General features: G+C 65.0%; 49 protein-coding genes and 3 pseudogenes (1 of these 52 cut by a window edge). 15 read left to right on the top strand and 37 right to left on the bottom strand.

The genetic code is table 11. The features are described from left to right. From AC1DEK_RS25135 to AC1DEK_RS25180, 10 genes and pseudogenes are all read right to left on the bottom strand, one after another. Positions 1-316, bottom strand: a pseudogene (locus AC1DEK_RS25135) (NAD(P)(+) transhydrogenase (Re/Si-specific) subunit alpha); the annotation flags it as partial. Between the two features lie 102 nt (positions 317-418). Further along, positions 419-1,408, bottom strand: a complete 990-nt coding sequence (locus tag AC1DEK_RS25140; RefSeq protein ID WP_478128032.1) for an isochorismatase family protein — start codon at positions 1,406-1,408, stop codon at positions 419-421. Then, positions 1,408-1,602: a 2-hydroxymuconate tautomerase gene (locus AC1DEK_RS25145; protein ID WP_478128033.1), complete on the bottom strand. Its 195-nt coding sequence runs from the start codon at positions 1,600-1,602 to the stop codon at positions 1,408-1,410. The genes AC1DEK_RS25140 and AC1DEK_RS25145 overlap by 1 nt, the downstream gene beginning before the upstream one ends. 1 nt (position 1,603) lies before the next feature. Beyond that, positions 1,604-2,278 (bottom strand): hypothetical protein, encoded by a 675-nt coding sequence (locus AC1DEK_RS25150; RefSeq protein ID WP_478128034.1) that lies wholly within the window; start codon positions 2,276-2,278, stop codon positions 1,604-1,606. A gap of 2 nt (positions 2,279-2,280) precedes the next feature. Then, positions 2,281-3,627: a dihydroorotase gene (locus tag AC1DEK_RS25155; protein WP_478128035.1), complete on the bottom strand. Its 1,347-nt coding sequence runs from the start codon at positions 3,625-3,627 to the stop codon at positions 2,281-2,283. After that, positions 3,624-4,514 (bottom strand): dipicolinate synthase subunit DpsA, encoded by an 891-nt coding sequence (locus tag AC1DEK_RS25160; RefSeq protein WP_478128036.1) that lies wholly within the window; start codon positions 4,512-4,514, stop codon positions 3,624-3,626. The genes AC1DEK_RS25155 and AC1DEK_RS25160 overlap by 4 nt, the downstream gene beginning before the upstream one ends. Further along, a complete protein-coding gene (locus AC1DEK_RS25165; RefSeq protein ID WP_478128037.1) occupies positions 4,511-5,599 on the bottom strand; it encodes an NAD/NADP octopine/nopaline dehydrogenase family protein in 1,089 nt (362 codons plus the stop codon). Before AC1DEK_RS25165 ends, AC1DEK_RS25160 begins: the two co-directional genes overlap by 4 nt. Positions 5,600-5,615: 16 nt before the next feature. After that, positions 5,616-6,404 (bottom strand): ABC transporter ATP-binding protein, encoded by a 789-nt coding sequence (locus tag AC1DEK_RS25170; protein WP_478128038.1) that lies wholly within the window; start codon positions 6,402-6,404, stop codon positions 5,616-5,618. 25 nt (positions 6,405-6,429) lie between these two features. Then, the gene (locus AC1DEK_RS25175) at positions 6,430-7,254 is read right to left on the bottom strand and encodes an ABC transporter permease (RefSeq protein ID WP_478128039.1); all 825 of its coding nucleotides are present in this window, start codon (positions 7,252-7,254) and stop codon (positions 6,430-6,432) included. A gap of 13 nt (positions 7,255-7,267) precedes the next feature. After that, a complete protein-coding gene (locus tag AC1DEK_RS25180) occupies positions 7,268-8,269 on the bottom strand; it encodes an ABC transporter substrate-binding protein (RefSeq protein WP_478128040.1) in 1,002 nt (333 codons plus the stop codon). A 191-nt stretch (positions 8,270-8,460) separates the two neighbouring features. Between AC1DEK_RS25180 and AC1DEK_RS25185 the strand changes: the two genes are divergently transcribed. The 3 genes from AC1DEK_RS25185 to AC1DEK_RS25195 are packed head-to-tail and all read left to right on the top strand — an operon-like array spanning position 8,461 to position 10,749. Next, positions 8,461-9,213, top strand: coding sequence for a GntR family transcriptional regulator (locus AC1DEK_RS25185; protein ID WP_478128041.1), 753 nt, complete (start codon positions 8,461-8,463; stop codon positions 9,211-9,213). 22 nt (positions 9,214-9,235) lie between these two features. Beyond that, complete coding sequence (locus AC1DEK_RS25190) at positions 9,236-9,706, top strand: RidA family protein (protein WP_478128042.1); 471 nt, start codon at positions 9,236-9,238, stop codon at positions 9,704-9,706. A gap of 2 nt (positions 9,707-9,708) precedes the next feature. Beyond that, the gene (locus tag AC1DEK_RS25195) at positions 9,709-10,749 is read left to right on the top strand and encodes a CobW family GTP-binding protein (protein WP_478128043.1); all 1,041 of its coding nucleotides are present in this window, start codon (positions 9,709-9,711) and stop codon (positions 10,747-10,749) included. A gap of 28 nt (positions 10,750-10,777) precedes the next feature. On the opposite strand, the gene AC1DEK_RS25200 is transcribed toward AC1DEK_RS25195, so the two are convergent. The 3 genes from AC1DEK_RS25200 to AC1DEK_RS25210 are packed head-to-tail and all read right to left on the bottom strand — an operon-like array spanning position 10,778 to position 14,581. Further along, complete coding sequence (locus AC1DEK_RS25200; RefSeq protein WP_478128045.1) at positions 10,778-12,217, bottom strand: amidohydrolase family protein; 1,440 nt, start codon at positions 12,215-12,217, stop codon at positions 10,778-10,780. A 24-nt stretch (positions 12,218-12,241) separates the two neighbouring features. Further along, positions 12,242-13,381, bottom strand: a complete 1,140-nt coding sequence (locus tag AC1DEK_RS25205) for a M24 family metallopeptidase (protein WP_478128046.1) — start codon at positions 13,379-13,381, stop codon at positions 12,242-12,244. A gap of 39 nt (positions 13,382-13,420) precedes the next feature. Beyond that, entirely contained in the window at positions 13,421-14,581 is a 1,161-nt protein-coding gene (locus AC1DEK_RS25210; RefSeq protein ID WP_478128047.1) for a mandelate racemase/muconate lactonizing enzyme family protein, read from the bottom strand. Positions 14,582-14,731: 150 nt separating this feature from the next. Here AC1DEK_RS25210 and AC1DEK_RS25215 point away from each other — a divergent pair, with 150 nt between their 5' ends. Then, entirely contained in the window at positions 14,732-15,031 is a 300-nt protein-coding gene (locus tag AC1DEK_RS25215; protein WP_478128048.1) for a hypothetical protein, read from the top strand. Between the two features lie 66 nt (positions 15,032-15,097). Here AC1DEK_RS25215 and AC1DEK_RS25220 read toward each other — a convergent pair whose 3' ends face one another. Further along, on the bottom strand, positions 15,098-15,667 hold the full coding sequence (locus AC1DEK_RS25220; protein WP_478128049.1) for a TetR family transcriptional regulator: 570 nt from the start codon (positions 15,665-15,667) through the stop codon (positions 15,098-15,100). A 77-nt stretch (positions 15,668-15,744) separates the two neighbouring features. Between AC1DEK_RS25220 and AC1DEK_RS25225 the strand changes: the two genes are divergently transcribed. From AC1DEK_RS25225 to AC1DEK_RS25235, 3 genes and pseudogenes are all read left to right on the top strand, one after another. After that, positions 15,745-16,638: an SDR family oxidoreductase gene (locus AC1DEK_RS25225; protein ID WP_478128050.1), complete on the top strand. Its 894-nt coding sequence runs from the start codon at positions 15,745-15,747 to the stop codon at positions 16,636-16,638. A gap of 125 nt (positions 16,639-16,763) precedes the next feature. Further along, a pseudogene (locus AC1DEK_RS25230) lies at positions 16,764-16,889 on the top strand (double zinc ribbon domain-containing protein); the annotation flags it as partial. A 132-nt stretch (positions 16,890-17,021) separates the two neighbouring features. Then, positions 17,022-20,096, top strand: coding sequence for an adenylate/guanylate cyclase domain-containing protein (locus tag AC1DEK_RS25235; RefSeq protein ID WP_478128131.1), 3,075 nt, complete (start codon positions 17,022-17,024; stop codon positions 20,094-20,096). A gap of 8 nt (positions 20,097-20,104) precedes the next feature. On the opposite strand, the gene AC1DEK_RS25240 is transcribed toward AC1DEK_RS25235, so the two are convergent. Both AC1DEK_RS25240 and AC1DEK_RS25245 read right to left on the bottom strand, forming a co-directional pair. Then, positions 20,105-26,341: an autotransporter outer membrane beta-barrel domain-containing protein gene (locus AC1DEK_RS25240; protein WP_478128051.1), complete on the bottom strand. Its 6,237-nt coding sequence runs from the start codon at positions 26,339-26,341 to the stop codon at positions 20,105-20,107. Beyond that, on the bottom strand, positions 26,338-27,384 hold the full coding sequence (locus AC1DEK_RS25245; RefSeq protein WP_478128052.1) for a serine hydrolase: 1,047 nt from the start codon (positions 27,382-27,384) through the stop codon (positions 26,338-26,340). Before AC1DEK_RS25245 ends, AC1DEK_RS25240 begins: the two co-directional genes overlap by 4 nt. Before the next feature lie 140 nt (positions 27,385-27,524). Here AC1DEK_RS25245 and AC1DEK_RS25250 point away from each other — a divergent pair, with 140 nt between their 5' ends. Further along, on the top strand, positions 27,525-28,232 hold the full coding sequence (locus AC1DEK_RS25250; protein WP_478128053.1) for a response regulator: 708 nt from the start codon (positions 27,525-27,527) through the stop codon (positions 28,230-28,232). Then, a complete protein-coding gene (locus AC1DEK_RS25255) occupies positions 28,142-30,058 on the top strand; it encodes a sensor histidine kinase (protein ID WP_478128054.1) in 1,917 nt (638 codons plus the stop codon). Before AC1DEK_RS25250 ends, AC1DEK_RS25255 begins: the two co-directional genes overlap by 91 nt. Positions 30,059-30,654: 596 nt before the next feature. On the opposite strand, the gene AC1DEK_RS25260 is transcribed toward AC1DEK_RS25255, so the two are convergent. The 9 genes from AC1DEK_RS25260 to AC1DEK_RS25300 all read right to left on the bottom strand — a co-directional run bounded on the left by AC1DEK_RS25260 (position 30,655) and on the right by AC1DEK_RS25300 (position 39,036). Then, positions 30,655-31,812 carry an ABC transporter substrate-binding protein gene (locus tag AC1DEK_RS25260; protein ID WP_478128055.1) on the bottom strand — a complete coding sequence of 386 codons (1,158 nt, stop codon included), beginning with the start codon at positions 31,810-31,812 and terminating at the stop codon, positions 30,655-30,657. A gap of 112 nt (positions 31,813-31,924) precedes the next feature. Next, positions 31,925-32,623 (bottom strand): ABC transporter ATP-binding protein, encoded by a 699-nt coding sequence (locus tag AC1DEK_RS25265; RefSeq protein WP_478128056.1) that lies wholly within the window; start codon positions 32,621-32,623, stop codon positions 31,925-31,927. Continuing rightward, entirely contained in the window at positions 32,620-33,339 is a 720-nt protein-coding gene (locus tag AC1DEK_RS25270; protein ID WP_478128057.1) for an ABC transporter ATP-binding protein, read from the bottom strand. The genes AC1DEK_RS25265 and AC1DEK_RS25270 overlap by 4 nt, the downstream gene beginning before the upstream one ends. Positions 33,340-33,352: 13 nt before the next feature. Further along, the gene (locus AC1DEK_RS25275) at positions 33,353-34,354 is read right to left on the bottom strand and encodes a branched-chain amino acid ABC transporter permease (protein ID WP_478128058.1); all 1,002 of its coding nucleotides are present in this window, start codon (positions 34,352-34,354) and stop codon (positions 33,353-33,355) included. Positions 34,355-34,367: 13 nt separating this feature from the next. Further along, positions 34,368-35,219 (bottom strand): branched-chain amino acid ABC transporter permease, encoded by an 852-nt coding sequence (locus AC1DEK_RS25280; protein ID WP_478128059.1) that lies wholly within the window; start codon positions 35,217-35,219, stop codon positions 34,368-34,370. A gap of 30 nt (positions 35,220-35,249) precedes the next feature. Further along, on the bottom strand, positions 35,250-36,044 hold the full coding sequence (locus AC1DEK_RS25285) for an SDR family NAD(P)-dependent oxidoreductase (RefSeq protein ID WP_478128060.1): 795 nt from the start codon (positions 36,042-36,044) through the stop codon (positions 35,250-35,252). Between the two features lie 16 nt (positions 36,045-36,060). Next, positions 36,061-36,423, bottom strand: a complete 363-nt coding sequence (locus AC1DEK_RS25290; RefSeq protein ID WP_478128061.1) for an NIPSNAP family protein — start codon at positions 36,421-36,423, stop codon at positions 36,061-36,063. After that, the gene (locus AC1DEK_RS25295; protein WP_478128062.1) at positions 36,413-38,197 is read right to left on the bottom strand and encodes an FAD-dependent oxidoreductase; all 1,785 of its coding nucleotides are present in this window, start codon (positions 38,195-38,197) and stop codon (positions 36,413-36,415) included. The genes AC1DEK_RS25290 and AC1DEK_RS25295 overlap by 11 nt, the downstream gene beginning before the upstream one ends. After that, the gene (locus AC1DEK_RS25300) at positions 38,194-39,036 is read right to left on the bottom strand and encodes an SDR family NAD(P)-dependent oxidoreductase (protein WP_478128063.1); all 843 of its coding nucleotides are present in this window, start codon (positions 39,034-39,036) and stop codon (positions 38,194-38,196) included. The genes AC1DEK_RS25295 and AC1DEK_RS25300 overlap by 4 nt, the downstream gene beginning before the upstream one ends. A 177-nt stretch (positions 39,037-39,213) precedes the next feature. Here AC1DEK_RS25300 and AC1DEK_RS25305 point away from each other — a divergent pair, with 177 nt between their 5' ends. The 3 genes and pseudogenes from AC1DEK_RS25305 to AC1DEK_RS25315 all read left to right on the top strand — a co-directional run. Further along, complete coding sequence (locus AC1DEK_RS25305; RefSeq protein WP_478128064.1) at positions 39,214-40,167, top strand: helix-turn-helix domain-containing protein; 954 nt, start codon at positions 39,214-39,216, stop codon at positions 40,165-40,167. A gap of 354 nt (positions 40,168-40,521) precedes the next feature. Continuing rightward, positions 40,522-40,734, top strand: a complete 213-nt coding sequence (locus AC1DEK_RS25310) for a hypothetical protein (protein ID WP_478128065.1) — start codon at positions 40,522-40,524, stop codon at positions 40,732-40,734. 40 nt (positions 40,735-40,774) lie between these two features. After that, positions 40,775-40,876: pseudogene (locus AC1DEK_RS25315) on the top strand (ImmA/IrrE family metallo-endopeptidase); the annotation flags it as partial. A 195-nt stretch (positions 40,877-41,071) separates the two neighbouring features. On the opposite strand, the gene AC1DEK_RS25320 reads toward AC1DEK_RS25315, so the two are convergent. Beyond that, the gene (locus AC1DEK_RS25320; protein ID WP_478128135.1) at positions 41,072-41,413 is read right to left on the bottom strand and encodes a hypothetical protein; all 342 of its coding nucleotides are present in this window, start codon (positions 41,411-41,413) and stop codon (positions 41,072-41,074) included. Between the two features lie 132 nt (positions 41,414-41,545). On the opposite strand from AC1DEK_RS25320, the gene AC1DEK_RS25325 reads away from it, so the two are divergent. Beyond that, positions 41,546-43,495, top strand: a complete 1,950-nt coding sequence (locus tag AC1DEK_RS25325; RefSeq protein WP_478128066.1) for a S9 family peptidase — start codon at positions 41,546-41,548, stop codon at positions 43,493-43,495. Here AC1DEK_RS25325 and AC1DEK_RS25330 read toward each other — a convergent pair. The 11 genes from AC1DEK_RS25330 to AC1DEK_RS25380 all read right to left on the bottom strand — a co-directional run bounded on the left by AC1DEK_RS25330 (position 43,450) and on the right by AC1DEK_RS25380 (position 53,919). After that, positions 43,450-44,445, bottom strand: a complete 996-nt coding sequence (locus AC1DEK_RS25330) for a vWA domain-containing protein (protein ID WP_478128067.1) — start codon at positions 44,443-44,445, stop codon at positions 43,450-43,452. The two genes, AC1DEK_RS25325 and AC1DEK_RS25330, sit on opposite strands and share 46 nt — an antisense overlap. Then, positions 44,442-44,981, bottom strand: a complete 540-nt coding sequence (locus tag AC1DEK_RS25335; RefSeq protein ID WP_478128068.1) for an MxaK protein — start codon at positions 44,979-44,981, stop codon at positions 44,442-44,444. Before AC1DEK_RS25335 ends, AC1DEK_RS25330 begins: the two co-directional genes overlap by 4 nt. Next, positions 44,978-46,012, bottom strand: coding sequence for a vWA domain-containing protein (locus AC1DEK_RS25340; RefSeq protein WP_478128069.1), 1,035 nt, complete (start codon positions 46,010-46,012; stop codon positions 44,978-44,980). The genes AC1DEK_RS25335 and AC1DEK_RS25340 overlap by 4 nt, the downstream gene beginning before the upstream one ends. Further along, complete coding sequence (locus AC1DEK_RS25345; protein ID WP_478128070.1) at positions 46,009-46,959, bottom strand: hypothetical protein; 951 nt, start codon at positions 46,957-46,959, stop codon at positions 46,009-46,011. Before AC1DEK_RS25345 ends, AC1DEK_RS25340 begins: the two co-directional genes overlap by 4 nt. A 9-nt stretch (positions 46,960-46,968) precedes the next feature. Beyond that, on the bottom strand, positions 46,969-47,823 hold the full coding sequence (locus AC1DEK_RS25350; RefSeq protein ID WP_478128071.1) for a DUF58 domain-containing protein: 855 nt from the start codon (positions 47,821-47,823) through the stop codon (positions 46,969-46,971). A 221-nt stretch (positions 47,824-48,044) separates the two neighbouring features. Continuing rightward, the gene (locus AC1DEK_RS25355; RefSeq protein WP_478128072.1) at positions 48,045-49,067 is read right to left on the bottom strand and encodes an AAA family ATPase; all 1,023 of its coding nucleotides are present in this window, start codon (positions 49,065-49,067) and stop codon (positions 48,045-48,047) included. Between the two features lie 22 nt (positions 49,068-49,089). Continuing rightward, positions 49,090-50,073, bottom strand: coding sequence for a Bug family tripartite tricarboxylate transporter substrate binding protein (locus tag AC1DEK_RS25360; RefSeq protein WP_478128073.1), 984 nt, complete (start codon positions 50,071-50,073; stop codon positions 49,090-49,092). Between the two features lie 61 nt (positions 50,074-50,134). Continuing rightward, a complete protein-coding gene (locus AC1DEK_RS25365) occupies positions 50,135-51,001 on the bottom strand; it encodes an ABC transporter permease (protein WP_478128132.1) in 867 nt (288 codons plus the stop codon). Further along, positions 50,998-52,176, bottom strand: coding sequence for a type 1 periplasmic-binding domain-containing protein (locus AC1DEK_RS25370; RefSeq protein WP_478128074.1), 1,179 nt, complete (start codon positions 52,174-52,176; stop codon positions 50,998-51,000). The genes AC1DEK_RS25365 and AC1DEK_RS25370 overlap by 4 nt, the downstream gene beginning before the upstream one ends. After that, positions 52,173-53,162 (bottom strand): PQQ-dependent catabolism-associated beta-propeller protein, encoded by a 990-nt coding sequence (locus tag AC1DEK_RS25375; RefSeq protein ID WP_478128075.1) that lies wholly within the window; start codon positions 53,160-53,162, stop codon positions 52,173-52,175. The genes AC1DEK_RS25370 and AC1DEK_RS25375 overlap by 4 nt, the downstream gene beginning before the upstream one ends. A gap of 43 nt (positions 53,163-53,205) precedes the next feature. After that, positions 53,206-53,919: an ABC transporter ATP-binding protein gene (locus tag AC1DEK_RS25380; RefSeq protein ID WP_478128133.1), complete on the bottom strand. Its 714-nt coding sequence runs from the start codon at positions 53,917-53,919 to the stop codon at positions 53,206-53,208. 478 nt (positions 53,920-54,397) lie between these two features. Here AC1DEK_RS25380 and AC1DEK_RS25385 point away from each other — a divergent pair, with 478 nt between their 5' ends. Together AC1DEK_RS25385 and AC1DEK_RS25390 are read left to right on the top strand one after the other, a co-directional pair. Beyond that, positions 54,398-56,224, top strand: coding sequence for a methanol/ethanol family PQQ-dependent dehydrogenase (locus AC1DEK_RS25385; RefSeq protein ID WP_478128076.1), 1,827 nt, complete (start codon positions 54,398-54,400; stop codon positions 56,222-56,224). An 89-nt stretch (positions 56,225-56,313) separates the two neighbouring features. Next, positions 56,314-56,656, top strand: the 5' portion of a protein-coding gene (locus AC1DEK_RS25390) for a c-type cytochrome (protein ID WP_478128077.1). The gene runs 53 nt beyond the window's last position; 343 of the gene's 396 nt are visible here — the first part of the coding sequence; its start codon is at positions 56,314-56,316; the stop codon falls past the right edge of the window.

Here is a 56,656-nt window from a genome sequence, read left to right on the forward strand (position 1 = left end):
ATGCCAGGCGCTGCAGCCCGGGCGCATCGAAGGGGTTGAGCATCCCCACGAGCACGGCGCCCGGCTTCATCAGCGCGATCTCGTTGTCAGAAGGCGAGCGCACCTTCAGCACGATCTCGCAGCCGAGGGCGCCGGCGGCATCGGTGATCTCGGCCCCCGCTGCCTCATAGGCGCCGTCGGTCAGGCTCGCCGCCACCCCCGCACCCGATTGCACTCGCACGGTGTGGCCCTGCGCAACCAGCTTCTTGGCGGTCTCCGCAGTCACGGCCACTCTGGTCTCGCCTGGCACAGTTTCGGCCGGCACGCCTATCAGCATGGAGGTTCCTTGATGTCTTGAGACGAAACGACACACGGCGAAAGCGCCGTGTGTCGTCTGTAGAGTGGGCGGATCGTCGCCTTCAGCAGGCGACGCGATCACTCAGGCGGCCGCGCCGACCTGATACAGCTCGACCCTGGTTCCGTCCGGATCGGTGACGTAAATAGTCAAGCCATAGGGGCCGTCGTGCAGATCCTGCTGAAACTCGACGTCAGACTTCTTCAGCCGATCGCGCAGCGCCCGAACATCGTTGACTTCAAAAGCCATATGGTCGATCTGCCGATGTGCCGGCGCACGTCCACCGACAATCGCGATCCCCTGGTGAAATGCAGTGAATGGCCGACCGTCGGCCAGCGGCTTTGCCGGACGAATGGAAAAACCGAGCTGGTTCACATAGAAAGCCGTGGAGCGCTCCACGTCCTGCACCATCAGCAGCATGTGCCCATAGCCGAGCGTGCGCGGTGAAGATTTCGAATCGATCCAGCCGCGCATTTCCTTGGAGTCGGAGAGCTCGCAGAAATACTGCTTCCAGACCCGTTTGGCCGTTTCCTCCCACTCTCCATTGACTCCGGAGATGCAGTCGTTCAGCGCGACGACATCGTAGTCGCGCAGGTAGGCCTCCCGGATGCTCGTCTCGACGCAGGCATTCGTCGTGGTTCCCGCCACGAACAGCGTCCGGGTTCCCAGCATCTTCAACATCATCTCGAGGCGGGTCTCGTAGAAGGCGCCGAAACGGTGTTTGCGGATGACATAGGAAGGATTGAAGGCGGCCAGCGGCTTCAACTCATCGACGATTTCCTCGTCCCAGCTGCCAGCGAGAGCGGAGACTTGCTTGCGCCGCGCGGTGTGGCCGGCCAGCTTCTTGCGGGCGCGGCTCGCGTCCACCGCGAAATGCTCCTGAACGGTCCATATGACCGGAATGCCTGCCGCCTGGCAATGCGGAATCAGTTCAGCGAGCGCGGGCACGATCGAAGAGAGACGCTTCGTATCGACGCCAGAGATGCCGAGTGTTCCCTTGTCGTGGACGAAGGCGTTCTGAAGATCGATGACCAGCAGTGCCGAGGAACGGGGGTCGAGTTCATCGAGATTCATCACTTTTCCTCCATGTCGATGCCGAGTACCCCGGCGCGTCCCCAACTGTCCTTGGGTGTGTCATGGATCACGACGTGAAGGTGCTCCGGCTTGCAACCTGCCTCGTCGACCATCGCCTTCGTGATGGCCCTGACGAGATTGCGTTTCTGGTCGACCGTGCGACCTTCCCAGAATTCGACGATGACGAATGGCATTTCACTGCTCCTTAGGTTGATTTCCCGCCCAGCGTGGGACAGGGGGTGAGAAGCCCGTGACGAAATCGTTGCCCGCACGGTCTTCGCCGCGCACGAGCCAGAGTGGCCGCACGGCATGGTTGATGAGGGGCTGTTCTTCCATGGCCACCCAGTTGGCCAAGGCGCGCCCGTCCCGCAGGAAGTTGCTGTCCGCTGGCATGTAGCGGATTACGTACAGAGGCTCATGTGGATCCAGCGGCGGCAAGCCGGTGGCGACACGACTCAGTTCGAGGCAGGTCAACGGCTGCGCGCGCTCCGGCGTCACGAGCACCACCGCGCCCGCCAGCGGCATGACAGGCCAGTACCGCCCTTCGCGACCTTCGCGCACGAAGCGCTGGTAGGAGGCGGCTTCGAGATGAAGTTCGGAATCCCACAGCACGATGTCATGCCCGATCACCGATTCGACCCGATCCACGATGGCCGGGTCCTCGCACAGGTCCAGGAAGCGCCAGGCGTCGGTGAGCCCAGCAGCATGGCCCCATGGGTTATGAAGCCCCGACAGCCGCTCCAGTCGCGGGCGCGGCCGCAGCAGCGAAAGCTCCCGCATCGCTTTGCGCAGTTCTGCAATCCGTTCGGCGATGCTGCGGGAGCGTGGCGCCACGCCGCCAGTCGCTCTCTCGGGGAGCCCTGTTTCCATGGTCAAGAAGGATTGGAAAGACAGCGGCCCCGACCGAAGAGGCTTTCGTCGACTTTGCCGTTCTCATAGACCACCGCGCCTCGAGATACGGTGAGCACCGGCCATCCCTTGAGCTTCCAGCCTTCGTAGATGCAGGTGCCTTTGCCCGTGTGGTGAACCGTGCGCTCTTCGTCGAGGTCCACCAGCACGAGGTCCGCGTCGAATCCGACCTCGATGTTGCCCTTGCGCGGCCACAGGCCGAAACGGCGCGCCGGATTGGCCGAGTTGAGCTGGACCAGGCGCGACAGCGGCAACCCGCGCTGATGAACACCGAAGTGCAGCATCAGCGACAACTCCCACGGAAAGGAGACCACGCCCGGCAGTTCCGACCAGAGGTCCTCAAGCTTCTTGGGCATGAAAGGAACGTGATCGGTGCCCAGGCTGTAGACCGACCCGTTCAGGACGCCTCGCCACAGGCCCTCCTGCTCTTCCTTGTCGCGCAGCGGCGGCGAGATCTTGGCGCGCATGTCCAGGTCGCTGTCATAGGCCGTGCGGGTGAGGTAGTGCTGGCAAGTCTCGACCGTGACGTGCACACCGCGTGCCTGAGCCTCGGCAGCCAATACGGGACCCATGCCCACAGAGGTGTGAACCAGGTGCAGGGAGCAGCCGGTTCGTTCCGCAAGAAAGATCATTCGGCGGATTGTTTCCACCTCGCAGAACGCGGGGCGAGATTCCGTGTATGCGCCAAGGTCCTGCCGACCCGTTGCCTTGATCTCGTTCTTCATCCAGGCGGCGATCTGTGTGTTCTCGCAGTGGACGTTGATGAGCGCGCCTGGAATCCTCGCCAGGATTCGCATCGCGGCATACACCCAGCCGTCGGTTGCGGGAACGATGCCGATCGGGTTGTCAGGCTCATAGCCGAAATAGCACTTGAACGAACGAACGCCCGTCTTTGCGACGATCTCCGGGATCTCGGCAATATGCTCCTCGCGCTGAATGCCGAAGTGAAAGCCGAAGTCGACAATCGAGTTCTCTTCGCCGAGCGCCTTTCGTTCTTCATAGAACGGCAAGTACGAAGGCTTGAGATTGCGGATGTAGAGCAACGCCGTTGTCACGCCGCCCGACGCCGCTGCCGCTGTCTCGGTGCGCATGTCTTCCGCATAGGGATACTTCACGCCCAGGTGGCAATGCGGATCGATCACGCCCGGCATCAGCACGCGGCCGCCTGCGTCAATCTCGCGATGACCTTTGGGCAAGGCGCTGTCGGCGCCGGTCAGGATGATCTTGCCGTCTTTCACGGCGACACCGCCGTGGAACTCTCCATCGTGGCGAACCACCCGTGCGTTGCGAATCACCAGGTCGGCGCTCATGCTTTCTCCTTCAAGATGTTGTCGATGCGACGCCGCACGCCGCTCCATTGGCTGCGGCCGACGGTGATGGGTGCGCGAGCTCCAAGTCCGCGGGCCCAGACGAACTTCAGCCCGAGCTCTTGCGCGGCATCGCGGTCGATGCCTCCGGGCGGCGCCGCCAGGTCGACGAGCAGTGCGTGCCTGGGCAAGGTCTCAAGCAACTCACGCCCGAGCACGCGGGCGGGCACGCTCGCGATGACGATGTCCGTGTCCGGAAGCACCTTTGCCAGATCGGACAGTTCGTGCGGCTCGGCGCCGGCGGCGTATGCCGCGGCGCGCTGCACTGGGTTGCGCGCAGCGACGTGAACATGCGCGCCCAGCCCCAACAGGGTGTGCGTGACGAGCGAACCGATCGTCCCCTGCCCCACCAGGCAAACCTTCGCCTTGTGGATCGTGATGTCGGTGTTCTCGATCAACACCTTGAGCATGCCTTCGACGATCGCGGGTCCGCGCAGGAGCATCAGGTCCTCGTCCCACTCATACTCATGCAGATTGATGCCGAGACCCTCGCAATGCGCCTTGAGCTTGGGGTCGGCCCATCCCAGGATGATGTGTCCGGGGCGGCGCATGCCGGTGAGCATGTCGCGGTCCGGAATGATGCGATCGGCACATTGGGGCGCGAAGAGCGCGCCGTCGGGGGCGATGCCCGGAATTGGAAAGAGCGCGATGTCGGCACCTTCCAGTGCCTCGCATGCGCTCGACGCGTGGCCGACGCCAGCGATGCCCTGCTCTGGCCACGGAAAGCCGAAGGCACGTACGTGGGCTCCGGCTGCAACCGCGCAGCGGGCGATCTCTTGTTCGCGACGATCGCCGCCGATGATCGCGATGACGACTTGATCCCAGTTCATGGCTGCCTCACATGTTGAAGAAGTTCGGACTTCGACAGGCCCGCGATGCCCATCGCGTCGGCGGTCCGGCCGCCCTTGCTGTAGTCGATACCGACCAGCGCCTGCGCCAGCGTGAACAGCGAACGAGCGACCGGCGTGGCCACCCCGGCGATCGCGGCGAGTTCGAGAAAGGGAAGCAGGCCGTGGCCGAAGTCTTCCCGGTAGTACCTGTGCTGCAGGGAGTCTGGGCCCTTGATTCGCTTGTTGGCCTCGCCGCCCGCTATGGCGGCCACGAAGTCTTGCGTATCCGTGACTGACGACTCGACCGTGCCGATCAGCTTCATCTCCTCTACGAGGTTCGGCAGGCGGTGGCCGAAGGCCGCGGCGACAGCCAGGCGTTCGTCGTCGAGCGCTCGCATGGTGCGCGCCACCCCTGGCGTCATGGCCTGAACGTAGAAGGTGAAGTCGCCATGCGTCGCCTCGACCCACGCCGCCGCCAGGACGGCGCCCGGTGGATGCAGCACGAGGTTGGCATTGGCGAGCGCAGAGGCGAGCACATCACCTACCGGTGAAGCACCGGGAAACAGTTGGCATGCGACAGCGAGCGCGGCCTCGCCGCCAGGCAGCGCCGCCGCACGCACCTGCCGCGCTCGGCCGGTCACCGTCACGCTGTCTGACTGGTACTTGCGAGCGACATACGTCAGCGTCGAGAACTCGGCGATCGGCGGCAGATCGGCACGAACACTTCGATAGGCATGCGCGAAGTCGAGCGCGCCGCCGGTGTGCCCGGGATTCAGAATCACCGGTCGATTGGCCGGCCAGCACGCAGCGGCGAGCGCGCGCGCAACCGGCGCGTGAGAGAAGGTCGGCAGCGTTACCACGGCCGCGTCGGCACCCTGGATGGCTTGCGCGAGATCCGCCGTGATCAGGGCTGGCCGCGCAATGCCTTGGCCCAGAACGCCCTCATAGCGCACTCCGCCCAGTGCCTGGAAAGGAGCGAGTGTTTCGGGAGATCGGTTCCAGAGAACCACTTCGTGACCGGCTTGCGCGAGTTCGGCCACGGCCGCGGCACCACCGGCGCCGGCGCCCAGTATGGAAACTTTCATTCTTGCCTCTGTCTGGTCAGTGCGCGACGAGCACGCCCTTGGCTTCGAACATCTCGCGCACCTGCCGCACATAGTGCTGAAAGGCGGGGTTCTCGTGGATGCCACTCCAGCGGCGCGGCCTCGGGATATCGACGGTGAGATCGAGATCCACGCGGCCCGGACGCGGCGACATCACGATTACGCGGTCTGCCAGAAACACCGCTTCGTCGATGCCGTGCGTGATGAACAACACCGTATTGCGCAGCCGCATCCACATGGTCTGCAGATCCATGATCATTTGCTCGCGCGTGAGCGCGTCGAGCGCGCCGAAGGGCTCGTCCATCAACAGCAGTCCGGGTTCCTGGATCAAGGCACGGCAGATCGCGACGCGTTGACGCATTCCGCCCGAAAGCTCGGAAGGAAACTTCTCCGCGAAGCCCTCGAGCCCGACCTGCGCCAACAGTTCGCGCGCACGATCGGCATAGGCCTTGCGGTCCAATCCCTTGATCTCGATCGGCAGCAAGATGTTGTCGACGATGCTGCGCCAATAGAGCAGCAAGTCGGACTGGAACACGACGCCCGCCTTGGGATGCGGTCGCAGGACGATGTCGCCATCGATGCCCAATCTGCCGGAGCTCACCGGCGTCAGGCCCGCGAGCAACGAGAGCAGCGTGCTCTTGCCGCATCCGCTGGGGCCGACGATCGCGACGAAGCTCCCGGGCTCGATGTCGAGATCGACGCGGTCGAGCGCGAGCACGTCGTCGCCCGCGCGCACCTCATACGATTTGGAGACACCTTCGATGGTGACTGCGGCTGCACTACTCATGGCGTGGACTCCCGGCGGATTTCCATCATTTGGCGCTTTCGCGGTGGAACGAAACCTTGCTCTCGACAAGTGCAAGGACGAAATAGAGCAGCACACCGATCAGGGAGATCGTGACGACGGTTGCGAAATTCAGCGTCGTGTCGAACTGCGAGTTGGCCTGGAGCTGCAGGTAGCCGAGACCACGCTCGGCGGCGATGTATTCGCCGATGATCGCGCCGATGACAGCCAGCGAGATCGCAACCTTGAGGCCACCGAAGATGCTCGGCAACGCCGCAGGTAGCCGAACCTTGAAGAAGGTCTGTGCCTCGCTGGCACCCATCGAGCGGACCATGTTGACCAAGCCTTTGTCGAGCGACTGCAGGCCCACCACGGTCGAGATCACGATGGGGAAGAACGAGATCAGGAAAGCCAGGCTGATCTTCGGCGCCCAGCCGTAGCCCAGATAGAGCACCAGCAACGGCGCGAGCGCGATCTTGGGCACCGTCTGCAGCGCCACGAGAAGCGGGTAGACCGCGCGCTCGAAGACCTTCGAATAGAAGATCGCCAGCGCGAGTGGAATGCCGACCAGCACGCCAGAGAGAAAGCCGCCCAGCACTTCGAGCAAAGTGATGTAAGAGTGTGTCGCGAGCAAGTTGAAGTCGGTCACCATTCGCTTGGCGATGGCGAGCGGCGTCGGCAGCACGAATTCGGAGAGGCCGGACAGCGGCACCGCGAGTTGCCAGATGACGAGGACGCCGATTGCAAGCAGGACTGAGGCGTAGCGCTCGACAAACCTGACGCGCGGCTGCTTCTTCTTCGTGCTTCGAGGGACGGGCATCGCGACGATTCCGGGGTGTTTCAGTTCAGTCATGGATCACCTTGGGTTACGGCTGGGTCAGCAGGTCGTTGGTGAAGAAGGCCTCAGCCGGCTTTGGCGCGCCGATGGCTTCGTCGGTCTTCAGCAGTTCGAGCGCCTGCACGATGGTTTGGGGGTCCGTCCACCCGACTGGCTTCCCGGGCCGTGCGCTGATGGCGTCCATCGTCGCGCGCACCTGCACTTCGACAACCTCTGGGGAGGGGCCCCCCTTCCAGTTTTTCAAGATGGCGGCGGTGGCGGCCTTCGGGTCCTTTCGGGTCGCATCGATGCCCTGGTTCACCGCAACCAGATAGCGCTTGAGCACGTCCGGCTTCTTCGCAATCGTCGCGTCGCTCGATACAGCGGCCAGCCCGGGAATAGCCAGGCCGTTTTGAGCCAGATCGAGCGACGGGAATTTGGTCCCGATGCGCGCCTCGATGATGGGGAGGTCGTTGTTCGTGTAGACGCTGACCACGTCGACCTGCTTCTGCAGGAATTGCGGCACGCGCGACTGCGCATCCATCTGGACCTTCTTCACCTTGGTGCAGTCGACGTGATTGACGGCGCAGAAGACAGCCAGATAGGACGTTCCTGTTTCCCCCACAGAGTGCGCCACGGTCTTTCCCTCGAGATCCTTCGGCTTGAGCACCGGTTTGTCGGGCTGCGAAATCAGCACCACGGGCGTCTTCGGCTGGTACAAGGCAATGATCTTGACCGGCATGCCTTTCTGGATGGCCGAGACCGCAAAGATGGCCGGCATGATCACCACGTCCTCCTGGCCCTGCAGAAGGGCTCCCAGCGCGGCGGGTGCACCTGCACCCTCGCCCATCCGGACGTCGAGGTTGTGGGCTGCATACATTCCCTGCTCTTGCGCAAGGTACATGTGCGCGTATTCGCCCTTGAGTTTCCAACTGAACCGGACGTTGACGTCATCCGCGGCCCACGCGGCCGAAGTCAATGTGAGCGCCGCCGCAACAGCAGCGGCCCGGATGCCGGAAGTCAATGAACCAACCGAAAAATGGGTGCGCATGAATTACCTGCCATAAGGTTGAGTGAGTGAACCGGGGCCGAAACTTGCGTGCGGGGCTGGCCGGGACTAGGGTGGCGATCTCATGTTTTTCTTCTGCTTTTCATATCTTGATCACGAAGTGTGATCACACATATAATCGCCAACAACCGGGTTAACCCGCACTGCCTCACAGAGAACACCAAGAGAACGCCATGGAAAAGATTGCGAGCCGCCGTCAAGCAGATTCGGAAACCGCGGAAGAGCCAAACAGGCGGGCGCGCGGCAGCGTCCCGGAAGAAGTCTTTCAGAGGCTGCGACGGGGATTGATGGTGGGCGCCTTCGTGCCAGGCCAAGTCATGAGCCTGCGAAAGTTGGCCGCCAGCTTCGGCACGAGTCCGATGCCGATTCGCGAGGCGCTGACGCGATTGGTCGTCATCAACGCGCTGGAGGACACTTCGAGCGGATCGGTCCGAGTGCCTCGGCTTACCCCAAAGAAGCTCAATGAGCTTTTCACCGTCAGGGAACTGATCGAAGGCCTTGCCACCGAGATGGCATGCCGCAATTGCACGCCTGCCTTGCTCAAGGCACTGACCGCCATCAACGGTGAGCTTCTCGATGCAATCGCCAAGCGCAATCTGATCGGCTGCCTGTCCTCGAACCAACGCTTCCACTTCACCCTGTATGAGGCCGCCGGTAGCGAAGTGATCATGCCGCTCGTCGAGTCTCTTTGGTTGCAATTCGGACCGACGATGTACCTGTCGCTGCTCTCGCCCGACATGCCGTGGGACGCATCGGCGCACGTCGAGATCCTTGAAGGCCTGCAGGCGAAGAAGCCCGCGATCGCCAAACGTGGCGTTCTCCGCGACATTCGCAACACCGCGCAATCCCTCGCACCTGCGCTCGTTGAGCCCGAGGCGGCAAGTCTGCTGTCCGCGCCGCTGGACGATCTGTATTTCGGCAACTGACTCCCAAGGACCAGGAAGAAACATGACTCAGCAAGGACACGACGCTCGTCTCGAACAACTCGGCATCGAGTTGCCCAACCCAGCCGCCCCCGCGGCCAACTACGTCCCGGCTCGCAAGAGTGGCTCGATGATCTACATCGCCGGTCAGGTACCCAGCGCCGGCGGCAAGGACCAGTACGTAGGCAAGGTCGGACGAGACGTGTCGATTGAAGACGCGCAGAAGGCGGCACGGTTGTGCGCCATCAACATCCTGGCGCAGTTGCGCACCGCTCTCGGCGGAAGCCTCGATCGCGTGGTGGGCTGCATACGATTGGGCGGCTTCGTCAACGCAACGCCGGAGTTTGGCGACCACCCGAAGGTCATCAACGGCGCTTCCGATCTGATGGTCGAAGTGTTCGGCGACGCGGGCCGGCACGCGCGAGCGGCGGTTGGCTGCAATTCGCTGCCGCGCAATGTGGCGGTCGAAGTGGACGCCATCTTCGAGATCGCCTGAACATGAGCCACGCCGGACTCGATCGCCGATTGCCGATCCATGTGCTGACCGGCTTTCTCGGCAGTGGCAAGACGACTCTGTTGCGTCACTTGCTGGCTGATCCGGATCTGTCGGATACGGCGGTGGTCATCAACGAATTCGGCGAAGCAGGCCTGGACCATCTTCTCGTGCGGGAGGTTGCCGAAGACGTTGTGCTGCTCGGTTCAGGGTGCCTTTGCTGCTCTGTGCGCGACGACCTGGTGTCAACGCTGGCCGAGCTCAACGCCATGATGCGCACCGGCGACATCCCCGCCTTCGCGCGTGTTGTCGTGGAGACCACGGGCATGGCCGACCCCGCACCCATCATGCAAGCCGTTCTCAGCGAGCAAAGCCTGACGCCGTGGTTCCGGCTTGGGCAGGTCATCACCACGGTGGATGCCGTCAACGGCGACCAGACGCTGGTCCGCCATCGGGAAGCCCGGCAGCAGTTGGCGACCGCCGACCGGGTGATCCTGACCAAATCGGATCTGGTCGACGAGTCCGACTGCGCGGTGCTGCTCGAGAAGCTGCGGGCGACGAATCCGGGCGCCATCTTTGCCAGTGCCCGCAACGGCCGATTGCCGGCACGCGCGATCTTCGACGAATCTGAAGCGCAATGGCGGCGGTCCGGTCCGATCCTGCCCATGGCTGCCAAGGATGGACAGGACGGTGACGGTGACGCACCGCTGGGTCCGCTGATAGGCAGTCACGACGAGGCGATCCGGACGTTCACGGTCCAGCTGGAGCGCGAGGTGGAGTGGAGCGTCTTCGTCGATTGGCTCGAGTTGCTGCTCGCGAACAGGGGCGATTCGATCCTGCGCGTGAAAGGCCTGCTCGGCGTGACGGACGACGAAAGGCCAGTGGTGGTACAGGGCGTGCAGCATGTCCTTTATCCATTGGACCGGCTGCCGACGTGGCCCGAAGGCACAGCCTCGCCCGGATGGCTTGTCTTCATCGCACGCGACTTGACTGCCCGAGCCATCGAGAACTCAATTCGTTCGGTGTACGAATCGAGCCTCGTCTGACTGGTGCGATATCTCAGGACTTTGTCGATCAGTTGCCGCTGTCGTACAGGGTCGTCGTGGTCTCCACGCCCTCTTCGTGCAGCCCTGCCCGCTTCACCGCCGCTGCCGCGAGTTCCCTGGCCTTGCGGCGCAGCTGGACCTCATCGACGCCATGCACCTTGCCATTGCTGTAGAGCGCCTGCCCGTCAACCCAGGTCTGCGAGATTGAAGCAGTGGATGCCGAGAACACCAGCGCCTGCAGCGGGTCGTGGAATGGCGTCCACTCGATGTGATCGAGGTCGAACAGAATGAAGTCCGCCTTCTTCCCCACTTCGAGTGAACCGATGTCATGGTCCCACATGGCCGCCTTCGCGCCATCGATGGTGGCAGCCCTGAGGGCCTGCCGCGCCGTGAAGATGTCCGGCTTCATGCGTGCGTCCTTGAACATGCCGGCAACGAGCAGCATCTGACGCATCAGGTTCATGTTTCCGGCGGCAGACACGCCATCGGTGCCCAGGCCGACCGTGACGCCTGCGGCGACCATCTCCGGGTACTTCCCGATCGCGGTCGCGCCCTTGCCGAGCTTGAACGATGAGCAGGGACAGAAGGCCACTTTGGCGCCGCGACGAGCCAGGAGGGACACCTCTTCGTCGCTGACTGCGGCGCCATGGGCAATCACCAGGTTGGAGCCGATGCCACCTGCGCGATCGATCCGCGTGATCGGCCACATGCCGTATTTGCCCTCGCAGACCTTTGCCTCCTCGATCGACGTGGCGAGGTGGTAGGTCGTACCCACGCCCAGGCGTTGCGCGAGCTTCTGGGCTCCGACGTGCAGCTCCAGCGTGCAAGGCTCCTTGCCCTCGATGTTGACCCAGCAGCGGACGCGGCCGCCGAGGGCACCGTCGTATTTGCGGACGCAAGCCTCCAGCTCGGCGAGGGCAGCCTCGGCGCTTGGGAAGAAATGATGACGCGCCATCTCCTCGGTCCATCCGCGCGGCAATTCGGCCGGTGGGTTGTCCGCGGCGTGTCGTCCCGTGACGCCGCGGATGCCGGTCTTTTCCATGGCTCGGACGGTGATCCCAGGGTCGTACTGCGACCCCATGTCGATAAAGCAAGTCGTCCCGTTGCGAAGCATCTCGGTGATGCCGAGCAACGCGCCCCAATACTCGTCTTCCTCGGTGATGTGCGCGTAGAAAGGCTTCGCCCAGTGAAAGACCCATGCCCGCGTATTCAGGTTGTCCGGAAACACGGCCCGCGACAGTGTCTCGGACAAATGAACGTGGCTGTCGACGAAGCCCGGGCATATGCCGAGCATCGTGCCATCCATGACGCGGTCGAACTTGCCGCCTTTGTGTCTCGCGGCGACCTGCTCTGCCGCGCCAATGTCGACGATGCGGTCGTTCTCGATGACGATGCTGGCATCGCGAAGGACAGTGTCCTTGGCGTCGACCAGGAACGCGAATTCAAGGTGCTCGATCAGCGTGCGCATGGGTGCTCTTTCCAGTATTGATGTTCAGCCTTTGACAACCAACAGCTTGTCGGTGTCGGCATAGTCGGACAGCAGTTCGCAGCCATTGGCCGTAACGAGCAGCATGTCCTTGTTCTGCATGCCGAATCCGAAGCCCGTTTCGTAGCACAGTGGCTCGAAGCCCAGAACCATGCCTTCCTCGATCGCAGCATCGCTTCCGGGCTTGCCGAGGATCGGGGTCTTTCCGAGGTACGGATCTTCGTGCAGATGCAGGCCGATGCCGTGCCCGACGAAAGAAATCGGCGGCAAGTCCAGTTCTGCGAGCTTCGCGATGAAAGCATCGTAGATGGCGCGGCAGCTTGCGCCTGGCTTGACCAGTTCCATGATCTGGTACTTGCAGTCGACAAGGTGCTGCCAGATCCGTTCCGCCTGGGGAGGGGCTTCCTGCACAACAGCGGTGCGGCACACTCCGGCCTGGTAGCCGTCGATCACCGAGAAAATCTCGACGCGGCAGACGTCACGCGGCTTGAGCCTGCGTTCGCTCGGGCCCACGTTCGGCAGCACGCTGCGTTCGCCCGTGGCAATGATCATGAGCTTGAAGTGCTCCGCGCCCAATGCATAGACATTGCGCGTCAGATGGCCCGCGATGTCCATCTCCGAGTCGCCTGCCTTGACCGATGCAAGCGCGTCGGTGATGGCCTGATCGGCGATGCGCGACAGACGCCGCAGAAGGGCAACCTCTTCGGGTGTCTTGATCTGGCGCAGACGCGCCAGGATGTGTTCGCAGGGTTCGAAACGAGCCTCTGGCAGTGCCTTCTCAAGGCGTGCGAGATCTCCTGCCGGCAAGTAGTCCATCTCGATGCCGATGCGCGACCGACCCAGGCCGAGCTTCTTCAATTGGTCCGCGAGAACCAGCATCGCGTCGTCCGTGAACTCAGCCCAGATGCGTGTCGGCACATTCGGCGCGCGCCGCTTCACCGTGCTGGCTTCCATATCGACCGAGAACAACTCGGCCGTGCCATCGGCGCTGATGATGGCCATCGCGTGCCGGTGCCGAATCAACGGTTGCGACGGGACGACAAAGCCAGTGACATAGGCATAGTTTTCGGGCGAGCACGACACCATGGCGTCGAGTCCGCCCTCGGCCATTGCCTTGACTTGCCGCTCGATGATTGATTTGCGCATCTTTAGCTTTCCTGGTGTTGAAAGAGTGGCCGGTCGCGATCAGTCGCGTACCTGGTACTTGTCGATCTTTCCGAGGTCGACATCGATGCCCATGCCGGGCCCACCAGGAACCTCGATGGCGCCGTCGACGAGCTTCATGGGAGCGACGATCAGGTCGTCGCGGTAATAGATGCCGCCCACCTGCCCCTGCTGCCATTCGGCCGGCGTTGACACGGGGACGACGCACGACAAAGTGGCCGCCGGCGCCGCGGCGGCCAAATGGATATTTGCGAGATTGCCGACGCCGGTCTCAACGGATCCGTTGACGTTGCAGACAATGCCGGCGGCCCTGCAAACAGCGGCCACTTCCATCGCCTTGTAGAGACCGCCGGGCTTCGTCGTGTAGATCGACACGATCTGCGCGGCACGGTGTTCGCTGATCTGGATGACGTCGTGGGCGTTCCATGCGGACTCGTCCGCCATGACGGGTGCGTCGATGGCACGAGCCACTTCGGCAATGCGCTCGATGCCCATCACGGGTTGCTCGACGTACTTGAGCCGATACTTTTCCATCGCGCGCACCGTCGAGATCGCCTCTCCGGGTGTGCGATAGCCTTCGTTGGCATCCACGCAGAGTTCGACTTCATCGCCAACTGCGGCACGAACAGTGCGGACCATGTCGATGTCTCGCTTCGCATCGACACCGATCTTGATCTTGATCGTCTTGATGCCCTCCGCGGCGACCTGCGCCACTTCCTTTTCCGCTTCAGCGATTGAAATCAGTCCGATGGAGTGCGTGACAGGGATATGGGACCGCACTTTGCCACCCAGCAGCATGTGCACCGGCAAGTCGAGCCAGCGGCCTGTGATGTCGTAAGCAGCGAAGTCGACTGCGGCCTTGGCGTAGGGATAGCCGCGGATCACGGCATCCATGCGGGAGTGCATCTCTGCGAAGTTGCCGAGTTCGATGCCGATCAATGATGGCGCGAGGTACTTCTCGATGACCAGTTTGGCAATCGCAGTCGACTCCCCGAAGTAGCGGCCGAACTCGCCGCCCCAGTCCTTCAGGGCCGGAGCCTCTCCCCACCCCACTCGGCCGTCGCTGTCGGTCATCTTGATGAGCAAGTAACGGCCAATGGATTCCGTCAGGCCGGTCCATTTGTGCTCGCGCCGCGTCGGGAGTTGGACGAGCAATGTCTCTATGGTTTGAATGGTTGGCATCTGCCTGCTCCTCACGTATCAACTTACGCATGTCGAACAGACCATCTGCCGACGTTGCGAAGAATACTGTGATCACAGTTTGTGATCAAGTAGAATTCTTGTCAATACGCGAAGGCCTTGAGACCGCGCAAATGCATTCAGGAGCGCAACATGATTGTCGAGATCACGAACTACTACGCTTTGCCGGGAAAGATTGAAGACGTTCTGTCGCAACGCCTGCATGCCAGTGCGATCAGGACACGCCTGGGCTTGCCGGCCGGGCGGATATTCACAAAGCTGGAAGGGCCAGGCCCGGACGTTCGATGGGAATGCGCGTTCGAAACGCATGCAGCTTATGAGGCGGACATGGCCGCGCGCGCGGAGTGCGATGAATTTGCCAGTGCTCGAAAGGCGATGCATCTGCTGCTGGAGAGATTCGAGCGGCACATCGAAGCGGCAGCGGTCGAATAGGCCGCTTGACGAGATCTGGAGCTTCGGTCTTCTTCAGCCCGCTACCAACGACGACCGATTTTGGCTTCACTGAGCACTCGCGAGTGCCTTCAGACGCGCCAGCGAATCGCCGACGATGTCGCTGTAGCTACGTCGCTCAGTCGCTCCGACCCACCGCGCAAAAGCCACGCGGAAGACAGCGATACCCGCCTCGGCGACGAGGCTCGCGTCGGGCTCACCGACTCCCCTCGCCCGCAGGGCCTCCGCCAGTGCCGCGGATAGATTCGCCAGCTTGATCAACTCGCGTTCGTAGAGATCTCCGTGGGCCGCGATCACTGATGCGCGCAGGCGGGCGTACCCACGGCGATCCTCGTCGAAAAAGTCGCCGGGCGCTTGCAGCGCGAAGGCAATGGCGTCCATGGCCGTTGCGTCCGCCGGAGCACCGGCGAGCGCGCTGACCATCGATTCCTGCAGCAACTGCGGCCCGCTGAAGAGCACCTCGCGCTTGTCCGAAAAGTAGCGGAAGAACGTCCGCGAGGTGAGGCCGGCCCGCTCGGCGATGGCCGCGACGGTCGTCTGCTCATAACCCACCTCCGCGAACAACTCCAAGGCCGCCAGGCGAAAACGGCCTTCCGCATCGGGCTCCCATCGACCCATTACATCCCCATGGTGTTGACACAAAGTGACATCATAGGCCTATACTGATGTCACTCAATGACATCAAGGAAGCATCCATGCGAATTCTCGTCACCGGAGCCTCGGGCTGGATCGGCTCGGCCGCCGTCACAGAACTCATTGCCGCCGGACATCAGGTCTTGGGCCTCGCCCGCAACGATGAGGCCGCGGCCAAGATCAAGAGACTCGGCGCCGAGGCAGTGCGCGGCACCCTCGAAGACCCGGACAGCCTGCGCGCCGCAGCCGCGCGCGCCGAGGGCGTGGTGCACCTCGCCTACAACCATGACTTCTCGCAGATGGCCGCGGCGGCGCAAACCGACCGTGCCGCTATTGCCGCCTTTGCCGACGTCCTGCAAGGCAATGGTGCCCCTCTGATGATCGCCTCGGGAACATTGAGCCTGGCGCCCGGGCGCGTGGGCACCGAAGGCGACATGCCTGACCCTGCGGCGCATCCGCGCCTCGCGAACGCCGCGTATACGCTCGGCTTGGCAGAACGGGACCTCCGCCCCATCGTCGTGCGCTTCGCCCCGACAGTTCACGGCGCTGGAGGTGACCACGGGTTCGTCGCCACTTTGGCGAAGATCGCACGCGCGAAGGGAGTTTCCGCGTACATCGGCGAGGGCCGGAACCGCTGGCCTGCGGTCCACCGGCTGGATGCCGGCAAGCTCGTGCAACTGGCGGTCGACAAGGCGACTCCAGGCACCGTGCTGCACGCCGTTGCCGAAGAAGGGATCGCTACGCGCGACATCGCTGCGGCCCTCGGGCAGTTTCTGAATGTGCCTGTGGAGTCCATTTCCGCCGATCGCGCAGCCGCGCATTTTGGATGGATCGGCATGTTCTTCGGCGCCGACGCCCCCGCGTCCAGCATGAAGACTCGCGAACTGCTGGGCTGGAAGCCGTCGCATGCGATGCTGCTGGAAGACATCGCGGCCGGCCACTATCCAGGCCACTGAAGCATTCACTGAGGAAGCGCCTCCGCCGAACTCGGCGAGGCGCCCCTCGAGGTGAACCGGTTGTTCCGTACAGCGGGCGCGACGCGGCCCTCGACACAGTGCGCGACAGGGATGAAACTTGCCGGATGCAGTGCCCGCGGTGTCGCCATCCTCATTTGCAAGGGGCCAAATTCTGCGAAGAATGCGGCAGCGCACTCGCACGACAGTGCGCGACCTGCGGCTACGAGCTTGCGGCACAGGCGAAGTTCTGCAGCCAATGCGGCACGCCGGCGCGAGTCTTCGCGCCGGCCCCCTCGGTAACAGAAGCAGAAGCGCCTCGCGAACTCGCACGCGATGCCCGGCCGCCGCCCGACGCGACGACCGCGGATCGGCGACAGGCGGCCGTGTTATTCGCCGACATCACCGGATACACCACACTGTGCGCCGGCAGTGATCCGGAGCAAATCCAGGAGATGCTCGGGCGCTTTTTCGATGCGATGGACAAAGTGGTCGAATCTCACGGCGGCCGGGTGATCGACCGGGCGGGTGACGCCGTCATGGCGGTCTTCGGCGCGCCGGTGGCCCATGGCAACGATGCGCAACGCGCATTGCACGCCGCGCTTGCGATGCATCGCGCGGCTGCGGGGGTTCCGGATTGCAAAGGCGTGCCGCTGCGGCTGCACATCGGCATTACCAAGGGCGAGGTCGTGGCCGCGGTGATCAGCGGCGGCGGCAAGGCCAAATACTCGGTCACCGGCGACTCGGTCAATCTGGCCGCCCGGCTCGATGCATTGGCCCAGCCAGGCGAGATCCTGATTTCTGACGCGCTGTACCGCGAAGTCGCCGCCAGCGTCGAAGTGCAGTCCGCAGGCAGCCAAATGGTCAAGGGCTTCGCAGTGCCGGTAGAGACCTGGCGCTTGCTCGGCTTGCGCCTGGCCCGTGGCGAACGCATGCCCTTTGTGGGCCGGCAAGCCGAACTGGGGCAACTGGTCGGGGCGCTCAACGCAGTGCGCGACACCGGCGTCGGAGTGACGGTGCTTGTTCGCGGCGATGCAGGGATCGGCAAATCAAGATTGGTCGAAGAGTACCAAGCGCGCGCTCGCGACCTCGGATTCGACACCCCCTCAGGGCAGGTTCTGGATTTCGGCGTCGCCAAAGGCCAGGACGCCGTCTCGTCGCTGCTGAAAACCCTGCTGCAGGTCAGCGCATGCGACGACGAAGCGCAACGCCACGCAGCGGTGCTGGATGCCGCTGCGCGCGGCCTGGTGACTGACGACGAGATTCTGTTCGTCAATGAGTGGCTCGATCTGCCGCAGCCGAAGCCGCTGGAGGCGATTTTCGAGGCCATGGACAACGCCACCCGGCTGCAGCGCGCGAGCGAGGCGTTGCGTTCCCTGTTGCAGCGGGCCGCTGCGACTCGATCGCAACTGGTGTTGATCGAGGACATCCACTGGGCCTCGCCGGAGTTGCTGCGACTGGTGGCGGCGGCAGCCCGTGCGGCTGCGCGGGCACCGATGGTCCTGCTGCTGACCTCGCGCATCGAGGGTGATCCGATCGACAAGGCATGGCGGGCGTCGATCCACGGCAGCGCTTTCATGACCATCGATCTTGCGCCCCTGCGCCCGCAGGAAGCGCGCTTGCTCGCCGGCGGGCTGGTGGAAGCGTCGAGCCGCTTTGCACTGATGTGCATCGAACGCGCTGAAGGCAATCCACTGTTTCTCGAGCAGTTGTTGCGAACCGCGCGGGCCGGCGAGACACCGGGGCTCGCGCCCGCTGTGCCGCCGACCATCCAGAGTCTGGTGCTCGAGCGTATGGACCGCCTCGCCGCGCCCGATCGCGCCAACCTCCAGGCCGCCGCGGTGATCGGCAAGCGCTTCTCGCTTGCCAACCTGCGCGGTGTCGCGAGCGCGCCGAATGCGAGCTGCGACATATTGGTGGCGGCCGACATCGTGCGGCCCGACGGTGCGGATTTTCTGTTTGCACACGCACTGATCCAGGAAGCCGTCTATGCGTCGACGCTCAAGAGCCGGAGACGCGAATTGCACCAGGCCGCCGCACGATGGTTCGGCGACGACGATCCGGTATTGAAGGCGGAGCATCTCGACCGCGCAGAGGACACGGAGGCCGCAGCGGCCTACCTGCGTGCAGCGACTCGTGAAGCCGGGCGGCTGCGCTTCGAAAGTGCGCTGCGCCTGGCCGAGCGCGGCGACTCGCTGGCGGCCGATCCGGCGCGAGGCAACGCCACGGTCGGCTGCGAACTCGCGTTGCTTTGCGGCGAGATGTTGCGCGAGCTCGGACGCTCGACCGAGTCGGTCGCCGCCTTCCAGCGTGCGCTCGAACTCGCCGGCGACGACGCACTGCGCTGTCGTGCCTGGATGGGCATCGCCGACGGCCATCGCGTCACCGGCGAATTCGCCCCGGCGATGCAGGCACTCGGCGAGGCCCAGCCGATTGCCGAACGGCTCGCGCTGACCGTCGAACGCTCTCGCATCCATCACACGAGGGGTAACCTCTATTTCGCCCAGGGCCGAACGGCCGAGTGCGACGCTCAGCACGTGATCGCGCTCGCGCTGGCCGAGCAATGCAGCGAACCACAGGGCCAGGCGCGGGCACTGAGCGGCCTCGGTGATGCACGCTACGCCGAAGGCCGCATGGCCAGTGCGCTCGACTACTTCAGGCGCTGTGTCGCGCTGTGCGGGGAGGAGCAGATTCGCATCACCGGGCCCAACCGCTGCATGATCGCTCACTGCCTCTGGTATGCCAACGAACTGCACGACGCCGTGGCTCATGCCCATTCGGTCTGCGACGACGCGCAGCGCTTCGGGGTCGTGCCCGTGCGGGTCTTCGCGCAGGCCACGCTCACTCAGGTGCTCACCGAAGCTGGCCTCTTTGAAGAGGCTGGCGTGTCAGTCACGAAAGCGCTTGAACTCGCGCGACTTGCTGGATCGAGGCGCTACGAAGCGACCGTGCTGTACTTCTCTGCCGAGCACCATCTTCGGAAGGGCGATCGCGCGCAGGCGCGCAAAGACCTGGAACTGGCGCTCGAGCTGGCACGCCAGACCGGTCTCGGATTCATCGGTGCCGCGCTCATGGGGCGGTTTGCGCGCATGGCGGAATCCGCCGAAGAGCGGGTTGCGCATCTTGCCGCCGGTGAAGCCCTGCTGCAGGACACCGGGCTCGCCCACAACCACCTCTGGTTCTATCGCGACGCGATGGAGGCCTGCCTTGCAGCCGGCGATTGGCAGTGCGCGCTGCAACACGCAGCTTCGCTGGAGCGGATGTTCCAGGTCGAGATCTTGCCCTGGGTCGAGTTGATGGTCGAGCGGGCGCGGGCCATCGTCGGGGCGGCCGTATCGGGCGCTGACGCGGCGGCCACCGCACGGCTGAGGGCCGTTCGCGCGACGGCGGTTGCGGCAGGCAATGGCTGGGCTCTCGCGGGCATCGATGAGGCGCTGAGGCCTGACCCGGCGACGGCGTGATGAAGCCGTCAGAAATGCCTTGCCAGCCGGAGCATCGCGCTCTGGTCGACGTAGCCTTTGGCGGCGCGCAGGCGGTATTCGGCCTTGAACTCCCAACCCGAATTCTTCAAGAGTTCGAGGCCGGCGGTCACGTCGCCGTAGACCTTTGGCATGTTGCTCGTGATCTGGAACGGCTGCATCGGGAACTCCGCCAGGCTCACGCTCACCTTGGCATCGCCGCTCAACACTGAGCTGACGCCGAACGCCAGATAGGGCCGCAATGTGGCGTCGTCCAGGTCGACGCGACCCCCGATCTCGACGCTTGGCGTCGCCATCCACGTGGTACTGCCGGTCGAGCGATAGGCGAGATCGAAAAGCCCGGCTCCCGTTTCGCGATAGGCAGAGCTGCGCTCATAGGTGGCGTCGAGATCGACATAAGGCTTCAGGTACCAGGTGTCGAAGTCGATCTGATCGGAAACGCGGGCGCGAGCGCCCCCGAAGTAGGCCTCCGGCTTGCCGGTTGCGCTGGCGAAGAAGCCGGGCAGAACGATGCTGCGCTTCTGGGTCGAGCTTTCGTAGCCCGCGAACAGCGCTCCGGCAAACTGCCAGGGGCCGGCTTGACGCTTCAGTGTGATGCCGCCTTGCGCGCCGTCGCTCGACGCCGTCACGGTCTGGTCGCTCGACGTGGTGTGGGTCCGGGTGTAGTTGAGGGAACCGCCGAAGAACCAGTCGGGGGCAATCTTCTTCTGCGTTCCGATCTGGTAGATGGCCTGGTTTCTGCGATATCCGACGTCCTCGCTCGTGGTCGAACGGTCGGCGCTCGCGCCGAGCACGCGCCCCCACGTGCATTCGCCCTCGGCAAGTCGGGTGCTGCCATCGACAAAGGAGGGACAGCTCATCAACCGATTGAGAAATGCATAGTTCTCCTGGCCGCGGCCGCTTGCCCGAGCGAGGGAGACGTCGGAGGCGATGGTGCCGAGCGCATGCACGTAGGCGGTCGAGTCCTTGATGCCCGTGAGAGTGCCGAACAGCGGCGCCGCCTTCACACTGCCGGTATCCCACAGCGCCTGCAGATGGCCGGCAACGGCGGCCTGGTCACTGTTGAGAGCGATGCCCTGCGGCCTGAAATTGGCGTTGACCGAAATCAGCACGTCGTGCTTGTCCTCACTGATTCGCAATGGATAGGCGAAGACCGGGGAACGATCGGCCACGCTCAACTCGACAGAATGGGCGGGGATCACCGGATCCGAATGGATGATCGTCAGCGCGGTATCGCGCACCGGGTTCTGCGTGAGCGGCGTGACGGTGCCTCCGAAGTAGGACGCCTCGCTGCTCGAGAGACGATCGCTCTTTCTGTTGGCGAAGTCGAGATCGGCGGCCAAGGTACCCGACGAGGTCTGGTTGAACTTGCCGTAGGTCAGCCGGGTGGTCGTGAAAACGCCGGGGCCACCGGGGCTGAGCGTGCCAGCGTTGTTCAGTGCGCCCCACGTGATGTAGAGGTTGTCCCCGCTCTGGAAGGTGGCCCCTGCGCGATTGTTGAAGTTGCTGCCAATGCCTGATCCTCGTCCGATGTCGACATTGCCTGCGATCAGCCCATCGTTGTTGACCACGGTTTGCCGGTCGGTCGCGATGGCTGTTCGGCCAGAAACGGTTCCGGCGTTGTTGATGGTGGTGACATCCGTGGTGATGGCCAGGATGCCGATGCCTGAACTGCGATTCGCCATCACGTTCGCGCCCTTGTCGATGGAGATGCCGACGGCGCTCCCGAGCAAGGCGTCGCCGCCGGCCCTGCTGCCCATGCTGATCGCCGCAATGGCCGGGGAGCCGGCCCCCATCGCGGAAACCGTCGCGCCGGCGTGAAGGTTGACCTCCACGGCCGCGCCGGCGTTGACAGGCGAAGAAGGGTTCAGATGGGGCGGGGTGCTCAGGAAAACACCGCCGTCCCTGAAAACAGCGCCGCCGCCCAGGCTCATCGCAAGAATCGCGGGGGCGTTGGCGCCACTGGTGGCGACAACGCTTGCCAGGCCGGCGCAAGTCTCGCCGGGCGCACAACCGACATCCACCGCGACGCTGCCACCGCTGCCGACGCTGCTGGACACGTCTGAGCGCTGCACCATGCCCAGCCCATAGTTGACTGAGGCCGCGTCTCCCGCGATGCCACCGCCACCGCCCACGCTCTGCGCGAGGATGCCGATCGCACCACGGCCCGCCGTTTCCAGGTGGCCACCGGCCGCGACCTTCACCGTGACTTGTCCGCCATTGCTGTACTCGAGCTCGTTCGCGCTCGTGCCATGCAGCGTCAGGGTGCCCGGCTGTGTTGTGAGCCCCGCGATGCCACCGCCGCCGCCAACGCTCTGTGCCACGATGCCGTGCGAGTCCTGCCCGGCTGTTCGAACCGCGCCATTGAGCACGACCGACGCAGCACCACCAGAGCCCGATGAATCGCCGCTCCCGCCGAAGGTCAATGTCGTGGGACCCGCGTATGCCTGGCCGGCGCTGGTCAGCGCCACGTATCCGCCGCCATTGCCGATGCTTTGCGCCAGCACGCCGAAAGCCAGGTTGCCGCTGGTCGAAGCCGCGCCATCGAAGGTGACCTTCACGGCGCCGCCGCTGGTCGGCGCGCCGAACTGACCGCTCGTGACGCCGAGACTGACATTCGGCGCGGCCAGCAAGGCGCCTGCCTGAGGGCTGACTGCGAGACTCGCGATGCCGCCGCCACCGCCCACGCTTTGCGCCACGATCGCGTGAGACAGCGTGCCGGTGGTCGTGATGTCGCCCTTCCCTTTCACCGTAACGTCCCCGCCCTGGATATGCGGTGTTGCGGTGAAGTAATCCTCCCTGCTCAGTTTCCCGCCGAGCGAGATGCTCGGCGATTGCCTTTGCCGATCGGCGCCCAGACTCGTTGCGGCACTGCTGTCGACGTTGACCAAGGCAACCCCGCCGCCGCCGCTGACGCTTTGCGCCAGGACGCCGATCGAATCATTGCCTTGCGTGCGAATGGCGCCGCCGGTCAGCACTGTGACCGTGCCGCCATTCATGTCGCCTTGGAACATTGGCGTGAAGGTTCGGGTCGCCCCAAGCGCAATCGACAACGGATTCTCCGCGCCGCCGGCCAGCGCGGAGAATCCCCCGGCGCCGATCGCGTCGGTCGAGACATCGGCCGTTCCGCCGCCCCCGCCGACGCTTTGCGCCAGCACGGCAGGAGAAGCGCCGCCCCGGGTCGAGATGCTGCTCGTGCCGGCAGAGGCATCGACGAGCACGGGGCCGCCGTTGCCGTCCGCGCCGTTGCTGCCGCCGACATTGACAGCGACGCTCCTTGCCATGGACAGTCCCTTGCTTCCCAACAGATCGAGGATCGTTGTGATCCTGTCGAGGATCTGCTCGGCAGACGCGCCACCCTGCTGCTTCACCACGGCTTCGAGGCTCTGGTCGGCCATCGTGCCGGTTCCGCCACCGCCGCCGATGCTCTGGGCCAGCACGGCTGGCGAGGCGAAAGCGCTCGTGGCGACCGTGCCCGTGTTGTTGATCGTGACGCTTCCACCATTGCCGCCGAAACCACCGAGCCCGCCGATCGCCATGTTGAGACCGATGTTCGGCGACAGCGAAAAGGCGCCGCTGACAGCGCCCGAGGCCGCTGCGACCATGCTGTCGATGCTCGACAGCAAGCTCGACACGCCGGAGGAATTGATCGCGCCACCTTGGCCGCCGCCACCCGCAATACTCTGCGCGACGATGGCCGGGGCGCTGGCGCCGCTGGTGACCACACGGCCGTCGTTCGTGACTGTGATGTCGCCGCCATTGCCGCCCCCGGCGCCATCTCCGCCGACTCTCGCGTCGAGGGCGTACGTGAAGGACGCCAGCTTGAGGCCGGTGGGGGCGGTCTCCAACCAGCTCGCGACCTGATTCACGGCGCCCAGGAAGGCCTGCGGCGATCCCATGGTCGGCGAGAAGGAGTGCGAGTTCTCCTCCTGCACGAGACCGCCGCTGCCACCGCCGCCACCGATGCTCTGCGCCAGAACGCCGATCGACTGGTCGCCTGTGGTGCTGATAGCACCGGACTTGTGGTTGCCGATGTTGACCGTCGTTCCCTGGCCGCCGGCACCGCCATTGCCGCCGACGGTGATGCCGGCGCTGATGGAGATGTCGGATGCGCCGACCACCGTCGGCCGAAGCGGTGCCGCCGCCGTGCCGCCATTGCCGCCGCCACCGCCGATGCTCTGCGCCAGGATGCCAAAGGCCCGGGCGCCCGTGGTCGCCAATTGGCCGCTGGTGTTGATCCCGATCGTGCCGCCCATGCCGCCGGTGCCACCCGAACCGCCGACCGTGTGCTGGATGCTGGCTGCACCGGAAGGAATTTCCGGGCCGAGGTCGGGCGCGATCGTGGCCTGCGTCGAATCCGCGAAAGCACCGTTGCCTCCGCCGCCGCCGATCGCCTGCGCCACCACCGCAATGCCAAGCGCGCCCGCCGTGCTGATGCCCCCGTTCTGGTCGAGCGTGATGGCCAGCCCACCCGCCTGGCCGCCACCGCCGCCACTGCCGCCGATGCTCATGGCGACGCCGGTCAGCACTCCGACGGAAACCGCGCTTGCCGAGCCTCCTTCGCCACCACCCCCGCCAATGCTCTGCAATGTCAGGCCGGATGAACCTGCGCCCGTGGTCACGATCCGTCCTGACGCTTTAAGCGAGATGTTGCCGCCGCCGCCGGCCGCCCCGCCGCGACCGCCGATGGCCATGGCGGTGATGACGCCGGTGCTGTCGGCATCCCCGCCTGCACCACCGCCGCCGCCGATGCTTTGCAGCAGGATCGCATCGCTATGGTCACCACCGGTGGTGATGCCGCCGCTGTTCGCGATGTCCAGGACGCCACCCGTGCCCGCATTGCCGCCGTTGCCGCCGCCGACAAAGAAGGCGCCGTTGCTGGCCGCGCTCGCCCCGCCGCCCCCGCCGACTGCGTGGGCAAGAATTCCTGTCGAGTTTTGTCCCGATGTCGTGATCGAACCGCTGTTGTTGATCTGGATGGCCGTCGCCCTGGTGCTTGCGCCGGCGCCGCCGTCGCCGCCGTGGCCCGAAATGCCGCTCGCCCCGCCGATGCCGCCGCTGCCACCTTTGACGATGGCGGTGATGCCGTTCGAATTGATCCCAGTCGTCGAGATCGACCCCGTGTTCGCGATGACGACCCCCTGCGGCGTGCCGCCGGCGCCGCCGTTGTGGCCCGAGCCCCAGGAGCCAGGGCCACCGTTCGAGCCGTTGCCGCCGGTGCTCGCCGCCAGGATGCCGGGCGACATCGTCCCGCTGGTCGAGATCCATGCGCCGTTGGTGACGGTGACAAGGCCTGCGTCGCCACCATTCGCGGCCGCCACGTCCACCGGGTCGCCGGAGGGAACGGTCAGGGCATCGCCGCCGGTCGAGCGGGCCAGGATTCCCAGCGTCCTGTCGCCACGGGTGCTGATGCTCGTCCCGTCTTGCGTGGTGACGGTGATGTTCCCCGCCGCGCCGCCCCGGCCCGTGTAGCTGTGGCCGCCGAAATCACCGGTGTGGACGCCGGGTCCGCCCTGTCCCCCGATCGATTGAGCGCCGATACCCGCGCCAAGCTCGTTCGGGTAGGCACCGGTCCGGGCCGAGGCACCGACCGAGAGCGCGGAATTCCCGTTCAGCGTCACGCGGACCTCACCAGCGTTGCCGCCGTTGCCCGCATTCCGTTCGGCGCCGAACGTTGCGATCGCGCTCTCTTGCCCGGTGCCGCCCATCGACATTGCCGAGATGCCGTAGCCGGCCGCGAAGATCGTCGAGCCCGTGAGCGTCAGCAGGACGGCATGTCCATCGGCCCCATTGCCGTGGTCTTTTCCGTCCCCCCACTTGCCTCCATCGCCGCCCTTCGAAACGCCGACAAGCCCGGCGCCGGCGGTGCTGAGGATGGAGCTGCTCTGGACCGTGTAGTCGATGATGCGGCCGTAGCCACCGTTGCCGCCCCAATGGTTCTGGCTGGTGCTGACCTCAGCGCCGTCGCCGCCATTGCCGCCGCTCACGTCGACCGTGACGCCGGCGCTGCCGGTTGCACTGATGTTCAGGCCCGACTGCGTGAGGATGAAGTTGTCCGTCGCGGGGGCGCCGTCGGAGCCATTGCTATCGCGGCAACAGGTGCCATTCGCGCCCCGCCGGTCCCAGAAGATGGCGCCCGATTGCGCGGACACCGGTCCCGAAAACACCAGCATCGCCGCTCCAACCAGCACGACATCTGTCCACACGACCGTGCGACCGAAATTCATCGCGCGCGCAACACCTGCACGACCGCTTGCAAGACGGCACTCGAGCGCTGGGCAAACAGCTGGAACGGTGCGCCGGTGCTCCCTTCCGCGCCCGTCCAGTTGTACGTGAAGCAGAAGGAAACAGGCACACCGTCGACCACCATGCGGCCCGGAAAGCTCAGCGCGTGGAAACCTTCCCAGTCGATGCTGCCGCCCTTGCCATAGGCCGCAATGTCGGGGGGCACGATGACTGAAATGGCATCTGCCATGGCCAGGATCCGCTTGTATTCGGTCAACGCACCGCTGTTCGGAAAATACGGGCTGCCCAGCGTCTGTCGATACCAGTTCACCATGTCCGTCGCTGTGCTGCGCATCGATTCGGTGTCGTTGACCGCCGGCCGTGCATTCGGATTTGGATCCGGGATCGCATTCAAGCCATTCCAACCCAGATCGGTACCGTGGGGCGCACCTGACAGGTACGAGAAGAACAGTCGCGTCGAACCGGGAATCTGCGTGTTCGCCAAGCCCGCCCGCGTGATCAGCTGACGCACTCTGGGCGCTTGCACCGCTGCAAATGCGATGTCCGTCGCGGTGTTGTCGCTGTGGGAGATCATCGCCTCGAGAACGCTTCGAAGAGGCATCGTCCCGTTCATGTGCTGGAGCACGGGACTCCCGGGCGAGCGCACCGCGTCGCTGACCACCTGCTGCGTGTCTCCTGTCAGGCCGTTGAATTGATTGGCGGTATCGATGATCGATTGCGCGAGCACGAAGGTCTTGACGGCGCTGCCGACAAACAGCTGGCGATCTGGCTGCCAACCGCCCCTCCACGCCCCGCCGGGCGCGTCCACGTGGACGAGGCAATGCGTGGTGTCGGGCGCCATCGCCCCGAAGCTATTGATCGCCTCCGTCACCGAGACAGGGCTCGCCGCAGTGACTGCGGCGGCTTCAGCGCTGGAGCCCCCGCAGCCGGACACCAGGGGCGCGGCGAGCACTGAGGCCGTCAGCTTCAGCGCGACGCGTCGTGCGTTCGAAATCGGAGGAATGAGGGGAATGGGGGGATGCATCGATGATCAGTTCCGGTTGGCGCTCCGGCGGGACATCGGCGTTGCATCTCTGTCGACCGGTAACCACACAAGAGTAACCAATAGTCACAAGCTCCCTCAATCCCCGAGAATAGGTAAAAGCGTCGCCCCACCGTTCCTCCATGCAATCCCATGCCACAGCCCCACTCGAAGATGCCCAACCGGTCGCATTGAGTCCGGCCCTGATCGTGGAGGACGACCCGCTGATGCGGGACCGCCTGCGCCTGCTTCTTTCCAATCTCGGCGGCGACGACCGGCAGATTGCTGTCGCAGACAGCGTCGCCGCGGCGCAAGAACTGTTCAGGAAGCAATCGTTCAGCATCGCCCTCGTCGACATTGGCCTGCCCGACGGCAGCGGCGTCGAACTGATTGCATGGCTGCAGGCTCACCATCCCGACGTTTCAGCGGTGGTGATCTCCGCCTGGCGCACTGACGAAGTGATTTTTTCGGCTTTGCGCGCGGGCGCCATCGGCTATCTGCTGAAAGAGCGCGACGACCTCGAACTCGGCATCGCACTGCGCAATATCGAACAAGGCGGCGCACCGATCGATCCCTCCATTGCACGGCGCATCCTTTCATGGCTCACGGCCAGTCCGGGATCGCCACAACCGCAACCCCTCGCAGTGCCTCCCGCCGCGGTCCTCACCCCCCGCGAGCGCAAGATCCTCGAACTTGTCTCCCAAGGCCTCAGCAACCGCGACATGGCCGAGACACTGTCGATCTCCAGGTTGACCGTGGAATGCCACACCAAAAACATCTATCGCAAGCTCGCCGTCAACTCGCGCACCGAAGCCGTCTATCAAGCGCGAAGGCATGGCTTGCTGCGCTGATCGGCGCCTGCATCGTCTGCATCGCCCTGTGCGCAACCGGCACAGTGCGCGCGCAGCCCGCGCCGGCACTGCACGTCGAGGCGGCACGCGGCTCGGGCTGGCTCGATGCGACACCCCCAACCGACGGTTGGACCCCGGTCACCCTTCCGGACACTTGGGCCTCGCGCTGGCCCGGCTTTGACGGTGTGGTCTGGTATCGCCTGACCTGGGACCAGCCGGCCCCGGTGCACGAGACCGGGCTGCTGCTGGTCTACCTCAACATGGCCGGCGTTGTGTCTCTCAACGGCATGTCGATCTGGCGCGACAACAGCCTCGTCGAGCCGCTCACTCGCGCCTGGAACACGCCGCGCTACTGGCTCCTGGCGCCGCCGCTGCTGCAACAGGGCACCAATACGCTGCTGGTCCGCGTGTCCGGTCTGTCCGCCTACCAGGCGGGGCTGGGCCCCGTCAGCCTCGGCCCGCCCGCCGTCATGCAGGCGCAGTACGAGCGCGAGCGCATGCTGCGTCGCGACCTGCAGGTGCTCGGGCTGGCCATCAGCGCCGCAGTCTCGGCCTTTTTCGGTGCGCTGTGGCTGATGCGCCGACGCGAGACAGCGTATGGTTGGTTCGCGCTGATGTCGGTGCTGTGGCTCCTGTTCGGCTTCAACCAGGTCGCGACCAGCCCATGGCCGTTTGCGACCAACGACGCGTGGCAGGCGCTCAACACCTCGCTGTTGCTGGCGTTCGCCATCTCTTTCATGGTCTTCACGCTGCGCTTTTGCGGGCGGCGGATGCGGCGACTCGAAATCGCGGCGCTGCTTCTTGTGGCCGTGGGCTGGGCCGACCTCTGGTTGATCGGCCCGCCGTCATTGGCGACGCACCGCGCCGTCTGGACGCTTGTCGGTGGCCTGATCACGATCGCCGTGGGCTGCACAGCAATCGTGCAGGCCTGGAGAACGCGCGAGCGCGCCCTCGTCGCGCTGGCTCCGTTCATGGCGGTTTCCGCTTCGGCCGCCACGCACGACCTGCTGGCGTACACGCAGGTGATCGACAGCAATATCTACTACGGCACCATGTCCTCGTATGCGCTGCTGCTCGGCATGGCGCTGATCCAGGCCGGCCGCTTCGTGAACAGCCTCAGGCGCATCGAGAACTTCAACACCGAACTGATCGAGGAAGTGAACGCCGCCAAGGCCGAATTGGCCGCCACGCTGGCTCAGCGGCACGCATTGGAACTGGCGCACGCGCGTATCGGCGAACGCGTGAACCTGGTCAGCGACCTGCACGACGGACTGGGCGGCATGCTGATTGGCAGCATCGCGACACTGGAGCGCACACCGGAGAATCTCTCGGCACCCCAGTTGCTGGCAATGCTCACGAGCCTGCGCGATGATTTGCGACTGATCATCGATGCCAGTAGTCACGACGACGGCACCCCCGCGCTGGGAGACCTGCTTGTGCCGCTGCGCCATCGACTCACCGAACTGCTGGATGCCAACGGCATCGATTGCCGGTGGCAGTTGTCGGGCATCGAGACTCTGGTGCTCGCACCTTCGCAGAACCTCGAAATCTTGCGATTTCTGCAGGAAGCGCTGACCAACGTGCTCAAGCACAGCGGTGCCAAGCGAGCCGATGTGTCGCTTTCCAGATCGGGGGCAGAACTCTGCGTGGGCGTGCGCGACGATGGCAAAGGCTTCACGCTTGACGCGGCGCGACGGGGAAGCGGCGCCGGCCTTCGCAGCATGCACGCGCGAGCGCGCCGGCTCGGCGGCGAACTGATGCTGGAGTCGCAGCCGGGCCGGACAGCGCTTGCTCTGCGCATGCGCTTCACTGGGCCACCGATGTGATGGTGCCGTTTGTCGACACTTTCGCTCTTCCTAAGCATCCACCAATGACAGCTGGCCGAAGCCAACTGACGACAACCAACGGCACGTAAACGCCCCATTGCGGTGGCTTGGTCGCAGAACATGGGCGGCAGGGGGACAGCTTCCATGACGCATGCCGAGACCCGGCCGTTCAATGGTGAAGAATCTGGGCGAAAATTTTTGTGCCCGCTCGGCGCGAGGGCTACTGAAAAATTCCCGCGGCGAAGCGGACTTGGAGATGGCGCCCCGTCGGCCACGAAGATGCCGCGGTCAGCTATGGCTCGGGCGAAACCCATTTCGTGCGTGACGCACACCGTCGTCATGGCGGTGCAACTCGTCGAGCAGGTCGCGAAGCTTGGCGAGAGCAACTCTCATTGACGACTGACTGATCTCCAGCCGCTCCGCCGCTCGAGTGACTTGGCGCCCGGCAACGTCCCAAATGATGCGAAAGCGCTGAACGCTGCATCAAGAGCGGTTTCAAGCTTGACGGCGCTGCCGCGCCCCTGCTTCAGAGTGACGCGGAGCTATGACGCCCAATGGCATCTTGTCAGCCGCATTGGCGGCATTGGCAACGAAGCCTACATCTTGCAGTCAAGCGACGCAGCGGGCACCAGCGCCGGGTCATATCGCTGTTCCACGACGGGCCGCAGCGCGCCGTCCACCTTCTTCACGCGCGCCACGTAGTTGGGCAGGACGAGCTGGTTGTCCTCGGAACGCATCCGCACCGAACCATAGATGGTGTCGATCGTGGTGCCGCGCAGCGCCTTGCTCACATCCGCCGGCTTCACGCTCCCGGCCTTGGCCACACCCGCGAAGATCACCTGGGCGCCGTTGTAGGCCTGGGCTTCATTGTCGGTGGGCACGCGCTTGTACTTGGCCTGCCATCCGGCAACGAATGCCTTGTTCTTCGGGGTATCGATGTCCGCGGTGTAGGACGTATTGCCTTGAACGTTTTCCAGCGCGGTGCCGCTGCCGTCGATCATAAAGTTCATGATCAGCGCATGACCGATCAGGCGCTTGCCCGGTGTCAAGCCGAACTCCTGCGCCTGCTTGGCGAAGGCAATGGCATCGCGGCCGACCTCCGCCACCCAGATCGCTTCGGCATCGGAAGCCTTGAGCTGGGCGATGTAGGGAGAAAAGTCTTTGGTGCCCATCGGCGGGTAAAGCGCCAGGACGACGTCCTTGCCGTGCGACTTGACGGCCTTGGTGAACGACTCGCCGGAATCACGCCCCCACACGTAGTCGGCGGCAAGCACGGCGAACTTCTTCTCCTTGAAGGTCGGCGCCCATTCCTTGATCATGGCCAGGTCCATGGCATCGGAGTGATTGGTCCGGAAGCTGCGCGGCTTGCAGCTGTCGCCGGTCAGCTTGTCGGACTTGCTCGCCACGACGAAATAGGCCGCATCCCAGCGTTGCAGGTTCTGCGCGATGGTCAGCGAGATGGACGAAGGGATCGCGCCGATCAGCAGGTTGTAGCCGTCGCGCGCCATCTTCTCCGCCACGCGGCGGCCCGCGTCGGGCGTGCTCTCGTCGTCGCCGAGCTGTACTTCAACCTTGCGGCCGTCGATGCCCTTCGCGTTGGCCTCTTCGATGGCGTACTGCACGCCGCGGATCACTTCGGCCCCCTGCTGAGCGAACACACCCGACTGGGAGGAAACCAGGCCGATCTTGATGGGAGGCTTGTCCTGCGCGAGCGCAGACAAGGGCAAGGCGGCGCAGACGGCCAGTGCCGTCAAGGCACCTCGAGGGGGAATTCTTCTGAACACTACGAATGTCTCCTTTGAAAAATGAGCCCGGATGGGGGCGTACGGTGGATACGGAATGCGGGATGCGCGGCGGCTGCGCGGGTCAGACCATCACGTGTCTATGCAGTTCTTCGATGCCTTCGGGCGCCACGCGCCCTTCAGCGATGACCGAGCCTTTGGCCATGGCCAGGTACCGGTGCGCGACGCGCACGACCAGGCTCATGTTCTGTTCGATTAGCAAGAGCGCGGTGCCCTGGTCCGCCACCTGGCCGAAGATCTCGGCGAGCTGATCGACGATCACGGGCGCGAGCCCCTCCGTGGGTTCGTCCAGCAGCACCAGCGCCGGGTTCGACATCAGCGCGCGGCCGATGGCCAGCATCTGTTGCTGGCCGCCCGACAAGGCGGTGCCCGGTGTGTGCGCGCGCTCCAGCAGAACCGGAAAGAGCTTGTAGATGGCGTCCGTGGTCCACGGCCCCTTTCGACGCACGGCAGCACCGAGCCGCAGGTTCTCCTCGACGGTCAGGTTGGCGACGATGCGACGGCCTTGCGGCACCACAGCAACGCCAAGTTGCGCGGCTTCGTATGCCTTGGGACGCAGGAACGTCTTGCCCGCCACTCTCACCGTACCGCCGCGCAGGCTGGCCACGCCGAGGAGCGTGTTGACCACCGTGGTCTTTCCCACGCCGTTGCGTCCAATCAATGCGACTCGCTCGCCGGCGCCGATCTCCAGGTTCAGGTCATGGAGGATGTGCGCCGCGGCGTAGCAGGCGTTGACGCGTTCGAATTGAAGCAGGCTCTTCATGCCGCGCTCCCCAGGTAGGCTTGACGTACGCGCGGATCGGCGCGCACTTCGGCAGGTGTGCCGCTCGCGATGACGCGGCCGAGTTCAAAGACCGTGACCGCGTCGGAGATGCCGAACACCACGTCCATGTCGTGCTCCACGAGCAGCACCGAAACCCCGCGCCGTTCGGTAAGCGCCTGGAGGTGATGCGCGAGGTCGCGGGATTCCTGCACCGAAAGCCCCGCCATGGGTTCGTCCAGCAGCAGCACCACCGGCCGACCCACCAGCGCCAGCGCCAGATCCAGCCGGCGCTGCTGGCCGTAGCCCAGGTCGGCGGCGAGAGTGGCGCCCAGCGGGAGCAGGTCCAGCTCGGAAAGGATTTCGTCCGCATCCTGCGCCGCTCCGGCGATTCCCATTTGCTGCGACGCCAGCACCACCTGCTTGCGCACCGGCATCTGGCCGAAGATGCTGGTGCGCTGGAACGATCGCGACAACCCGCGTCGGCGCCGCTGTTCGACGCCCTGCGTCGTGATGTCTTCGCCTTGCAGCGCGATGCTGCCGCGCGTCAGCCGCCGGCGTCCGGTGATGGCGTCGATCACTGTCGACTTTCCGGCGCCGTTGGGGCCAATGAGGCCCCGGATCTGCCCCGGCTCCAGCGTCAGTTCGACGCCGTCGACCGCTTTCACGCCGCCATAGTGGATGGCCACGTCGCGGGCTTGCAGTATCAGTTCCGTCATGAATGTCTTGCCCTCAACGAAATGCCGTTCCGCGCGAAGCGGCGGACGCGGCGGCGGAGGTCCCGGTCCGTCGCCGCACCAGGCGCTGCAGGGCACCGACAAGCCCGCGTGGCGAGAACACGATGGTGGCGATCAGCGCGGCGCCGAAGATGGCCATCCAGTGGTCGGCGTAGCCGCCCAGGAGATCCTTGAGCACGAAGTAGACGATCGCGCCGAGCGGCGGCCCCCACAACGCGCCCTGCCCGCCCACCACGACCATCATCAAGGCGACGCCGGACACGCTCCAGTGCAGGTTCTCCGGCGAGACGAAGCCGGTGTTCAACGCCGCGAGCACGCCGGCCAGCGCGGTGACCCCGCCCGACAAGGCGAACACCGCCGCCCTGGGCAGCAAGGTGCGGATGCCGATGAACCGGGCGCGCTCCTCGTTGTCGCGCACGGCCTCGGTGATGGCGCCGAAGCGCCCTCGCAGCAGCAGGGTGAGCGCGGTCAGGGTCAGCACCAGGACGGACCAGCACAGCGCGAACATCGCATGCGGCTCGGTCAGCGCCGAGGTCGAGACACCGAACAAGGTGTTCGGCCAATTGATGTTCATGCCGTCGGCGCCGCCCGTCAGGCCGCGCGAGCGGGCGGCCGTGAGGAACAGCATCTGGCCCACCGCCAGCGTCAGCATGCCGAATGCGATGCCGGGCACGCGAACGAACACCAGCCCGAGCAGGAAGGCCACAGCGGTAATGCCGAGCAGCGTGAGCACGATCGCGGCCTCCGCCGGCACAACACGGGTTTCCAACAGCACGGCCACGCTGTAGCCGGCACAGCCGAAGAAGGCCGCATGGCCGAAGCTGACCAGTCCGCTCTGGCGCAACAGAAGGCCGACGCCCAGGGCGAACACGGCGAAGATGACGGCCTGCGTGAACAGGGACAGGAGAGTGGCCGAACCGGCGTACGCTGCAGCCGCGCCGCCCACGAGCAGCGCGGCTGCGGCGTACGCCGCGATGCGGGAAAGGGAGATCGTCATGGCAATGCGCTCCTCAGGTGCGGCTGCCCGCCAGGCCCGCGGGCTTCCACAGCAGGACGGCGATCATCAGAGCGAAAGGCAGGATCGCCGAAGCGTCGGGAAGGTAGACAGCACCGATCGACTGGATCAGCCCCAGCACCAGCGCGGTTGCGAATGCACCGGACAGGCTGCCGAGGCCACCGATGACGACGACCACGAAGGAGTCGATCAGCACGTCGCTGCTCATCGAGGGCGACAGCGCGAGAAACGGCGCGGCCACGACACCGGCCAGCCCGGCCAGCGCCGTGCCGACGCCGACCACGGTGGCAGAGAGCGCATCGGTGTTCACGCCCTGCATGGCCGTCGTCGCGGGATCAGTGCTGGCCGCGCGCACGAACAGCCCGGCACGCGAATGGCGCATCCACAGCGTCAGGCCGAGCGCCACCAGCAGCCCGACGGCCATGACGCCGATACGGTAGGCCGGCACGGGCGTGCCGAACAGGTCGACCGAGGTACTCAGCAGCGCGGGCGCCGGCACCGACAGGTTGTCCTTGCCCCAAAGGGTCTGCACGGCGTCCTCGATGATCATGAGCAGGCCGAACGTGACGAGCACAACGGTGAGCGGATCCCGGTCCTGCAGCAGACGAAAACCGAACCGGTCCAGGCACACGCCCAGCAGCGCCATCAGCGCCGGCGCGGCGACCAGCGCGACCCAGAAGTTGCTATAGGTAGCGATGCTGTAGCCCAGGTAGGCGCCCAGCATGTAGAGCGAGCCGTGGGCGAAGTTCACCACCCGGCGCAATCCGTAGATCAGCGCCAGCCCGGAACACATCACGGTCAGCAACGCGCCGTAGACCAGGCCGTTGAAGATGTTGATCGTCAGCATTTCATGTCTCTCCTCTTCTTGTGATTCGGGTCAGCCAGCGAGCGCCGACTCGGGTGCTCCCAGCGCCAGCCAGCCGCCGTCGACGTGCAGCGTGGTGCCGGTGATGAAGCTGGCCCGCGCCGAGGCGAGGAACGCGATCGCTTCGGCGACCTCGCCCGGCGCCGCGAGGCGTCCCATGGGTGTGCGCGCGTTGATCGCCTGGATGTCGAGCGCTCCCTTGCGCTCCAGTTCTTCCACCAGCGCGGTGCGGACATAGCCCGGCGCGACCGCGTTGACACGCACGCCTCGACGCGCCCATTCGCAGGCCATCGCCCGCGTCATGGCCAGGATGCCCGCCTTGGCCGCGCCGTAGGCGTTGCGCGAGGGGATGCCGCCGAACGCGGCGATCGACCCGAGGTTGACGATGGAGCCGCTGCCGTGCGCCAGCATGGTGCGCCCGGCCTCGCGGCTCATCAGGAAAGTTCCGCGCAAGTGGACCGACAGCACCCGGTCGAAAAGCTCGACCTTCTGCTCCACGGTGGGCGCGGCCTGCTCGCCGATGCCCGCGTTGTTCACCAGCACATCGACGCGGCCGAAGCGCGACGTCACGGCAGCCAGCGCCGAGGCCACATCGTCGGCCGATGTCACGTCGGCACGCAGGCCCAGATGCGCGGCCCCCAGCTGCGCGGCGCGATCGCGCGCCACTTCTTCCCGCAGGTCGATGAGCACGACATGCGCGTGTTCCTCCGCCAGCCGCTGCGCGGCGGCCCAACCGATGCCGTCGGCAGCGCCCGTCACAACCGCGACCGATTCATGACCCCTTCGCGGGTCTTGCGTTGTCTTCATGGGTTCCATCGGGCGCTCAGCGTTCTTTCGCCCGGACGCTGGGCATGGCAACGCGCCTGATCAACCGCGTTTCCTGGGCAGTGATGAGATGTCCCGATGCCTGCAGGTAGGCCGGGAAGTCCGGATGGGCGTCGCGCGCGCCGCAGCGCGCCTCGTAGTCGCCCAGGCTCGCATAGGCCCAGAGGTGCACGAACTGATTCTGCGGGCCGACCTGGCTCACATACATGCCCACCGGGTTGCCCAGCGTCTCCAGCAGGACGGGCATGGCGAGGCGATCGAACACTTCCAGGAACTCGGGCATCTTGCGAAGCGCGATCGTGTAGATGCGATGGTCCACCAGGGGCAGCGCATGCGCGTCGAGGATGGATTCAGCGCGCATGCCGCACCACCTTCGCTTCGCTCGTCGCCCGCAGGCCGGCAACGGCCGGGATCTCCGTGCGCAACGCCGGCGTCCAGGCGCCCGCGACATAGCGTCCCGTGATGTAGCCGAAGGTCATGATGGGTCCCAGGGTTATGCCGGCGCCCGGGTAGTTGCCCCCCATGACGCTGGCGCGGTCGTTGCCCACCGCGAACAGCCCCGGGATCACCTCGCCATCCTCGCGCAGCACCTCGCCTGCCACGCTGGTGCGGATCCCGTCGAAGGTCCCAAGATCTCCCATCCAGAGCTTGAGCGCGTAGTACGGGCCCTGCCCGATCGGGCCGACCGCCGGATTGGGCTTGTGCTCGGGGTCCGCGAGGTAGCGGTTGAAGGCGTTGCCGCCGCGGCCGAAGGCAGGGTCTTCGCCGCGAACCGCATGCACGTTGTAGTCACGCACGGTGGCCTCCAGCCCGGCCGCGTCGATGCCCGCGCTGGCCGCGAGTTCTGCCAGCGTGCGGCCCTTGTTCAGGTATCCGTTGCGCACCAGGCCGCCCAGCGGCATGGGCGAAGGCTTGGCGTAGCCCAGGCCGTACTTCCCGATGGTGGCCGCATCGCAGATGAGCCAGGCCGCCGTCTCCTTCTGGTCCTTGCAGGCCTCGATCATCGCGGCGCCGACATCGTGGTACGAGTCGGATTCGTTGGTGAAGCGCTTGCCGTTCCTCGTCACGCCGATGACGCCGGGCTTGTAGCGGTCCAGCAGATGCGGGAACACGCCGAACTTGCCGCCGCCCAGGGGCACGCGCGACACCGGCATCCAGGCCGCCGCCTGCCGGTAGCGGATCGGCACGGTGCCGCCGGCCGATTCGGCCAGGCATGCTCCGTCGCCCGTGTTGCCCGTGGGGACGGGCGACACGTGTTCGCCTCCTCTTGCCACATGGGGGTAGGCCTTTTTGAGCCGCTGCACATCGTGCGAGAAGCCGCCCGCAGCCAGCACCACGCCTTTGCGGGCCAGGATGCGGACATCCTTGGCGTCCTTTTGCACCACGGCGCCGACCACGCCGCCTTTCTCCTGGATCAGCGCCTTGCCCGGCGTCGAGGTCCAGATCGGGATCTTCAGGTCGAGTGCCGACCTGGCCAGCCGCGCCGCGAGCGCATTGCCGCTGGTCACGTTGGTGCCGCGGCGGTAAAGGATCAGTTCCTTGACATGGTTGAGCAGCCGCCGGGCGACGTACACGGCCGAGGTCAGCGACTTCGTCGCGCGGAAGAAGTGCTTCAGGTCTGCGTTGGAAGAGTTGAACATCATCCCGATGAAGGTGATGGTCTTGAGCGGCGGGCGCAGCCTGGCCATGTCTTCGCCGAGTTCGCGAATATCGTAGGGCGCAGCGAGGATCGAGCGCCCCACATCCACGCCGCCCGGCGCCGTCGGGTGGTAGTCGGGATAGAGCGTCGGCACGAACTTGACCGTGGTCTCGCGCTCGAAGAAGTCGACCATTCCGGGTCCCTCTTCAAGGAAAGCCTCGGCCTGCTCGGCATCGAAATGCGCGCCGGCTTCATGGCGCATGAAGGTGCGCGCGGCGTCGATGCCGTCCTTCGCGCCGGCGCGCGCCGACACCGCATTGCCCGGCACCCACAGCACACCGCCGGAGAAAGCCATCGTGCCGCCGAAGACCGGCTCTTTCTCGACCACGATCACGTCCAGGCCGTGCTTACTGGCGGTGATGGCGGTGGACAGCCCACCAGCGCCTGCGCCGATGATCAGCAGATCGCAGTGGATCTCGTTGGCGCTCGTGTTCATGCGGAAACTCCCTCGGTCGTTGCCGCGCTCTGGTTGAAGCCCGGGCGCGGAACCAGATCCATCAGCATGGTGTCCATGCCGCCGTCGACCAGCATCTCGGCGCCGCTCATGTAGCTCGCGCGATCGCTCAGCAGGAACAGCACGGGGTTGGCGATGTCGATGGGTTCGCCGATGCGGCGGCTCGCCGTCACTTCCGCGCGCCTTTGCTCGAAACCGGGCTCCTCATAGAACTTGGCGGACAGCGCCGTGCGAATCATTCCGGGGCAGACGGCGTTGCTGCGGATGCCCTGCGGCCCCCACTCGGCGGCCATCTGCCGCGACAGCAACAGCACGCCGGCCTTGCTGGCGCTGTAGGCGCCGCTCCCGGTCTGCGGGTTCAAGCCGGAAATGGAGGCGGTGTGCACGATGCTGCCACCGCCCTGCGCGCGCATCTGCGGCGCGAAGCTTCGGGCGCACAGCAGGTAGCCGGTCAGGTTGACCGCCAGCACCTGGTTCCATGCGTCCAGCGAGACCGTTTCAAGAGGCGAGGAGCGCAGCACGCCGGCGTTGTTGACCAAGCCGGCGCACGGTCCCAGCGTGTCGTGCACCCGTTGCGCCGCAGCTTGCACCGCAGCTTCGTCCGCCACGTCGCACGCCAGGCCGACGGCGGTGCCGCCGGCGGCAGTCAAGGTTCGCGCGAGACCGTCGACGGCATCTCCGTCGCGGTCCAATAGCGCGACGTGGGCGCCTGCGCGGGCCAGTTCTGTCGCAATGGCGGCGCCGATGCCGCTGGCCGCACCGGTGACAACGCAGACCCGGCGAGCCAAGCCCAACCAACCGTCGGAAAGAGGAAACTGCATGAATGGGGCTCCATGGAGCACCCGACAATTCCGGCCGCGCGAAATGCAAGGCAAGAGACCGCAGCACCGCATGCGGCTTGTTCGTCGAGGTGTCTCCGAATGATTTGCCCCGGATCGTAGGTTTGACGCGTTGTCCGCTCAATCGACAAAAGCGGCCATTACTCGGACAATTCATGCATGAATGCCTTGATAAGGGAAAACCCGTCCTCGACCATTCCCAACTACGCGCTGTACGGCGTGGACGCGCAGCCGGCCTGGGAAAACCAGGTTCACTACGAGCAGATCCACGAGCGTTCCTGCCTGCATGACTACAAGATCGCGCCGCATGTGCACAGCGGACTTTTTCAACTGCTGTATGTGCAGCACGGTGGCGGCGAGACCTTCATCGACGACATGCGCTGGGCGGTTCGCCCCGGCAGTCTGATCGTCGTGCCGGCCAGATCGGTGCACAGCTTCGATTTCAGCGCTGACATCGACGGGCCCGTGGTTACCGCCGCGCAGCGCCCGCTGGAATCGCTCGCAGCGGTCGCCTCGCCCGAGCTACTGACGACCATCCGGACACCCGCTGTTGTCGACACGACCCTGTCGCCCCGTCACGCGCAGGCGTTGATGCCGCTGTTCGAAGCGGTCGAACGAGAGTCGCGTGTGCATGCCGCGGGCCACATCGCCGCGGGCACCGCCTTGCTCGTCGCGCTGTTCGTGCAGATCGAGCGCCTGAGCACCTATGCCGCGCCGCGTCCGGGCGAGACCCGCGACAGCCGCGCACGTTCGCGCAAGTCGACGCAGATCGAAAAATTTCGCGCGCTCGTCGACACCAACTTTCGCAAGCGCCTGCCGATCTCGCAGTACGCGCAGCAACTCGGCATCACCGCGGGCCAGCTCAATCGGCTTTGCCAAGACACGCTAGGCATGTCCAGCCTTGATGTGCTGAACGCCAGAATCATTCACGAGGCACAGCGCGAATTGGCCTATTCGACATCGAGCATCAAGCAGATTGCAGCCATTCTTGGCTTTGCCGACGAAGCTTATTTTGGGCGGCTCTTTCGCAAGCAGACCGGAGACACTCCCAGTGAGTTTCGTCGTATGGCGCTACTGCGCCTGGGGCAGAACCAGGCCAACCAGCTTGCTTAAGTTGGTCCGAAGGATCTGAAAACCCTCCAGACAGTCGACGTCGCAAAGGATCGGGTTATCCGCACACAAGTTTCTGCCGTCCCGGGACCTCGGCTTCCACCTCAGATAGATCCGATATGTCAACGCTAGGCACCTGCAGCGAACCGGCCAAGCGCGAGACCACGAGCCGATGTGAGTCGCGGTCGGCGCATGGCTAGTGGATATCGAAGTCGCCTTCTTCATGGACGACAGCATTGAAGATTCGGAAGAGGACCTGAAGGACCGACAGTTCTTTCGGAACTACACCAAGCTCGAGCCCGGGGATAGGGAAAGACTCCGTGCGATCCTAGAGGCACTGAAGAAAGGCGGCTGACGATGGCATCCACCGATGAAGTAGTTGCCCCTGCGAAGGAAGCAATCCGGCAGACGCATCTCCTCGATGCAGCTTTCGGTGAGACGACGCCATTTCGAGTGGACGTGGTCGAGCCAGCGAAGGCTGTCGGCAGTCAGCTTCGCCTCAGGGCGGAGATTCCCGAAGCTCAGGCGGCAAATCTGAGGTCTTTCGAGGGCGGGCTGTTTGAAGTTTGAAATAGAAGATGGCCGGTGGGCGCTTCTGTACAACGAAAGCTTGAAGTCGCCTGGTCGTATTCGCTTCACCCACGCGCATGAGCTGGGTCACTTTCTGGTGCGCCGAGCGTTGCAGGAAGAGTTTCTTTGCTCGCAGGCGGAGGTCGCCGGCTGCGGGGGTAGCCGCAAGAAGATGGAGGCCGAGGCAGACGAGTTTGCCTTGACCTTTGATGCCTCTCAAGCAGTTCCGCGCTTGCAAGGTGCTCATCTGCGCCTAGCCTTTCATGCGGAGACGCTCGTCTACCGGGTCTCTGTTGGCATCGGCCTCTGCCTGATCTGCGGTCAGCACTTGCGCCGTTCACTTCGGATCAGCAGGCTTCTGCATGTCCGCAGCCGGGTGTCTCGGCCGGTTGTCCTTGGTCATCGAGTCTTTGCTCGTCGGTTCGCTGGGCAAAGCACCTGCGGCGGTGGTGTCCTGCTGCGGGCGCTGCTTGTTCCCAGCCGAGTTGTCGGGCTTGGAGTCTTTGTAGCCGTTCACGGAAGGGTTCTGCGGGCTGGTGCCTTCGCTTCTCGTGGGAGCGTTGCCACCGGCAGCGTCGCTGCCAGCAGGCGCAGCGGCCGTTTGAGCTGTCGCGCAACTGCATCCCAGCGCCAGGATGGCTGCGACGGCCACGGATAGCGATGTGTGTGCTGTGTTCATGGTGTGTCTCCTAGAGGAAGTCCAGATCACCTTTTGGCTCCCCCTATCGGTCAACACCTGTACGCACTGGGCGCCTTGCCATGTGGGTGCCCCCTTACGGCTATACAGTGCGAGGCAAACCCGAGGTCTCCCATGCCCCGCCCGACAACAGCGCCCTTCGGCACCTGGAAATCTTCGATCACGTCCGAGCTCGCGGCGACTGCCACGGTCGAACTCGTCGATGTGCTGCTCGACGGCACCGATGTCTACTGGGTCGAAGGCCGCCCGCAAGAGGCCGGCCGCCGTGTCTTGGTTCGACGCAATACCGACGGGACGACGATCGATGTCACGCCCCGGCCTTTTTCCACGCGCACGCGGGTGCACGAGTACGGCGGTGCCGGGGTCGTGGTTGCCGGAGAGGTCAGCTACTTCAGCAACTTCAAGGACCAGCGGCTTTATCGCCTCGGCGGCAACGACAGCAGCCCTGTACCTCTGACCCCCGCCCCCACCTCAGGCCATCCAGACGCCGGACTTCGATACGCAGACGGGCAGATTGACCGCCCGAGCCATCTCTGGATCGGTGTTCGCGAGGATCATCGGAATCCGGGCAAGGAGGCCGTCAACACAATCGTGGGCGTGGACCTGCGTTCAGGCGGCGCCGGCACAGTCTGGGTCGAGGGAGATGACTTCTACGCATCGCCGCGGCTCAGTCCGGATCGCCGGCGCTTGGCCTGGCTGTCATGGAGCCACCCCCGCATGCCATGGGTCGGCACGGAGCTATGGGTGGCGGAGTTCACCGGTTCTGGTGTGGAGAACCCGACCCGGATTGCAGGCGGCCCGGCCGAATCGGTGTTCCAGCCGGAATGGTCACCGGATGGCACGCTCTACTTCGTGTCCGACCGCTCGGGCTGGTGGAACATTTATCGAGCGGAAGCTCACGGGGCCTGCGTCAATGTCTGCCCGATGGCGGCGGAATTCGGTCGGGCCCAATGGACTTTCGGGATGTCGACATACGCCTTCCTGTCGGCGGACCAAGCCGTGTGCACGTACACCGAAGGAGGACTCGGCAAGCTTGCTCTGCTGGATCTCGCAAGCGGCAAGCTGACGGAAGTGAAGCTGCCTTTCACCGAGTTTTCTTCTGTGAGGGCTCGAGGCGAGAAGGTGGCCTTCAAGGCTGGCGGACCGACCATTCCCGGCTCGATCGTTCTGCTCGACGCGCAAAGCGGCACGGTGAGCACGATCCGGAAATCCACCACCGTCGCAGACGATCCCTCGACAAAGAGGCATTTCTCCATCCCCTTGCCGATCGAGTTTCCGACAACCGGCGGACGGACGGCGTTCGGACTGTTCTACCCGCCGAAGAACGCCGACCATGTCGCGCCCGATGGAGAATTGCCGCCGCTCCTGGTCAAGTGCCACGGCGGCCCCACTTCGTCGGCCTCGCGCACGCTCGACTTGCGCACGCAGTTCTGGACCAGCCGAGGGATCGCAGTCGTCGACGTCGACTACGGCGGAAGCACCGGATACGGACGCGCATTCCGCGAACGCCTGCACGGAATGTGGGGCATCGTCGATGCGGCCGACTGCGCTGCCGCTGCCCGGTACCTCATTGACAAAAAATGGGTGGATGCAACGCGAACCGTGGTCAGCGGCAGCAGTGCGGGCGGATTCACGACCCTGACCTGCCTCACCTGCGCAGATCCGACGGTTCGCAGCATGTTCAAGGCGGGCGGAAGTCACTATGGGGTCAGCGATCCGGAGGCACTCGCCCGGGACACGCACAAGTTCGAGTCGCGCTATCTGGATTGGCTGATCGCGCCGTACACGGATCGCAAGGTCTACCTCGAGCGTTCGCCAGTGCGCAATGCCGAACGCCTGTCGGCACCCGTCGCGTTCTTTCAGGGCGCCGAGGACAAGATCGTCCCGCCCGGGCAGACCGAATCGATGGTCACGGCGCTGCGCCAGAAGGGGATCACCGCGCAGTACCTGCTCTTCGCTGGCGAGCAGCACGGCTTCCGCCAGTCTTCGAACATCCGGTGGGCATTGGACGCCGAGTTCTATTTCTTCGACACCATCGTCTTTCGCAGCCACGGCGCGGCATAGCGCGCCAGCAGCAGACAGAACGCCAGCCCCGCCAGAAAGGTGCGCCCACCGGTACGCACCGGCGCCGGCCTGGCCAACGCAGGCGACATCAACGCTTCTGCCAGTCTTTCGCGCGATTGCAGCCGAATGAACACCATGCCCTGTTCGCTCGCGAGCAGGCGCAGATAGCCTTCCCGCAATGACGACAGGTGTTCGAGTCCCGGCGTGGCGCCGAGCGTGGACGCAGGCGGCGCCGACTGCTCGTCCACCAGCGCTTCGCCACGCACGCTCGCGCCGCGCCCCTGGCTGCGCGGGTCGCCCTGCGCCACTTCATCGGCGCGCCAGAAGCCCAAGGGCCGACCTTCGGGATCCGACTTCGGGATCGGCGATGGCAGCAGGTCACCGACGCCAACGATGAGCCCCGGCACCTCCCCAGGCTTGTCGTCGAAGGCCGGGCGGTAGCGCGCGTTCAGCGGCGGCGCCTCCTGCCCGTCGGTGACGAACACCAGCGACGGCTTGTCCGGCAACTGCTTCGCAATGCCGATCGCACTGTGCAGCCCCTTGGCAATCTCGCTGTTGCCGGACCACGCCATGCGCGAGTCGATCTGCGCCAAGGTCGAACGCAGCTCCTTCAGATTTGCACATACGTCGATGGGTGCGATCAGCAGCAACGCACGGTACTCGGTGAAGATCGCCCAGCCCACCTTGGAGCCGCACGGCAGTTGCAGCAGCGATTGACGCAAGGCGTGCTTGACGAAATCGAGCCGTGAGGCCGGCCGGCCGTCGATGTCCGCATCGGTGACGTTCATGCTCTGGGTGACGTCGATCACGATCACATGATCGAACAGCGGGCGCTCCATCACCACCGCCGGATCGAGCAGGCTTGCAGCCAGCGCCAGCGCCGCCAGCATGAGCAGCCAACGGTCGGTGCTGTGCCGCCACGAGGCGCGCCAACGTTGCCACGGCTTCATGGCAGGCCGGGCGAATGGCCCCGCACCGTGGTGGCGGCACGCTCGGAGTCGCGCCGGTTCTCGGGCGGTGCGGCGTCCATCTCGTCGGGATCGGGGAGCAGCCGCTGGGCACGCTCCAGGTTGTAGCGCGCGTCCCAGTGCCCAGGATCGACGCGCAACACGTCCCGGTAGATCTCCTTGGCCAACTCGATCAGCGCGATGGCCTTGCCGGGTTCGGTGCCGGCTTGCACCACCACCGCCTGGCGTATCAGCAGGTTCGCGCTGTTGTAGCGCGCCGCCCGGCCAAGCGGCGAATCGTTCTCGAGGCTGCGATACAGACGCAGGGCCGCTTCGTCGGCACCGCTGGCTGCCTGTGCATAGGCCTGCGCGAATTGCACCTGCGGCGGGATGTCCCTGGTTTCGGCCGGCAGCGGCCCCGACACGATCAATTCATTCCACTGATGCAAGCGCCAGGTACGCGCGCCGTCGATCGCCGCCGCGGCCGCGACCAGCGCGAGGAGGCCCAGCACCGCGCGTGTGCATCGCTGCCGGTTCATGCCCATCGCCGGATCTCCGCCAAATTCGCTGCGGCCAGCAGCAGGACGCAGCAGAACGCGACTCCGAGCACCAGTCCCGACAGGTCGCGCCGGGGCACGGTGTCCAAATAGGTGATTGGCAGGTTTTCGAGAAGATTCACTGCCTCGATGGCCTTCTTCAAGGCCTCGGGATCGCTGGCCTCGTAGGCGCGGTACGAGTTGCCAAGGGATTCGAAGAATCGATGCAGTGCGTACTCCGGGACCGCGTCGACGTTCTCCGGCGCTTCGCCTTTTTCAAGGACCAGGCCCGGACTGTTGGCGGAGCGAAGGTAGATCCAGTAGATCGCGACACGGTGCTTGCGCGCCAGATAGGCAATGCGCTCACGGGCTGGCGGGTCGAGCCGATCGCCACCGTCGGACACCAGCATCACGATGCGCGAGCCGGTATAGGGCCGATCGATGAAAGACGACAGCGCCGCTTGCATCGCCAGGCCGATGTTGGTTTCCGAAAGCCCGCGGCCGACGTCGCCCGCCACGATGGCAGCCTGGATGGCTTCGTTCTTCTGCGTGAAATCCAGCACCCGGATAGGCAGCGTGCTGAAGACGATCATCCCGAACCGGTCCTCCTGCCGCTTGGCGATGAACTCGGACAACAACTGCCGCGCGACCTTGCCCTTGGACTCGCGCGTCCTGATCTGAGTCATGTAGTAGTCGATCGCTGCCGGGCCGGTGCCCTTCGCCCAGGGCGGAGGCCGCGCGCCGCCGAAACCCTGATCCATGCTGCGGCTGCGATCGAGCACCAGCACGATCTCGGCGCCTTTGCCAATGCGCTCCACGTCGTACTCCGGCCAGTAGGGGCCGGCCATGCCGATGGTGAGGGCGGCGAGCGCCAGCACGCCGACGATGCGCAGCGCCCACTCCAACAGTTCGGAGCTCCGGTCCCGCGGCATGAGCGCGGCCCAGGCGTTGTCGAGCGCGCCGCTCGACCGCGCCAGCAGCGGCAGCACGGACAGGGGCAACAGCCACAGCAGCCAGGCGTGGTCGAAGCTCATGGGGAACCCCTCTCGGCGTCGCGGCAACGGCGGCAGAACTCAAGCAGCCAGCTTCGATCTGCATGCGCCGGGACTTGATTCCCCTCATGAGTCTCGCTGCCGAAGAACTCTTGACGCGACTGCCGGAAGAACCTGACAAGGTCGTCGCGCAGATGCGCGAAGTGCGGCCGCGCACGGACGAAGCGATCGACGCGCTCTTCGAAGACGACCTCCCCCATCGTCCGGTTCAAGGCCTCATGAAGATGCCTGAAAGCGTCGCGCCGTTGCGAATCGGAACTCGCCGGCGTCAGGCCATGCATCGCGCGCCATGCCAATGTGAACGGCCGATGCGCGCGCGTCCACCACGGCAAGCCGATGTACACATGGGCGAGGTAGGCCAGCAGCACCAGCGAGACAATCCCATAGACGATGAGGCGCCAACGCGCGAAGCGTGTATCGATCAGCGGCGGGGGTGTATCAGGCTGCAGCTCACCAAGGCCGCGCCGGGGCGAGACGTCCACCGGCACCAACGGCGACACGGTCACCGGCCAGGCCTCGACGTGGACCTCCTGCGCTCGCGGCTGACCCTGGAAGCGCAAGGTGAAACCCGGCATCTCCAGGGTGCGCGACTCTGGCGGCGAAAGGAACACCTGGTAGGCCAGCGTCAGTTCATGGCGCCGTCCCCCGGTCTCGACGCTGCTGCGCTGCTCCACGCTTCGCAACTCGAGCGCGTTGCCGCGCGCACCGGCTTGCGGCACGCTGGACTCATCAAGCACCAGGCCGTCGGAGGCATCGACCGTGACCGTGCGCGACACGATGTCCCCGATCTGGTAGCCGAAGGCGCGCGGCTCGCTCAAGGTGGCATTGAGCTGCCCCGGCAGCACCACGGCGCAGGCCGCCGACGCAAGCCAGCCCAGCATCGCGGCGCAAAGTCCGCGTGGGGCCAGATGCATTCGCCAGATCGACATGGATCGCGCTCACGAGTGGAAATGCCGCGTGACCGCGTCAGCATCGAAGGCACCATCGATGAACAGCGGCTTGAGCCGGTGCGATCGAAAGATCCCCAACAGCGCATCGCGGCGCTGCTGGTGGGCCGCCAGCCACTTCTCGCGCAACGCCGGACGCCACCACAGCAACTTCGTGACGCCGGATTCCGGGTCGGTCACCTGCGCCAGGCCGCGTCGCGGCGTCAGACCGAATTCGAGCGGATCCCACAGCACCACTGGCACGAGATCGTGGTGAGCCATGGAGACCATGACGGTATCGACCTCCGGCAGCGGCAGATGAAAATCCGAGACGAGAAACACCAGCGAACGCTGCCGGCCGAGATGGCGATGCGCCATCGATAGGCCATGGGCTGAACTGCCTTGAAGCTGCAGCCTGCGAAGCGTCCCCGCCAGCGTGCCCCCCATGCCGCGCGAGCGCGTGGGTGGCAGCAGCACATCCTCGCGCACCGCATCGTCGCAACCGACGAAGCCGAAGCTGTCACCTGTGCGCCAAGCCGACCAGGCCAGACTGTCGACGAAGTCCGCCAGCACATCGAGCTTGCGGTGCGTGCCGACAAACCCCATGGACGCCGAGAGGTCCGCCACCATCACGACAGGTATCGCCTTGCGCTGACTGAAGACCCGGACGATCCAGTTGCCGAACGGGTCGCGCAGACTCGCGTGCAGATCGAGCCGACGCGGATCCGGTGCGTCGAGCAGCGCCGCATGCCCACGAAACTCGAAGCCGCTCTCACCACGCGAACTCCGGTGATGCCCCGGAAAGTGCCCCAACACCGGCACCCCGACCCGGTAATGAAGTTCCTGCACCTTAGGCCGCTGCATCATCAAGCCCCCTTTCACGCCCAAGCCCAGGAATACCGTGGAACCGGCTTCGCCGGCCCACCGGTATTGCCCCCGGTAGGGGGTTGGCGAAGCGACACGAAGTGCGCAAAGACTGGGGGCGAGCAAAGTGACCGCGGAACCGGCTCCGCCGGGCCGCTGGTATTGCCCCCGGTAGGGGGTTGGCGAAGCGACACGAAGTGCGCGAAGACTGGGGGCGAGTTCATCTACGGTGCAGCCACGCTTGAGAGAATGCCGCTGATCAAAAGCCCGGAGATCTCCTGGCGCCGCATCTCATACACCGGCTGAAAGCACAGCCGATGCGCGACGGCCTCAAGGAAGACCGCCTGCACGTCCTCGGGCGTGACGTAGTCGCGCCCGTCGAGCCAGGCCGCAACGCGGGCGGCGCGCAGCAGCAGGCTCATGCCGCGCGGACTGGCGCCCGCGAGCATCAACCGCGCGGTGTCCAGGTCCGGCACGCGCACGCCGTAATCGGCGGGCGCCGCCGTCGCACGCCACAGATCAAGCGCATAGATTTGCAATGTCTCCGAGGCTTGCACGCAGCGCTGGATCAACTCCGAGACCTGATTCAGCTCCTGGTAGGCAACCAGCCCGCTGGCCAGCCCGCCAACCAGGCGGTCCGTGTCGTGAAAGCGCGGATCGCTCATCAACTGACGTCGTTCGGCATCGGAAGCGGGTGCATCGACGGTCACTTCCAGCATGAAGCGGTCCCGCGCAGCGGCCGAGATCTCGAAGGTCTCTTCCCGCTCGACCCGGTTGCGGTCGGCAAAGACCAGGAGGTGCGGAAAGCGGAATTCGCGATTGAACGCTGCCACGCTGCGCTCGGCCATGACGCGCAGCAGCAGCGAATGCACCTGCGGCCGCGCCCGGTTGATCTCGTTGAAGAAGAAGATCGCGAGGCTCTCGCCATGCGTGATCAATGGCCCGTGCTCGACGGCGGGCCTGCCCTCGGCGCTGATGTAGGTGTAGTAGATCAGGTCGTTGGGCATCAGGTCGATGGTCCCTTCGATCCGCGCGAAATTGCCGCCCAGTACCTGCGCGAAGGCCCGCAGGAGCGTTGTCTTGCCGACGCCGACATCGCCCTGCAGCAGCACGTGGCCGCGCGCGAAGATGGCCGTGTTGATGAGGCGGATCGCCCGCGCCTGGCCGATCACCGCCTTGGCGACCTCGGCTTCGAGCATCAGCGCCCGCTGGCGCCAGTCGCTCATCACCCCATCGTCTCGGTCCATTCGAGGTCCTCCACGGTTGTCCTCAGCCACCCGGGCCGCGCGGGGCCTTCATGCGCTCGGCGATCGCACGTTCCTTGGCGTACTCTTCGCGACAGGACTGCGCGTAGTCGTCCGGGCCGAGATAGGCGATCTCCTGGTCGTACTTTGCCAAGTCCTCGGCAAAGCGTGGGTCGAAAAGCGCCTTCTTGAAGCCGTCATGCAGGATGGCCAGCACGTCCGGCTGCAACCCGCGTGGTCCGGCCAATCCGTAGGGCGACATCGCCACGATATCGAAGCCCAGTTCGCGCAGCGTCGGCACCTGCGGCCAGCGTGGCGAGCGCTTCGGCCCCATGGTTGCGAGCAATCGCAGATGGCCCGCATCGACCTCCGGCGCGAAGCCCGAGGAATTGACGCCCGCCATCACCTGGCCCGATGCCACTGCCAGGGTCAGCTCGGCCGTCCCCTTGTAGGGCACATGGATGTAGCTCAGACCACGATCGGTGAAGAGCGCTTCGAGGACGAGGTGCGGCGTGGTGCCGATGCCGTTGGTGGCGATGCTCAACTCGCCCGGCCGCGCGCGGGCGAAGTCGAACAACTGTTGCAGCGACCGCATCGGGCTGGAAGCGCGCACCAGCACGCCGAAAGTGACGCCCGAAATCTGGATGATCGGCGTGACGTCACGCACGGGGTCCCAGATGACCTGTTGCATGAAGGGCATGCGAAAGACCGGTTGCGGCATCTGCGCGATGGTGTAGCCGTTGGGCTCGGCCTGCAGCAGGATTGGCATCGCCATCGTGCCGCCGGCGCCGGCGCGGTTGGCGACCACCACCGGCTGGCCGAGCGACTGCGCGGCAAGTTCGGCCAGCAGCCGCAGCGACAGATCGGTCGCGCCACCCGCGGCCCACGGGACCCACATCGTGATCGGCCGGGACGGAAAGGCGTCAGCGGCCAACGCACGCGCCATGGGCTGCGCAGCCAACGCGAGCGCGCCCGCACTGCGCAGCCAGCGGCGGCGGCCGGTATTCATTCAGCAACCTCCGTGCTTCGCACTGCGGTGCGAGCTTGCTTGGAGCGGTCCGGCGCGGCGCTCATGTGGGGCCTCCGCCACGCTTGGTCAATCCGCCGAAACCGCGTTGCGGGTCGTAGCCCCAGCAGGCGAACACGAAGAACACCGCCAGGCAACCCAGCACGATCCAGGGTGCCTCGCCGGGGTCCTTGCCATACAACGCGAACCGGATCCATTCGACGGCATGCGTGAACGGGTTGAAGCGAGCGAGCTGATAGACCCATTCAGCGCCCGACTCCTGCAGCTTCCACAGCGGGTAGAGCGCAGTCGAAATGAAGTACATCGGAAAGATCACGAAATTCATCGTGCCGGCGAAGTTCTCGAGTTGCTTGATGTGCACCGACAGCAGCAGGCCGAGCGCACCCAGCATCAGTGCCCCGCAGACCAGCGCCAGCAAGGCATGCAGCCCGCCCAGCGAGAAGAGTGGCAGATCGGTGCCGATCAGGGTCGCGACGACGATGAAGACCAAGGCCTGCAAGACCGACAGCAGCGCCGTTGCGCAGAGCTTGCAGAACAGCAGCCATGCTCGCGGCAACGGCGCCGTGAGCAGCAGCCGCATCAGGCCCATCTCGCGGTCGTAGACCATCGCGAGAGACGACTGCATCCCGTTGAACAACAGCACCATGCCCACCAGGCCCGGCGCAATGTAGACGTCGTAGGGGATATAGGTGTCGTACGGCTCGACGATCGCCACGCCGAACACGTTGCGAAAACCCGCTGCGAACACCGCCAGCCACAGCAGCGGCCGGACCAGCGCCGAGACCAACCGGCCGGTCTGCTGCGAGAACTTGAGCAGTTCGCGCATGACGATCGCCTGCATGGCCTGCAGCGCATGGGCGACGCCGCGGTGCGGCGCACGCGCTGCCTCGCCGCCTTCGACCGGAATCATTGCGTCGTCTTGCATCGCTTCTCCGGGGCGTCCGCGCCCAGTGTGTCCAGCACGTTGGTCGGATGCAGCATGCCATCCACCGGCGCCTGCGAAATCACGCCCTGTCCGTCGGTGAGCAGCACGGTCTGGCGCAACTGCCCATCCCACGGACGGAAGGTCAGGTTCGTGCCCTTGGAGCCATCGAGGGGCGTCTTGGCGAGCGCCTGCGCCCAGGCGCTGGCAGGTCCCTTCGGAGCAGCGATGGCGGCTGCGACGAGCGCCTTGCCCGCCATCCAGGCCGACCAGTCAACGTCGGTCATGGGCCGGCCAACCGCCTTTGCGAACCGGCGCGACACCTGCGGCGCGCCGTAGCGCTCGAACTGCGCATGCCAAGCCAGCGCCACCAGCCCTGCATCGCCCACCACCGGGCGTGGCAACACGATCCGGTAGGGCAGGCCGCGCGCGAATTCGCCGTCGCTGTCGACCACCCAGACGGCGTCGTAGGTGCTGCCCGCTGTCAGCAGGAGCGGATTGGCCAGGTCGCGCTCGCGCGGGTCACCGGAGAGCTTGAAAGACTTGGTCGCGACCACCTGCAAGCCATAGCGCTTGATCGAAGCCTGCGCCGCGGCGGCCCGCAACTGGTCCTGCTCGCTCGGGCCCACGAGCAGGAGCAACTTGCTCCATTTGCGCGACACGAGCGTTTGCGCCAGGGCGTCGGCACGCATGCGCTCGCTCGGGAGAATATGGAACAGGCGCGCACGGCAGTCCTGCTCGCGCAAACGATCGGCGGCGTCGCCGACGTTGATCACCGGCAACTTCACCGCGTCAACCACGGCCAGCGTCCAATCCGCAGGAAGATCCGTCACGATCACCGCAGCGCCTGTTTTTTCGGCCGCCTGCGCGACGGTGCGTGCCGCCTCCAGCGAGGCTGCGGGCTGCTTCGCCAGCGCGACCGCCGCATCGACCGCCTCGATCTCGAACTGACCTTCGTCCAACGCAACCTCCAGGCCGTCACTCGCAGGGCCGTCGGGGTGGCCCAGAAAATGTCGCTCAACGCGCGACCGTTCGAGCCGCGCGTCCGGACTCGGCGAGATCAACGTTGCCTTCAGCGGGGTGATGGCACCTTTCGCCTGTCCCATGGACGCCGGCGCCGCCAGCAGCAGCGACACGCCGACGGAGCAGGCGATCCACTTCATTCGACCACCACCAGCCCGTACGGCACGCGGCCGACGGGGATGCTCTTGATCGGCCTGGCTGCTGCGACATCGACCACGGTGACGTCGTCGCTCAGGCCGTTGACCACATACAGCCGGGCTTCGGCCTTGTCGAGCGTGACATTCCACGCGCGCTTGCCGACCAGCACGAGATTCGTGACCTTGCGCTGCGGCACATCGACGAACGCGACGTGGTTGGCGCGCCCCAGTGCCACATAAGCGCGCTTGCCGTCGTGCGCAATCTGGATGCCCACCGGCGTGATGTCCTCGCTGCGCGCACCCTTGATTTCGAACTTGAGGCCGCCCACCACATTGCGGGTGGCCGTGTCGATGATGCTGACGCTGGCATCGAGCTCGTTAGTGACCCACAGTTCCTTGCCGTCGGGGGTGAAGGCCATGCGGCGCGGCCGCTTGCCAACTTTCACATTCTTGACGATGGTGCCGCTGGCGACATCGATCACGTGCACGAGGCTGGCGACTTCGGAGGTCACGTACAGCGTCTTGCCGTCGGCGCTGATCTTCACGCCTTCGGGTTCCTTGCCGACCTTGATCGACTTGAGCACCTTGCCGTTCGCCGCATCGATGAAGCTGACCGCGCCTTCGTCCTCGTTGGACACATAAAGGGTCTTGCCGTCCGGCGACACATCGAAGGCCTCGGGGTCGTCGCTCAGCGGAATGCGGCGCACCGACTTTCCCGTCGCGGGGTCGATCACATCGGCGGCGTTCGAATCGCTGCAGGCCAGCATGATGAGGTGATCCGCCGTGAGCTGGATGTGTCGCCCACGCTTGCAGGTAGGGATGGTGCCCTTGACGCTGAGGGTCGTCAGATCGATCAGCGTGAGCGCCTGGTCCTTTTCGCTCGACACATAGGCGGTGCCTTGCGCCAGTGCCGCCGTGCAGAGGCACACGCACCACACGGCCGCAACCGAACACGCTGCGCGCTTCAGGACGTGGGCAACTGCATTCATGTCGGTGTTTCTCCTGATCTGGTTCAGCGTTGCATTCAACCTGTCAACTCGTGCGGGCGATGAAGCCCGCTTCCAGCGACGGCTCTCCAAGCGCCTGGGTCACCTCGGACGGCGTGCCATCGGCCAGCAGTTCCCCTTTGTGCAGCACCAATACGCGATCGGCGCCTTCGGCTTCCTCCACCCTGTGCGTTGCCCACAGGACGCAGACTCCGCGCTCCTGCACGTTCGCATGGAGCGCGCGCATCAGGTCCTGGCGTGACTTCGGGTCCAGGCCCACGGTGGCTTCGTCCATCAGCAGCACGGAGGGTCGATGCAGCAATGCACGCACGAGTTCCACCTTGCGCCGGTTGCCGCCGGACAGTTCACGCACCTTGCGATCGAGGTCGGCGTCGATGCCGAGCTGCGCGCAGCCCACCTCGATGCGTGACACTGCGAGCCGCCGCGGCAGGCCGTGCAGGTCAGCCTGGAACAGCAGGTTCCGGCGAATGCTGAGATCCAGATCGAGCGATATCTGCTGAAACACCACGCCGATGTGGCGCAACGCCGCGGTCGCGGACCGGCGCAGCGAATGACCAGCGACTTCGACCTCGCCTTCGTCCGCCGCGAAAAGCCCGGTGAGCACCTGGAACAGCGTCGACTTTCCAGCGCCGTTGGGCCCCAGCAGGGCCACGAACTGACCTGACCCAATCGCGAGCGAAAGACTCTTCAACGCCGCCCGAGTGCCGTAGCGCTTGGTCAGGCCCGTGGTCCGCAACATGGTCGTCGATGGGAGCGTGTGTGGCATGAATAACTTCGAGCATGCAATACACGCGCCCATCGGCGCAAGCGGGTCGCGCCCCTGCATGGCACAGGGTTCGGGATGCTTCGCCTGACGGTGAAACACTCTGTGTCGAAAGTGGTTGCCACAGTTTCGACGCAGCGGCCCCTCCTGGTTCCCCCCGCTGATACTTCGGTTTCTCGCCACTACCACTGCGTCGTTCCGCAAACAGCCTCGGCAAGGTTGCAACGGGCCTGTCGGATGCATGCACGAATAGGGTTTGCCCCTAAGGAATGGCCCCTCCAGAGCGGCCCGCGGCAAGCGCGGAGGCACTCGGCTGGACGCGCTCATCAGGCTCGTTCGAGCGGGCGCGCATCTTGCATTTAGCGCCGTCGCCGACTTCATTGCGTCGTGCGGCAGTCGCCCTGTCGGAGGTTCCGTTCGGGCGACTCTGGTGGCTCAGAACAAGGAGACTTCGATGCGAATTTCCGGGCATTTCCACGGGCGCCTTTGGCGTTGTTTGGCGCCGGCGCTCCTCGCGTTGCCAGCCTTGGCATTTGCGAACGCCGATGTCGAGAAAAACATCGCCAACTCGAAGAACTGGGCGATGCAGGCTGGGGACATGTACAACCAGCGCTACAGCAAGCTCAAGCAGATCAACGCCGGCAATGTCGGCAAGATGCAGGTCGCGTGGACCTTCTCCACCGGCGTGCTGCGCGGGCATGAAGGTTCGCCGCTGGTCATCGACAACATGATGTTCCTGCACTCGCCGTTCCCGAACAAGGTCTTCGCGATCGATCTCGATTCGCAGAAGATCGTATGGAAGTACGAGCCCAAGCAGGACCCGGCGGTGATCCCGCAGATGTGCTGCGACACGGTGAACCGCGGGCTGGCGTATGCCGAGGGCAAGGTATTCCTTCAGCAGGCCGACAGCAATCTCGTCGCGCTCGACGCCAAGACCGGCAAGGTCGTCTGGACCGTGAAGAACGGCGACCCGAAGCTGGGCGCCGTCAACACCAACGCGCCTCACGTCTTCAAGGACAAGGTCATCACGGGCATCAGCGGCGGCGAGTGGGGGGTACGGGGCTTCCTGGCGGCCTACGACATCAACAGCGGCAAGCAAGTCTGGAAGGCCTACAGCACCGGGCCCGATGCCGAAATGCTCATGGACCCCGACAAGACCATGACCTGGACCGACGGCAAGATGGCACCCGTCGGCAAGGACTCCTCGCTGAAGACCTGGCAAGGCGATCAGTGGAAGCTCGGCGGCGGGACCACGTGGGGTTGGTACAGCTACGACAAGGCCCTCAATACGGTGTACTACGGCACCGGCAATCCGTCGACCTGGAACCCCTCGCAACGCCCCGGCGACAACAAGTGGTCCATGACCATCTTCGCGCGTGACGTCGACACCGGCATGGCCAAGTGGGCCTACCAGATGACGCCTTTCGACGAGTGGGACTTCGACGGCATCAACGAAATGATCCTGGCCGACATCGACGTCAAGGGCAAGCCCACCAAGGCGCTCGTGCACTTCGACCGCAACGGCTTCGGCTACACGCTGGACCGCGTGACCGGCGCATTGCTGGTGGCCGAAAAGTACGACCCGCAAGTGAACTGGGCCACGAAGGTCGACATGAAGACAGGCCGCCCGCAAGTGGTGTCCAAGTACTCCACCGCGCAGAACGGACCGGACGTCAACAGCAAGGGCATCTGCCCGGCAGCGCTTGGCTCCAAGGACCAGCAGCCGGCCGCCTTCGACCCGGAGACCAAGCTCTTCTACGTGCCGACGAACCACGTGTGCATGGACTATGAGCCGTTCAAGGTCGAGTACACAGCAGGCCAACCGTACGTCGGTGCCACGCTCTCCATGTATCCGGCTCCGAACAGCCACGGTGGCATGGGCAACTACATCACCTGGAACGCCAGCACCGGCAAGATCGTGCAGAGCCATCCGGAGAAGTTCTCGGTCTGGAGCGGTCCGCTCAACACCGCTGGCGGCATCTCCTGCTACGGCACGCTCGAGGGCTACCTCAAGTGCGTGGACAAGAAGAACATCAACAAGGAACTGTTCAAGTTCAAGACCCCCTCCGGCATCATCGGCAACGTGTTCACGTACGAGCACAAGGGCAAGCAGTTCATTGGCGTGTTCTCCGGCATCGGTGGCTGGGCCGGCATCGGCATGGCCGCAGGCCTCGAGAAAGACCAGGATGGCCTGGGCGCCGTAGGTGGCTATAGGGAGCTCAACCAGTACACCGAACTCGGAGGCTCCCTGACCGTGTTCGCCCTGCCCGGCGGCAACTGAACGTGAGAGGGGCCCGTAGGGCCAGATCCGGAGATGGCAGCCGACCGGTTGCCATCTCTTCATTCAGACGAAAACAAGGATCTCGCAACATGAGTTCAAGGAAGGCTTTGCTTATCGCCGGCGCACTGCTGATCTTGGCGGGCGCTGCTCATTCCGACGACAAGCCGCCCCTGTACAAGGTGGTCGATGGTTACAAGGTGGACAGCGAGACGATGAAGGGCTTCCGCGCCTGGCGAGCGGCCGCTTGCGACCGTTGCCACGGCGCGAACCAGGAAGGACTGGTCGGGCCGTCGCTGGTGATCAGCCTGAAGACTCTGTCGAAGGAGGACTTCATCAAGACCGTGACCAACGGCCGGCTGGAAAAAGGGATGCAGAGCTTCGGCAACAGTCCGATGGTCATGGACAACATCAACCAGCTCTACGCCTATCTCA

The organism is Variovorax sp. 10N420 (assembly GCF_056394705.1).

Coding starts and splice junctions, on each gene's coding strand:
- AC1DEK_RS25210 (WP_478128047.1), bottom strand. CDS start 14,581: ATGCCAACCATTCAAACCATAGAGACATTGCTCGTCCAACTCCCGACG.
- AC1DEK_RS25310 (WP_478128065.1), top strand. CDS start 40,522: ATGGCATCCACCGATGAAGTAGTTGCCCCTGCGAAGGAAGCAATCCGG.
- AC1DEK_RS25330 (WP_478128067.1), bottom strand. CDS start 44,445: ATGAAGCCGTGGCAACGTTGGCGCGCCTCGTGGCGGCACAGCACCGAC.
- AC1DEK_RS25255 (WP_478128054.1), top strand. CDS start 28,142: ATGCCACACCAAAAACATCTATCGCAAGCTCGCCGTCAACTCGCGCAC.
- AC1DEK_RS25250 (WP_478128053.1), top strand. CDS start 27,525: ATGCAATCCCATGCCACAGCCCCACTCGAAGATGCCCAACCGGTCGCA.
- AC1DEK_RS25370 (WP_478128074.1), bottom strand. CDS start 52,176: ATGAAGTGGATCGCCTGCTCCGTCGGCGTGTCGCTGCTGCTGGCGGCG.
- AC1DEK_RS25345 (WP_478128070.1), bottom strand. CDS start 46,959: ATGTCGATCTGGCGAATGCATCTGGCCCCACGCGGACTTTGCGCCGCG.
- AC1DEK_RS25175 (WP_478128039.1), bottom strand. CDS start 7,254: ATGACTGAACTGAAACACCCCGGAATCGTCGCGATGCCCGTCCCTCGA.
- AC1DEK_RS25290 (WP_478128061.1), bottom strand. CDS start 36,423: ATGCGCGCTGAATCCATCCTCGACGCGCATGCGCTGCCCCTGGTGGAC.
- AC1DEK_RS25245 (WP_478128052.1), bottom strand. CDS start 27,384: ATGCATCCCCCCATTCCCCTCATTCCTCCGATTTCGAACGCACGACGC.
- AC1DEK_RS25165 (WP_478128037.1), bottom strand. CDS start 5,599: ATGAAAGTTTCCATACTGGGCGCCGGCGCCGGTGGTGCCGCGGCCGTG.
- AC1DEK_RS25295 (WP_478128062.1), bottom strand. CDS start 38,197: ATGAACACGAGCGCCAACGAGATCCACTGCGATCTGCTGATCATCGGC.
- AC1DEK_RS25265 (WP_478128056.1), bottom strand. CDS start 32,623: ATGAAGAGCCTGCTTCAATTCGAACGCGTCAACGCCTGCTACGCCGCG.
- AC1DEK_RS25170 (WP_478128038.1), bottom strand. CDS start 6,404: ATGAGTAGTGCAGCCGCAGTCACCATCGAAGGTGTCTCCAAATCGTAT.
- AC1DEK_RS25300 (WP_478128063.1), bottom strand. CDS start 39,036: ATGCAGTTTCCTCTTTCCGACGGTTGGTTGGGCTTGGCTCGCCGGGTC.
- AC1DEK_RS25190 (WP_478128042.1), top strand. CDS start 9,236: ATGACTCAGCAAGGACACGACGCTCGTCTCGAACAACTCGGCATCGAG.
- AC1DEK_RS25325 (WP_478128066.1), top strand. CDS start 41,546: ATGCCCCGCCCGACAACAGCGCCCTTCGGCACCTGGAAATCTTCGATC.
- AC1DEK_RS25200 (WP_478128045.1), bottom strand. CDS start 12,217: ATGCGCACGCTGATCGAGCACCTTGAATTCGCGTTCCTGGTCGACGCC.
- AC1DEK_RS25205 (WP_478128046.1), bottom strand. CDS start 13,381: ATGCGCAAATCAATCATCGAGCGGCAAGTCAAGGCAATGGCCGAGGGC.
- AC1DEK_RS25150 (WP_478128034.1), bottom strand. CDS start 2,278: ATGGAAACAGGGCTCCCCGAGAGAGCGACTGGCGGCGTGGCGCCACGC.
- AC1DEK_RS25275 (WP_478128058.1), bottom strand. CDS start 34,354: ATGACGATCTCCCTTTCCCGCATCGCGGCGTACGCCGCAGCCGCGCTG.
- AC1DEK_RS25220 (WP_478128049.1), bottom strand. CDS start 15,667: ATGGGTCGATGGGAGCCCGATGCGGAAGGCCGTTTTCGCCTGGCGGCC.
- AC1DEK_RS25140 (WP_478128032.1), bottom strand. CDS start 1,408: ATGAATCTCGATGAACTCGACCCCCGTTCCTCGGCACTGCTGGTCATC.
- AC1DEK_RS25355 (WP_478128072.1), bottom strand. CDS start 49,067: ATGGACCGAGACGATGGGGTGATGAGCGACTGGCGCCAGCGGGCGCTG.
- AC1DEK_RS25225 (WP_478128050.1), top strand. CDS start 15,745: ATGCGAATTCTCGTCACCGGAGCCTCGGGCTGGATCGGCTCGGCCGCC.
- AC1DEK_RS25360 (WP_478128073.1), bottom strand. CDS start 50,073: ATGAATACCGGCCGCCGCCGCTGGCTGCGCAGTGCGGGCGCGCTCGCG.
- AC1DEK_RS25160 (WP_478128036.1), bottom strand. CDS start 4,514: ATGAACTGGGATCAAGTCGTCATCGCGATCATCGGCGGCGATCGTCGC.
- AC1DEK_RS25145 (WP_478128033.1), bottom strand. CDS start 1,602: ATGCCATTCGTCATCGTCGAATTCTGGGAAGGTCGCACGGTCGACCAG.
- AC1DEK_RS25365 (WP_478128132.1), bottom strand. CDS start 51,001: ATGATTCCGGTCGAAGGCGGCGAGGCAGCGCGTGCGCCGCACCGCGGC.
- AC1DEK_RS25380 (WP_478128133.1), bottom strand. CDS start 53,919: ATGTTGCGGACCACGGGCCTGACCAAGCGCTACGGCACTCGGGCGGCG.
- AC1DEK_RS25240 (WP_478128051.1), bottom strand. CDS start 26,341: ATGAATTTCGGTCGCACGGTCGTGTGGACAGATGTCGTGCTGGTTGGA.
- AC1DEK_RS25350 (WP_478128071.1), bottom strand. CDS start 47,823: ATGATGCAGCGGCCTAAGGTGCAGGAACTTCATTACCGGGTCGGGGTG.
- AC1DEK_RS25195 (WP_478128043.1), top strand. CDS start 9,709: ATGAGCCACGCCGGACTCGATCGCCGATTGCCGATCCATGTGCTGACC.
- AC1DEK_RS25375 (WP_478128075.1), bottom strand. CDS start 53,162: ATGAATGCAGTTGCCCACGTCCTGAAGCGCGCAGCGTGTTCGGTTGCG.
- AC1DEK_RS25340 (WP_478128069.1), bottom strand. CDS start 46,012: ATGAGCTTCGACCACGCCTGGCTGCTGTGGCTGTTGCCCCTGTCCGTG.
- AC1DEK_RS25320 (WP_478128135.1), bottom strand. CDS start 41,413: ATGAACACAGCACACACATCGCTATCCGTGGCCGTCGCAGCCATCCTG.
- AC1DEK_RS25305 (WP_478128064.1), top strand. CDS start 39,214: ATGAATGCCTTGATAAGGGAAAACCCGTCCTCGACCATTCCCAACTAC.
- AC1DEK_RS25285 (WP_478128060.1), bottom strand. CDS start 36,044: ATGAAGACAACGCAAGACCCGCGAAGGGGTCATGAATCGGTCGCGGTT.
- AC1DEK_RS25280 (WP_478128059.1), bottom strand. CDS start 35,219: ATGCTGACGATCAACATCTTCAACGGCCTGGTCTACGGCGCGTTGCTG.
- AC1DEK_RS25270 (WP_478128057.1), bottom strand. CDS start 33,339: ATGACGGAACTGATACTGCAAGCCCGCGACGTGGCCATCCACTATGGC.
- AC1DEK_RS25180 (WP_478128040.1), bottom strand. CDS start 8,269: ATGCGCACCCATTTTTCGGTTGGTTCATTGACTTCCGGCATCCGGGCC.
- AC1DEK_RS25155 (WP_478128035.1), bottom strand. CDS start 3,627: ATGAGCGCCGACCTGGTGATTCGCAACGCACGGGTGGTTCGCCACGAT.
- AC1DEK_RS25335 (WP_478128068.1), bottom strand. CDS start 44,981: ATGAACCGGCAGCGATGCACACGCGCGGTGCTGGGCCTCCTCGCGCTG.
- AC1DEK_RS25215 (WP_478128048.1), top strand. CDS start 14,732: ATGATTGTCGAGATCACGAACTACTACGCTTTGCCGGGAAAGATTGAA.
- AC1DEK_RS25185 (WP_478128041.1), top strand. CDS start 8,461: ATGGAAAAGATTGCGAGCCGCCGTCAAGCAGATTCGGAAACCGCGGAA.
- AC1DEK_RS25385 (WP_478128076.1), top strand. CDS start 54,398: ATGCGAATTTCCGGGCATTTCCACGGGCGCCTTTGGCGTTGTTTGGCG.